Source organism: Yokenella regensburgei (assembly GCF_003634235.1).
Lineage (GTDB): Bacteria > Pseudomonadota > Gammaproteobacteria > Enterobacterales > Enterobacteriaceae > Yokenella > Yokenella regensburgei.
Genome location: NZ_RBIZ01000007.1, coordinates 226,575 through 279,229, shown reverse-complemented (window position 1 = coordinate 279,229; position 52,655 = coordinate 226,575). Strand labels below are relative to the sequence as shown.

Here is a 52,655-nt window from a genome sequence, read left to right as displayed (position 1 = left end):
GATGTTTTTGTTGGGCCCAAACATGCCACCTTGCTGCCTGATAAGCCCCATCCTGACAAGCTCCAGTTTTGCTTCATTGCACCGTTTGACAGGAAGTTTTGCTATCTCCGACAGTTGGGAGTCGCTTATCCTGTCCATTGGCTTATTCCATCCATAGGTCTTTCTCAGGATAGCCAGGAGGACTTTGTATTGACGCTTGGTCAAGTCTGCTCCGGCGTATGCTTCAAGCAGTGTGTTGGATAGTCTGGCATACCCATCATCGAGTTCAGCCACTTTATGCTCCACCGCCGCAATCTGCGGCCTTAGTTGCACTACTTTCGCCAGATTACCCACGGTCTGCCTCCTTGCGTTTAATCTCTTCCAGGATAGCGCGGAGTTTTTCTCCTATCTTCGGATTGATAGATTTGATGAACCGAGACCGGATAATGGCTTTGTGTTCCTTTTGAGTATTCATGATCCACTCTCCCACCCCACTGATTTCATGAATTCGCGATATTCAGTAAGGATTTTTTCCGCGTTATCAGGGATTGTGATATCCCATTCGATGTCTGCGATAATCTGGATAAACTCACGAGCTTTTCCCGCGTTAAACTGCGGTATCGCCACGCTATGGGTTAGCTTCTTCTTGCCAGCTGCCTTTGCTTTGCGCATCTGCTCGATTGCAACTGAGGACGCCTGAGGGCCATGCTCTCTCGATAACGCTACTGCGGTTGTTGCTGCTACCTCACCAGTACGCACCATGCCAATCAACTCATCACCGCAGGTTAGCAACTGGAGGTGATGATCAACATCAGCCACTGAACGCTTAACCTTCTTCGCTATTTCCCCCGGCTCCCAACCCTGATTAATCAGGCGCTGGTATGCAGCGGCTCGCTCAAGTGGAGTAAGTGGCTTCCCCTGAGAGCTGGTGACCATGAAGGCGATACGATCAGCATCAGAACCCACAAAGTCTTTGCATTCCAGGCGCGGTATTTCCGTACCGTATTCCTGCGCCGCCAGCGCACCGTAATATCGGTGGTGGCCATCAATGATTTTCACGCCATGCTCTGTCACCTGTACCGCCAATGGAGGAACATACTCACCGGCAATAAACGCGTCGCGGAATTCTTCTACGTGTGCCTGGTCAATTTCACGGACATTGAAACCGGGTTCGACATAGATTTCAGCTAGCAGCACCAGGAAGGTTTTCTTCACTGTTGTATCAGTGCCGTTTTTATCTTTGGACTTGTAAAGCTGGGATAGAGAACTCATAATTACTCCTGTTGTTATTGACGTAACACAGCGTGATCAGGCCTCTAAGAATTCACAGTTCTTAGAGGTTTTTTCTTTTGTGAGATAGCTAGCCAACCGCTTAGTCAGTTCTGCCATTTCCTCGTCTTCGATTCCGTATTCCAGAACAGCAAGAATCATGCTCATACGTGGTATGAGTGACTCCTTCCAACGAGTGATTTGTGATGCGTTGACGCCGATAGCGTTAGCGATAGTGCTCACACCTTTTGCGGCAATCTTGTTGAGTAATGCACTCTCAATACGGAGAGCGTCTTTGCGTGTCTTTGCATTTTCCATAGTGCAATATATTCCTTAGTTAATAAGTAAATACGCATCGGTTGATGCGCTTTGAATTAGTTACCGCGTTGTCGGCGGAGCAGATTGGTAAAGAGCGGTGTTACTTATGCGGCCTTTTGGCCTGTTCCGTACAGCAACCAGAGCGGGTCACACTTCAGGGCTTGAGCCAGTTCAACAATGTATCGAGGTCGTTTGGTTTTACCTGATTCAACCTGTTGAATTGTTTGCTGGTTAGTCCCTGATAACTCAGCCAGTTGCGTCTGGGTGAGATTCAGTTCAATTCGCTTCTGTTTGAGTCGGTCAGATAGTGCTTCCATACAACCTCCTTACAAACTAATTTGTATTTTATTGTCAAACTACCTTGTTTGTCAAATACCGTGTTTCTTGTAAATATGGAGGGATAAATTAAGAGGTTTTTATGAGCATTTCAGAAAGGGTCAAACTCAGAAGGGCCGAGCTTGGCTTAACTCAGGCAGAGCTAGCTGTGAGAGCGAATACTTCACAGCAGGCAATTCAGCAGCTTGAGGATGGTAAAACGCAACGCCCACGATATCTTCCAGAGCTTGCTGCTGCTCTTGGTTGTGATGTTGCCTATCTTCTCGGTCGATCAGATGCCATTAGGCAGGATGGTATTCCGCCTGAAAAAGAATGGGGTTCGATAGAGGTTTGGGATAGCAAAACACCAATAAGGGATGATGAAGTGGAAGTGCCATTTCTGAGGGATATTGAGTTCGCATGTGGTGATGGTAGCTACAACGAGGAGGACTACAACGGATTTAAACTGCGGTTCTCTAAGTCAACCTTGCGCCGTATTGGTGCCAGCACGGACGGACACGGAATTATCTGCTTCCCTGCCCGCGGTAATAGCATGGAACCAAATATACCTGATGGAACTACTGTAGCGATAAACACCGAAGACAAGAAAATCGTTGATGGAAAGATATACGCGATTAGTGAAGACGGTTGGAAACGAGTAAAAATGCTTCATCGCACGGGCCCTGATACCGTCAGCATACGCAGCTATAACTCTGATGAGTATCCACCAGAAGATAAGCCTATAGGCGACATAGAAATCATTGGTCGCGTGTTCTGGTACTCAGTTCTTCTATAGCTTCAATTGAGTGACATCAGTCTAACTTACAGTCAATGGTGACGATATGAAAAAGATAATGGCTAGCATTATTATCATGATGGCAGCAGCTATCTCTGGATGCGCTACAGAGATGTCGCAGCGAGCATCTAAGGTTCAGATCATCAGTCAGGAGCAGGCTAAGCAATATCAATTTGTAGCTAACCTAACTGGATCATCATCACTGACTGGCGTAGCGCGGCATACCGGCTATCAAAACGCGTTGAATGAAGTGCTAGATAAAGCTGCAGAATCTGGAGCACAATATGTTGTGCTAGACCAAGGAAGCTCAGCATCTTACTGGACGACAAGCGAAGTCATCAGGGCTACTGCATATAAAAACAAATAACTCCCCACTAACCCGGCTAATAATCCGGGTTTTCTTTGCCCTACTCTTTTGGCAAAGACAGCACATCGATAGCCAGCTCTACGGCTAAATCTACATCCTCCTCCTGCCACAGCACTTGGATCATCTCTATCAGGGCCTCTCTTGATGGTTCCCTATTTTCAGTCAGCACCTGCATGACTGCAATCCCAAGAACCTCCACCACCTGCGGATGAAGCTCCGCAAAGAACTCATCTTCGCTTTTCATACTATTACCTCGCTCACTTTTCGCTCATAGCAGTATCCCATGCATAAGCTTAAAAAATAAATTCATTTAAAAAACAATCACAAACAAGATTAATACAATAAAATACAAATTTATGTGTTTACAAGAAAGTTTGTTATCTTGTATATTCATCCCATCAGCAGGAAGCACTACTCACCAGGATGGTGAATGCTCTTTAACTTCGATGATGCGCTGACAAAGCGCGACAAGATACCAAACGAGATGGGTTTGGGATTGGATGAATGCAAAGGCTGATTTGCAGCGAAGCGGAAGTAGCGTGGGAAGTGTCGGCAGAACCGAATCCACATGCCGGAGTTCAGCGCCGGCCATCCAATCACCAAAGCCATTTCACGAGAGGAATACATCATGACGGTCATCACTTACGGTTCATCAGTGTCAGCTGGTAATGCTAAAACTCGCCGTCATGAGCGGCGTAGAAAGCTCGCAATTGAACGCGACGCCATTAGTAACATCATCGATTCAGTTTTTGGTTGCGATGCTCCTGACGCTTCTCAGGAGGAAATTCGCAAGCATGCATGTCGTGTTGATAGAGCCACTTCGCTCGGAAGTCTGCGCGATAAAAAAGAGCAGGAAGCACCGCAGAAGACTAATCATCTGTACTACAGCAAGCCAACCCGCGAAATGGGAGTTACTTGTGTAGGGCGGCAGAAAATGAAATTAGGCAGTAAGCCACTTATTTGAGGTCAATTACGATGGTTACTACGAGATTTGAAGAGATTTTTGTGGTCGCTGAAAAGGCAGGAAAATGTGAGGTGTGCGGGAAGCAGTGCAAGCGACGCGAAAAGTTCTCTCAGACGCTTAATCCATTTAACAAAAACAAGGATGGCTCGGTAAAAACATATCAAGAAATTAAGAAAGAGGTTCAGCAGAGGGCCATAGATTGGCGATTGGGTTCGCTAAAGCACGTTAAATGTGAAAAGGCCGCATAGTCGGCCTTCTTTTGGCAGCAAGCCACAGAGGTGAATATGGAATTCAAAGGCACAAAAGGTGAGTGGGAAATAATGATGGACGACGATGAAATTAAAGTCATCCAGTCTAGCTCACTAGAAAACGGTTCTGGATGGCGCTCGTATGTAGCTATATGCGAAGAAGTTCAATGCATTGAAGACGCCAATCTGATAGCAGCAGCTCCTGATTTGCTCGAAGCTCTGCAAGCATTATTTGAAGCATGGAGTAAGGGTGGCGCTAAAGACATATCTAACGCTGAAAAAATGGCAACAGCAGCCATCAGCAAGGCTCTGGGGGAGGAGTGATGGAGTGGATTAAATGTAGTGACAGATTACCAGAATCCCGTGACGCATCCGTTCTGGTGTGCTCAATTACTGATTCTGAATGGCGCAACTACGGCTTCCCAAAAGGCGGTTATGACATGGTTCATATTCAAGACTATTTCGATGATGTAACCGATGGACTTGATGAAAATGGAAACCAGAAGTACACAAAAATGTACTTATCCGCAGGGATTACCCACTGGATGGACTACCCAGAATTACCAAGCGAATAAGCACCTATAGCTGATTAACGAGTCAGCTATGCGAGCCAATCCGCGCTCATAACCAGAAAAGGAGCGAAGACCTGCTCTGGTTAGATATGGAGAATCATCCCTTGTTGTCTGATTTGCCGCCAGTAGTCAGGGCGGCATTCTTTTTACCTGGAGGAATGTATGGAAATTGATATTCGCAAAGTTGCAATTTATTCACGAAATGGTGGATGGAGAGAGGTAACTGTCAAGGAAGATAATACGACAATTAAATTTGACTTGAATAGCAATAATGAGGTTAAGGCATTTTGCCATCACCTTTTAGATACCGCTTTTGCTGAAATGGAGATGGATGAAATCATCGCCTATCTAAAAGAAAACAGATATAGCGACGAGATTATCGAGCGTTACGAAGAAGAGAAATCAGAAGCCGCCTGAGTGCGGCTTTTTCATTCCCGCATCTGAGTGAGTATTTATTCAAGTGCTCAGCCTCATGCAATCAAATCTAAGGAGCATTCCCATGCAAGCACTAGCTATTGCAGGGGCGGCATCGGTTCGCCCTTTCGACCCAATTTTATCTATCCAGCATTCACGTAAAAACATTTTGACCGGTGTCGACTTCAAGCAGCATCGCATTAAAAGCCTTCTCGACAAACTTGTTGAGTTTCTGAATCAAAAGGTGCAGCCATGAGCAAACCAACCTACGAAGAACTTGAATCTCGATGTGAATCTTTAGCATCAGATAAAGAAACGCTGATTAATCGCATTCACGAAATTATCGGCATTATTTCGAATGCAGATAACGATTACTGCATGTGCGGAGACCTAATTGAGAGTCACACCATTGGCGGCTGCGGACATCCCACAGCTTCATTTGATTATCACTTTGATAAGTGGCTTGAGTCAGTGAAATCAATCATTGAATCACCTTCAGAAAATGATTCTGACGAGCGTGATTTATTTGAGAAATCAGTAATGAGTGAAATCTTAATTTCAAAACAAACATTAGTGGGTATGCGTACTTCAAATGGTTACCGAAACTCAACGCTATCAGGGCGAGATTACAACCATATGTGGCTTGAGTGGAAAATAAATCATGACAAAAACGCCGATGTGAGCGAGTCGAAATGAGCATTGCAGACACCTGGTCAGAAGATGCCTTTGTACGACCCATGCAGGACATGCTCAATCAGCAGAAAGAACCGGAGAGCGATGATGATTCTGACTGTGAATGATAAACGAGAAATATCGCAAATCATCGAAAGACTTAACGACGATGACCGCGCAGCAATTGATAAGCAGGTTGAGTTGCTGTGTAACAACATGCAGCCGGTGCTCAACATGCTGGAATCACATAAGCCTGATGACCATACAAAGCAAGCCGTAGAGTGGTTAGGTGAGGATGACTGCAGTTATCAGGAGTTCGCTGTAGAGGTTATGTGGGACATATTCAGGCCGCGCGTAGAGTTTGAGTATGCATTTTCTATCTTCCTGCGCAAGCATATGTACGAGGATGCAGCATGACTGGAATAGTTGAGTTTGTTAAGCAGCAGGAGCAGTTATTCTGCGGAGCGTTAACTGAACAGACGGTTAATTGGGCAAAGGAAAGCCAATTCGCAATTCAGTATTTCCAGAAGAATGACTTCCTGGCTAAAACCGCCCTATCCAATCCTACCAGCGCACAGAACGCGATAATCAACGTAGCAGCTATCGGAATCACGCTGAACCCAGCGAGTAAGTTGGCTTATCTGGTTCCTCGTGACGGCATGGTATGCCTCGATATCAGCTACATGGGGCTTCTGCACCTGGCACAGTCTACGGGCTCCATTAAGTGGGGTCAGTGCAAACTGGTGTACTCAGCAGACACCTATGAATCAAATGGGCTTGATAGCGCTCCTACGCACAAATACAACGCCTTTGGTGAGCGTGGCGAAGTCGTTGGTGGTTACTGCACGGTTAAGACTGCTGATGGCGACTATCTAACGGAAGAAATGAGCCTGGCAGAAATTAAAGCGGTCGAGGCTACCAGCAAGGCAAAGAACGGTCCATGGAAGACGTTCTGGGAAGAAATGGCGCGTAAGACCATCGTCAAGCGAGCCAGCAAATACTGGCCTAAAGCACAGCGACTCGATAACGCCATCCACCTTCTCAATGAAGATGAAGGAATGCATCAGGAACCGGTGATGCCGCATAAGTCAGAGGAAGACATTCGCGAGGATGAGCGCAAACGACAGCAGGAAGTCATCGAACGTGTTCAGGTGCTTTGCGATGAGATGTCGCAGGCAGAAACGTTATTTGACCTGAAAATTAAGTTCCAGGAAGCATTCAAGCTGACCATGGGGATGAAATTACAGCAGAACGTTCAGGCCATCTATCACGAATGTAAACCAAAATTCCCGGAGGCAGCATAATGACCGCCCTGTATCAGATCGCCAATGATTTCGCCAAGCTCTCTGATTCAGGCATGGAGCCTGAGATGATTGCTGACACGCTTGATGGAATTGCGTGGGAACTTGAAGCAAAGGTAGAGCAAATTCTTGCCGTCTGCAAAAACGAATCGTCCTATGCAGAGGCGCTAAAGGAAGAAAGTAAGCGCCTTGCAGAGCGAGCAAAGGCAGCAGAAAACAGAGTATCCAGCATGAAAGACTACATTACCGCATCCCTCGAGACGGCTGGTAAAAAGTCACTCAAAGCTGGCATCCATCAGGTAACTGTTCGTGCCCCTGTCGAGTCGGTAGAAATCACAGATGAAGGCTCCCTGCCACCTGAGTACGTCGAATACGTAACCACAGTTAAGGCCGACAAGCTAGCCATCAAGCATCAACTCAAGGCCGGTAACGCCATTCCTGGCGCATCACTCAAGCTCGGTAAGCCAACTCTTCTCATCAAATAACCAATGCGAAAACTAAACGTCACTCCTGAAGAAATGAAGGCGGTTTGCGGCCGTATGGTCGCTTGTCGAGCCGCGGACCATTTAGGAATAACACTCAATCGGTTTTATTACCTGGCCCAACGCTACTCACTGAAAACAGCATTTGTTTATAAGAAATGGAATCAGGACGACGACCATAACCTTATGCAAATGGCTAGCAACGGAATCCCCATCAAGCAAATATCAGAAATGATGGGTAGAGGAAACGAGTCGGTAAAAAGTCGGTTACGTACACTCCGTAAAGAATCAAGGAATTAACCATGATTAACAACGCATATAACGCCGATATTACCCCGGGAGATATAACCGTACGCTCAAGATACAAAGAATATCCAATGCCATCTAAGCAGGAGTTGCTGGCGAGAAATTCATTCCCGAGCGTGAATGAAAATAAATTCCTGACAGCGTGGCTTAAACAAACGCATAGGAGATAGTCATGGAAATTCCACAGGTAGTTAGTTTCTCTGGCGGCAGAACGTCGGCATATCTCGTTTACCTGATGGAGCAGAGAAGAAAGGCTGGAGAGGATATTCACTACGTATATATGGATACTGGAGCAGAACATCCAAAGACATATGAGTTTATTCGCAATATTGTGAAACACTGGAATATAGACCTGCACTGCCTACGTGTAATTCCTGCTCCAGAGATGGGGAAAGCAAGTAGTTACGAAGAGTTAAGTGTTAATGAGATTGGTCCTGACCTAATCCCATGGAAGCGGATGCTGAATAAATACGGACATCCCTATATTGGCGGAGCATTCTGTACTGACAGGATGAAGTCGGTTCCTTTCACTAAATACTGTCAGGAGCGATTCGGAAAAGGCAGTTACCACACATGGCTTGGAATCAGGGCGGACGAACCTAATCGGCTTAGGGATGCGCCAGGGTTCAGCTATTTGGCAGATATCAGCGATTTCGAAAAGCAGGACGTGCTTGATTGGTGGGAAGAGCAGCCATTTGACCTTGCAATCCAGGAGCACCTGGGTAACTGCGTATTCTGCATCAAGAAGAGTATGCAGAAGGTCGCACTGGCAACGATGGATGAGCCTGAATTGGCTGCGAAATTCGTCGACGTTCTGGAAAAGGAAATCCACACAGGCAGGGAGCCCGTAATGTACCGCGGAAATAACACACTCAAATCTCTTGTAGCGCTATTCAGTGACGTATCTCGAGATGAACTCGCTTCACGAATGACCTCCATGCGGCAATACGATACAGGCTCATGCTCTGAGTCGTGCGAGGCATTCTCCTGCCAGCTTGGATTTAACTTTGAGGAGGCAGCATGACCCGCATCCCTAACTTTGGCTGGAATCGCCTAAAGCTGGCAAATCTAAGTTATGAGGACCTTAGCGCACTGGAAGAAAAGGTGAAGCTTGAACATTCATGCAAGGACGGCATTCACATGTACGACAAGGCTGGTCGTGACAAGCTCGATGCGCTGACCTGGGCTGTGTACACCAAGCAGAAGAGGGAGCGTGCAGCAGGAGCCAGATGACGCAGAAGAAATCGAGTGCTGGAATTGCGGCCTTCTAATTCCACGACGGGAAGTTAAAGAGTTTGATGGCTTTTGTCCTGACTGCATGGCGGAGCAATACTAATGGAATTCAACAGAGAAGAATTACAGCAAATCGCAGACACCGATCACGTGCAATGCGGTGATGCTGCAGCAATGGCTCGCATGTTGCTGGCTACCATGCAGCAGCAGCCGGTGCTTAGCGTCATTTTCAAAGATGGATGGCCAGAACCTGGTTCAACATGCCTCACCACTGCCACGCCAAAGCTCTCAGACGGAGTTCATGAGTTCTACGCCGCTCCGCCAGCGCCAGTAGTGCCTGATGAAATAACTTTTGAGAAAATCGCGGAAATTACAGCATCGCAGGGCTATGAATATTCGATAAACGAATGCATTTGTGCAGCCTCATGGTGGAACGCCTGCCGCTCGGCCATGCTTCAGGGTAAAACCGAACATGTAAGTAATCGTGATGAGTTGAACTCTCCGGTGATTCCGGATAGCTGGATAAGTTGTAGCGAACAGATAGCGAACAGATGCCGGGTAAGCTAATTCCGATCATGGTTATGTACGCAGACGGAGAGATGTGGTCTGCAATGTGGACGGGAACTGAATGGGATGATGGCACTGAATTCCCTTACCCGTACGCAGTCACGTACTGGCGAGAAATGCCAGCAGCACCGCAGTAATAACAGACCTCGCATCGCGGGGTCTTCTTTTATCCGGAGTCCACATGCAAATGAATCCTGTAATAGCGGCAATAGTCGCTATGTACTTGCTCGTGGCTATCGTTCAGCAAATCAATGAACAGGCAGGTGCATCATGGCTAAGTTCGATATTGGCGCAATTGTGAAGCACAAATCAGGTGACATCAAAGGAGTGATTGATGGTGTTACGGAGCAGGAAAACAGGCCGACATGGTATCGCTGCCTATGGGACTCCGGTGATTACAGTTCTCACGCAGAACACGAACTTCGCGCGGCTACTGTTGATGAGCCTCGCGTGTATAAGAAATTAGCGTAAGGAGATGAATATGGCAGGCATGACTTTTATGACTGGAAGCATTGGATTTCAGGAATACCAGCCAGACCCAGAAGACCTGTGCTCGTTATGCGGAGGTAACTTTGGCAAGGAATCCATGATTGAAGGGAAAGATAAGATTCACATCTGCATGGAGTGTGTTGAACTTCTTGGTGAAATAAAGAAAGAGCGAGTGGATAAGAAGTTAGATTCTATAAAAAGGGAATTGGCAACTGTTCTATTCAATGATGCAAATTGTAGCACCGCTGAAGCACTTAGAATCGCTGGATTTGTTATTGCTTCTATTGCGGCGGATAAAATAAAAGGCATTGCACTGGAGTAACCATGGAATCACACAGCCTCACACTCGATGAGGCCTGTGCATTTCTCAAAATATCCAGACCTACCGCTACCAACTGGATCCGCACAGGCCGACTTCAGGCAACACGCAAAGACCCTACCAAACCAAAGTCACCATACCTCACTACTCGGCAAGCCTGCATTGCGGCGCTTCAGTCTCCGCTACATACTGTCGGCGTGAGCGCGGGTGATGGCATTAAAGAGGAAACACAATGTCACTCTTCCGCAGAGGTGAAATATGGTACGCATCGTACTCGCTCCCGGGCGGGAAGCGAATTAAGGAAAGCCTTGGGACTTCCGACAAGCGGCTCGCTACTGAACTACATGACAAGCGCAAAGCTGAATTGTGGAGAGTAGACCGGCTTGGTGATTTCCCTGATGTAACGTTTGATGATGCATGCATGCGGTGGCTTGAGGAAAAGGCTGAGAAAAAGTCACTGAAAGACGACCGCAGCCGCATGGCATTCTGGCTGGCACACTTCGAAGGGATTCGATTAAAGGATGTAACTGAACAAAGGATTTATTCTGCAGTAAATAAGATGAGCAACCGCAAGCTGCTTGAAATATGGAAAATACAGGCAGCCGCGGCGCAAAAGAATGGGCAGCCGGCACCAGTTTATTCCGCATCACCAGTCACAACCTCCACTAAGGCCAAACATCTGGCATTAATGAAGGCAATTCTGCGGGCGGCAGAACGCGACTGGAAATGGCTTGAGAAGGCACCTGTAATTAAGGTGCCAGCCGTCAGGAATAAACGAGTTCGCTGGCTGGAGCATGAAGAGGCAAAGAGGCTTATTGATGAGTGTCCTGAGCCGCTGAAATCGGTTGTTAAGTTTGCGCTGGCAACCGGCCTTCGTCGTTCGAACATCATCAATATGGAGTGGCAACAAATAGACATGCAGCGCCGGGTAGCATGGGTTAACCCGGAAGACAGTAAATCAAACCGCGCTATTGGCGTAGCGTTGAATGATACCGCATGTAAGGTACTTCGCGATCAAATTGGCAACCATCATAAGTGGGTATTTGTCCACACGAAAGCATGGCATCGCCCAGATGGTTCATTAACTCCGGCAGTGAGGAAGATGCGAGTTGATGACGGACGTGCATGGAACTCAGCCTGTCGTCGGGCAGGGATTGAAGATTTCCGATTTCACGACCTGAGACACACCTGGGCAAGTTGGTTAATTCAGTCAGGAGTGCCGTTATCTGTTCTGCAGGAAATGGGTGGATGGGAATCAATAGAAATGGTGCGGAGATATGCCCATCTTGCGCCAAATCATTTAACTGAACATGCACGCCAAATTGACTCTATTTTTAATGAAGATGTCCCAAATATGTCCCGCATTGAAAATACGGAGGAAATTAAAGAGGCGTAAGTCATTGAAGTATAATGGCACGCCCTACAGGATTCGAACCTGTGACCTACGGCTTAGAAGGCCGTTGCTCTATCCAGCTGAGCTAAGGGCGCACTGAGAAGCGAGTGCTTGCGATGTGGAGCGCCTGGAATTATACGGTTAACGCTTGTTGAGTCAATGGCTTTCACCGCGAAAGCCGTCATACCCGCGTCCTCGCGGACACACACGGATGCAACTGGTCACAGTTTGCACCAAATCCCCTCTTCCCTCATGGCTAACTGCGAAAAGTCTCATCGGGATTTAAGCAACGCCTGGTGTTTCTCCCCCGGACCATTGGCAACAATGAAACCATGCTTACCGAAATCGATAGCCGCAACATGATTCAAATTGAAACATTTTCCGGGCTGACCGATAGGTAAGAGTATCTGGTTCGCGGTAAGGCTTCTGTTATCCTTCAAGGCATTAGCGATGGAAGCATCGCGCTTCGCCCTCTGGCTGAAGTACTGGAATCGCAGGTCTGCGCCTTATTGTCCGCAAACAGCTTATTCCGACAGGACCTTATTCGCGGTGGAAAACAGGGTCGCTGTGCTGAGAGGGATTTTATGCGCGTGGTATTACGCAGGGAAAGACGTCGTCGGAATATAACTGATATCCGTGGCTGCCGCCTGCCACTCCCCCACTATGCCCTGATAGACCGCGTCGATTTACTGGCGCAGCCGGTCGCAAGCCGTGCTGCCAGTCTCAATAGCACGCTTATTCTCGTCACTCACGACAGCTATCTGGCGAACGGTATTCGCCACAGCCCCCCTCCGCTCTCCTACAGCACCATTTTCACTCGTCTTGAAGATGCTCTGCACGCACAACAGAAATGGACCTCGGCGCGGGTGATCGTCGATCTCAACGGCGGTATGTCATCGATTCTTGAGATAATGAGCACATTGCGTTCACTGAGCCACAAGAAACCAGAGCTGACTTTTGATCTACTGGCAGACTCCCGCGATCGAGAAATACTGCGTTTTATTGAAGCAACCTGTCTTTGTCGAATTATCAACAGACGCTTTACTTTGAGCATGGTTCAGCAGTCGCTGGCTTTCCCTCGGGTACTGTTTGATAACCCTCGCGAACGCTTTACCCGTTCAGAGTGGGAAATCATCCGCCTGATGGCACAGGGCGTTAGTTTGCGCCACATTGCCGAGCAGCAACAACGTCCTTACCATCGTGTCATTTATCGCCTGACGCGGATCCTGAGTCTGTTGAAGCTGCAAAAACGCCAGCAGTTTATCCGCCTGCTTCAGCGAATTGACGACGGTAAAGCGCGGTAATCATTCGGATTTACCTGCGTAATGATTACCCTGGTTTAAGAAATTACTTATTTTATTGTTAAATATATGTTAAACGATAACAATAAGAACACATTTATAACTATTCCTAAAATAGAGTAATTATCAAAACTATTTGCTTCCTGCATTCAGGTTTGCAGCATTTATCTCTGGTTGAACTGGGATCGATTCGCATTCAAGGTGGTTTCGTCGAGGAAAATATCACCAAAGTGGCTCAATATGAACAAGATCGCTACCAGAGCCAGCAGAACCTGCGGCATAGGGCTTCTACTGTGCCTGTGCACAGAAAAAAGCAACAGCCCGCGGCAGGGGCATTTAATCTGCGATCCGCTTCGCAGCAACGTATTTTCGTGCGACTAAACATTCAGAAATCATTTTAACAACACCACAACATCCAGCCATAAATGTTGTTTTTATTTAATTTTAAATTCATAAACTTCACGACAAAAAGAAAAATTAGCCTATTTGCCCAAAACGCAAATCATTGGCACTTGCCATCAGAACATCCTAATTCGTAAAGTTTTTTCTCCCTTTCTCAGGCTTTTCCAGGAAAAGTTACGGGGTATAATCGGCCCTGTCAGGATACGACAAAATAATATTGAGCATGATTACCTGTTCTTTATCAGAATAAAAAATAATCTTTGAACTAGCCATAAAAACGAAAACAGGGACGCTTTTGCAATTTCCATGGAGACATACTTCGGTATCAGGATTTCTTGATTTTATCCTTCCAGCTAGCGGTGGATCCGTAAAGGATTCGGCACGACTGTTCTAACAATCTGAGGAATAGAGAAATGAAACCGGCTTCCGTAATCATTATGGACGAACAGCCCATCGTCAGAATGTCGATAGAAGTATTACTACACAAAAATAAAGATATCCAGGTGGCATTAAAAACGGATGATAGTCGTGAAGTACTTGATTACATACGTAATAAACCAACCGACCTGGTGATACTCGACATTGAGTTACCGGGCACAGATGGATTCGCCTTACTCAAGAGAATCAAAGAGATAAACAAGAAAACCAAAGTGCTTTTTCTGTCGTCTAAGTCAGAATCATTTTACGCCGGGCGTGCCATTCGCGCCGGGGCCAATGGTTTTGTCAGCAAAAGAAAGGATCACAATGATATTTATAAAGCGGTGGAGATGCTGCTGGCGGGATATTCATTCTTCCCCTCAGCTTCACTCAGCATGATCAACCATTCACGCTATGGTGATATCCCGGAACTGCCGCTTTCAAACCGTGAAGTGACGGTACTGCGCTATCTGGCGAATGGTCTGACAAATAAAGAGATTGCGGAACAACTATTACTGAGCAACAAAACAATCAGTGCGCACAAATCAAATATTTTCAGCAAGCTTGGCGTTCATACCATTGTTGAGTTGATTGATTATGCAAAAGCTCACGAACTGCTGTAATTAAAATAAACTCCCGACGGATAAATAGTTCGGGAGTTTATTATCACCTTATCAATTATAATTGATCATAAATGTCGCATCGGCATCAGCCACACCTGGCTGCGGATCTTCAGCCGTCGCGATGTAGTTGGCAAAAAACTGCAGCGTCACATTCCCCTGCGCGTCTACCACAACCTCCTGGCTTGCCTGGTCCAGCGGCAGTCGGCTGCGATCTTTATCGCGTATCTCCACCGCCACATTGCTCGCCTGACTATTGCCATTCAGGGCCAGCAGCGTGCTGTCTTTCGGATCTGGCTTGCCGGAGAACGTAATTGAGGCCGATCCCGGCGGGCAGCCGGTCAGCTTAAGGCTAAACGGCACCTGCGAAGTCGTACTGCCCGTTGGCCGCAGCTGCTTCGTCGCCCAGGTGCCGAGTGGCACCGTTTTGTCGCTGTCGCCCGCTTCTGCCACGCAGGTGAAATCCACCACGTTGCCCCGCAGTTCGATGTTAATCTCCCCAAGCGGCGTCTCAGCCTGCACGACGCCTGCGCTCAACAACCAACATCCGGCAAACCATGCAAAACGGTTAGTCATAATCGACACGCAGATACCCCCTTGAGACAAACGGCCCTTCGCTCGGCTTATTCCCGGTGACGCTGATAGGCCAGGCACGGATAAGCACCTGCGCCTGCGCGTTGTCATCAAGACGGAACGGGATTTTGCTGCCAATGTTGTTTGGCGTCAGCGGGGTACCGCTGCTGTCCGCGACAATAAATCCGAGGTCCGGATTATCCGAAACCATCGCGTTGCCGCTCGCTTTTTCTGCCTCGATACGCATCGACAGGTAGGCCTGCGACTCCACGTTGGTACATTTGATACCAATAGTTTTTTGCTGGATAGCCACTCCTTTCGGGCGGTTACCAGCCCCGGCCTGGCTGAACAGCGACGCGCCGATGTCGCCAAAATCAAACTCCACCAGCGTACCGGCGTTAATCGCGCAGTTCTGCGGTACGTTGATGGTGCCGCTATAGCTGATGGTATAGACCGGCGTCGTCAACGGATCGCCGTTGGTCGTGGTCACATAAACGCGGAACATCGTCTGCCGGGGGATCACCACCATGTTGATGAAGCGCCGCGTTACCTTCAGGCGAAACACCAGCTTCGAATCATTTACCGGGAAGGGTTGGTTCTTGGCTACGTTGGGGTGGCTCCCCATCTGGATGTAATTCTCTGGTGGATAGAAAACTCCGGCATAGCTATCGGTGATTTGCATCGCACCGTTCAGATAATCATTGAGCTTCAGGTACTTAAACTGTCCTTCCACGCTCTGAATAGGGAAGTCGGTCACGTAGCTGCGCTTGGTGGTGGTCCCGCTGGTGCCTTTCGGGCATGTCGCGTTCACCCCAACCCATCCCGATTTTTCGCTCAGCGTGACTATCTGGCCGACCTGGTTGTTGGCGCTGGTAAACTTATCGGTGAGGTCGTAATAGATATCGCTGGCGACCCCGGTAGAGTTGGCACAGACCGTTGCCAGCGCCCGCCCCGTGGGCAGCAGCGCCAGCAGCAGCACCGCAATGGCATATTTTTTCGACATAACATTACCTGTCACAACGCACCTCCGTAAGCGTAATGGCCTGTTGCAGGCTCTTTTCGGGCAGGCTGTACGATGCACGGCATTGCGAGTTTGCGCCTTCTCCCCACTGAATTAACAGTTCACCGCTAAGCGGCAAACCACTTAAGTAAATCTGCCCGTCATCGCCGACCATGCTGGTCACCCCCCGGCTGGTCTCGCGCACGATGGCACCAAACGGTACCGGCTGATTACCACGACGCGCGGTAATCAACGCACGAACCCCGATGCGGGTATCAAACGCGGCGCGTACTACCGCCCCTTCCGTCGGCACGACGTTGCTGACGTTGTTTTCGATATCGGTGTTGTTACTCATCGAGTTGGTATCGAGCGCCACGCGGTTGTAGCGATATACCGTGGCATACGGCATTACCGCGTATCCGCGCCAGTCGGTTTTTACCCCGGTCTGGTTTTCAACGCTGACGCCAGAGGCGCCCGGCGCTTTGATCAGCACGTTGGTATCGCCCAGCGGCTGGCTGAACGTCACCCCGTCGGCGTGGCCAAGCACCCCGCCCGAAAGCTGCCAGTTAAGGTCATGCTGGTCGCGGTCGTAGTTGTAGCCCATGCCCAACGTGCCGTAGGTGGCCTGCCAGTTGGCGCTGGCGCTGCCGGTGTAACCGTTCGAACTGGAGTGCCCCTGCGTCACGCTGTAGCTCAGGTTACGCCCTTCCAGCAGCGTCCCGCTGACGCCGCTCTGCCAGCTGTTCTGCCCATTGCTGTTGCGGTTGGCAGATACCGTGGCATAGGCACGGTCGAATGCGGTATCGCGGCGGTAGCCGTGGCCGCTGAACAGGCTGAACGGAATAGACAGGTTGAAGGTGGCAATGCGGTCGGTTCCCGGGATCCCCACCGACTGGTTCCACGACCAGGCGAGCGAGTAGCTGATTCCCTGCCAGCCGCCGGAATAGCCCAGCTGATACCAGGTGTTGGTATCGCTGGTTCCCCAGTAACTCTGCTGGCTGCCGGAAACGTACACGGAGCCATAGTCACCGAGAGACTGCGAGATGTTGACCTGAAAACGCCCGCGTTTGTTCATCGTCAGGTTGTGATAACTGATAATGTCCGGCACGCCGTCCTTGTCTTTATTCTTATCGTCATACTGGTAGCCGCTCATCGTTTTCCACGTGGTGTCGTCGAGGGTGAAGAACCCTTCCGTGGAATAGCGGTAGCCGAGCAGCTGGAAGTTGGTGCCATAGCGGTTCAGTGATTTCGCATACAGGAAGCGCAGCGACTGCCCTTCGTGGGTACTGTCATCCACCAGCGTGCTGCGCGCGTGGGTCAGATCGAGCGATATCGCCCCCCAGTCACCGAGGTTTTTCCCGGCACCAATCGCCACCGCAGCGTAGTTTTCGGAGAGCTGTGAACCGCCGTACAGGGTATAACCGTCGTTCAGACCGGCAATCACCGTACCTTGCGCGAAAAAGGGCTTGTCCTGCTGATCGTTACCGGAGCGATAGTCCCCGGCGACCAGATCGTATTTGAATCGCCCTTCACGCTGCAGCAACGGCACCGTTGAGTACGGCACCGTATAGCGCTGCTGGCTGCCATCTTTCTCTTCGACGGTCACTTCAAGGTCACCGCTGGATGAGGTCGGGTTCAGGTCACTTATCGCAAAAGCGCCGCTCTGTACGTAGCTCTGGTAAATCACAAAGCCGTTCTGGCGGATAACTACCTTAGCCGGCGTCCGCGCAATCCCGCGCACCGTCGGCGCAAAGCCCTGCATGCTGTCGGGGTACATGCTGTCCGAGGAGTACATTCGTGCCCCGCGGAAACCTACGCTGTCGAACACATCGCTGCCGGTATTGCTGTCGCCGAGCACCAGCTCGCTTTTCAGCGGAATAATGGCGCGCTGCACCCAGGTGGCGACGTTGTTCCAGTTGTTCTGGTGCTGGCCGCTGCTGTTGGAGTAGTTCCAGGTACCGCTGTTACGCAGACGCCACGGGCCATAGTTCAGACCACTTTGCAGGCTCAGAAAATAGCTGTCGTCGTCGGTGCCCCGGTTACCGCTGAAGCTGTAGTTAAGTAGCGCCGCCGGGATCCCCTCATCCCACTCATCGGGAGGAATATAGCCACGAGCGCTGTTCTGCATTGCCACCTGCGGAATGCTGAAAGCAAGCTTCTGCGAGGCAAAATCGAAGGCGATTTCCGCCCCCGGAATAGCCGTGGTCAGCGGAATGCAGCTACCGTCCTGATACTTCGCCAATGCCGGAAACGCGGTGCTGTTGATACCCAAACGCTTAATCAGCGCCGGGTTCACACAGGGAGAAAGCCCTCCCGCCGCCGGGGCGGTATGTTCAGCAGGCTCAAATGCCATATCCTGGGTGCCGATGAACTCATCGTTACGCCAGATATCCACACGATAAACGCCCGCCGGCTGCTGATTGCCTTTTTCAAAACGCGACAAATCCGCCACGCTCGCAGCATCATCCGACAAAAATGCCGGGTTGAAATAGTTTTCAGCCCAGCCGTGTTGTGACCAGAATGCGCCGGCAAGCGCCAGCGTCATCACGCTAAGACGCGGTCGGTGAGGTGAGAGTGCACGTGTCATCATGAGCCAGCGCCGTCGTTATAAATTCACGTTACGGGCAGGGGTGATCGCCCCGTAATCATTCACGCTCTGCCAGCTCAGCTTGCCACCCGCACCGCCAGGGATCGCCACCTGACCGCTGCTTTTCGGTGCCACCATCAGGTTCTCGAGCTTTTTACCCGCCATCTGGATATTCACGAGCGTAATGTAGTACGGCGACGGGTTGGTCACGGTGAGCTGGCTGCCGCTACGGGCAAACTTCAGCTGATCGAGTGCGGCTTCGGGCTGGGAGGGTAAATTTGCCGGGCGCACAAACAGCTTAATGCGCGACAAAATGGCCAGCTGCAGCACGTTCTTACCGTTTGCGCTGTCTTTGTTAACCGACGGAATGGCCTTCACGTTCATCCAGAACAACGATTCGCGATCGGCTGGCAGCGCCTGTCCGGCGTAAATAATGCGCAGCGTGTTTTCGCTGTTGGGCTCACTGACAAACAGCGGCGGTGTGACAACAAAGGTTTTCTCTTTCTGACCGTTGTTGTTTTCAATCCAGGCGTTGATTAAATAGCGTTCCTGAGTATTACTGTTGGTGATGGATAACGAAGTTTGTTTTGCATCGGCAGGATAAATAACGCGGGTAGCGCCCAGCGCAATACCACCAGCCGCCTTTGCAGGCAGCGACATCATTAACAGTAAAAAAGTGAAAGCGATACCAGATTTGAACATCTTGTTCATGACTGCAATACCTTTATTTATTTCTGTTCGCGAATGCAATCGCTTCAGGGATATACCAGCGTAAACCAGACATCCGAATGAATATTCCCGGGAATAAGCGGCAATGAAATAACCCGATAACGCGCGCTGAAGTGCAGCGTCATTTCACTGCTGTTGATGGGCTCATAGTTCAGCGGTGGCGCATTCGGTTCAATGAGCTGCTGACGTTGATCAAATAATCCCAGGCCAAGCCCGCTGTCGCTCTGCGCACCGCCTACGCGGGTTGAGGCAACAAATACCTGCGGATCTTCTGCGGGCGTCAACCCCTGAAAGGCAACGCCGACCAGCCGCGAAACATCGGTATGACAATCCACCAGCCGGATACTGAAAGGCACCGTCACCGTCGAAAAATTGCCGACACCGGAAAATGAATTGGTACGATACTGGCCCATGTCGATACGCATATTCTCGCTTTCCGGCGAGACCGCGCAGGCACCATTCACCAGCTGTCCCCGCATATGCACGCTGCCGCCATCCACCACCACGCGGTGCGCGCTGGCAGGGATGGCTACGAGGCAAAACACCCCTATCCAACAAAACTTCCGTATCATTCCTGGTCCCCGGCGCTGGCTTTTAACGCGCCTCCTCCCTGAGGCCTGGCTCATCCTGAGTACGTGTAGGCCTTATTCGTATTTCATGACAAACGTGGCGTCAGCATTTGCCTGACCCGGTGCGGTGGTGTCGGCGGTTGCTTTATAACGCGCGCTGAAGTGCAGGGTGTTGGTACCCTGGATCAGGTTCTGCGCGGCAGAGAATACGGAACCGTTCGGTGTCAGGGTGCCTGAAGCGCTGTCGAGGATCTCGATACCTACGCCGCCTGCGGTAGAACCGTTATCACCGGAAGCGATCGCCAGCAGGGTTTTGTCCTGGGCATCGATCTGGCCGGTAAAGGCAACAGCGGCAGTGGCTGCAACGGTCGGATCACAGTCATTCAGCACGATGCTGAACGGGATCTTGGCAGAAGTATCACCGGTTTTGGTGAAGGTCGCGGTGCGGTACTGGCCCAGTTCAACAGTCTGGTTAGAAGATGCAGTGCTTACCGCACAAGCTGCGTTCACCAGCTCACCTTTGAAATGAACGGTGCCGCCGTTTACAGAAACTGCATCCGCATTTGCCGCTGTTGCGACCAGGCCTAAAGTTGCCACCAGAGAAGCAGCAATAGTCTTTAATTTCATGTTTATTCCTTGAATTGAAAAACGCACATCCGTCGCGTGCATCCTGTACGCTCCGTGTGATTTACCGATGACATTCGCATGTCAGGAAGTAATAACCCCGGCATCCCGCAGAGATATTTTTTATTCGCGTCAGGTCACGCCAATAGCAATAAAAAATAATATTAATTATTGTATTTGGCCGAACTGGAATAATGCCCCTGGCACAGCGTTTAAATTAACGCAATGCGCTAATACAAAATACGTATAAAGACTTTGTTTTGGTTAAGTCACGTCTTAAAGAAGAATAAGAAAAGCCTCACCACGGATGTGGAAACAGAATCACCAGCGCCTCGCTGCTGAATGGTTAAGGCGCTACAGGCAAAGCCAGGCGGGGCCAGGAGAGGACAGAAAGGATAAAAACGCAAACGGAGACTGACAGCAGCCCCGGCTTCTGACAAAATATGTACATCCCCCTTTTCTTGAATGACAGACGGAATCTTCTCTCTGATGGCAGCAAAGATTATTGACGGTAAAACGATTGCGCAGCAGGTGCGCTCTGAGGTTGCGGAAAAAGTGAAGGCCCGCGTAGCGGCCGGAAAGCGCGCCCCAGGACTGGCCGTTGTGCTGGTCGGCAGCAACCCTGCGTCGCAAATTTATGTCGGCAGCAAGCGCAAAGCGTGTGAAGAGGTCGGTTTCGTCTCCCGCTCTTACGATCTGCCGGAAACCACGTCCGAAGCGGAACTGCTGGAACTTATCGACACCCTGAACCACGACAGCACCATCGACGGAATTCTGGTTCAGCTCCCACTGCCTGCGGGTATCGACAACGTGAAGGTGCTGGAGCGTATCGCGCCGGATAAAGACGTTGACGGCTTCCATCCGTACAACGTTGGTCGTCTGTGCCAGCGCGCTCCGCGTCTGCGTCCGTGCACGCCGCGCGGTATCGTGACGCTGCTTGAGCGCTACAACATCGACACCTACGGTCTGAACGCGGTCATCATTGGCGCCTCTAACATCGTCGGTCGCCCGATGAGCATGGAGCTGCTGCTCGCCGGTTGCACCACCACCGTCACCCACCGCTTCACCAAAAATCTGCGCCACCACGTAGAGAACGCTGATCTGCTGGTCGTGGCCGTCGGTAAACCGGGCTTTATTCCGGGCGAGTGGATCAAAGAAGGCGCTATCGTGGTCGATGTCGGGATTAACCGCCTCGACAGCGGCAAAGTGGTTGGCGACGTCATTTTCGACGACGCTGCCGCCCGCGCTTCTTACATCACCCCGGTTCCGGGCGGCGTGGGTCCGATGACCGTTGCCACCCTGATTCAGAACACCCTGCAGGCATGCGAAGAGTATCACGACACGGAGAAGGCATAAGATGGCCACTTTTTCACTGGGTAAACACCCGCACGTAGAGCTGTGCGATTTGCTGAAGCTGGAAGGCTGGAGCGAAAGCGGCGCACAGGCAAAAATCTTCATCGCTGACGGTCTGGTAAGCGTTGACGGTACGGTAGAAACCCGCAAACGCTGCAAAATCGTTGCCGGTCAGACGGTGACCTTTAACGGCCACAGCATCACCATCGTCGCCTGATATCCCCCAACCCTCTCCGCCTGGAGAGGGTTATCCCTACAGCCATAACGGTTAATTCTCGATCAACCTCAAAGAATCACAAACTCATCTGCCCTGAATGTGAAATTTTAGTTGCGGCCAAAATCGCTTTATTTCACGATAAGTAGAACGTTCTACTAGAACGTTCTACTTACAACAACAATGCGTATTTAGCGCATATCGGGGTCTCCACTCGGGGGAATCAGTATGAGTCTGTTCTCAGGTTTTGTTAAATCATTGTCAAAATTATCGATGATTGGTCGCGCGCTGATGCTGCCAATCTCACTGCTGCCGGCGGCGGGTCTGCTGCTGGCGTTCGGCGACAAGTTCCATCTGCCGCTGATGATGAACGCCGGCGGGGTCATCTTCGACAACCTGCCGATGCTGTTCGCCATCGGTTCAGCGGTGGGTCTGGCGTCGGAATCCGGTATCGCGGCGCTTTCGGCAGCGGTGTCGGTGTTCGTCACCAATATCACCATCAGCACCGTGCTCGGGATAACGCCGGAGATGGCCTCTCAGGGCGGAAAATACGCCATGGTGGTGGGTATTCCAACCTTGCAGATGGGCGTGTTTGGTGGGCTTATCTGCGGGATCCTCGCCGCGTGGTGCTATAACCGCTTCCATGCCATGCAGCTGCCGGAGTTCCTCGGTTTCTTCTCCGGTAAACGTTTTGTCGCTATTGCCACGGCTATGCTGTCGTTCATCATGGGCCTGCTGTTGCCTTATGTCTGGCAGCATATTCAGGCCGGTATCGATGCGCTTTCTGTCGTAGTCAACGGGGATAACCAGGCGGCTTCCACCTTTATTTTCGGCCTGGTGGAGCGTGCGCTTATCCCGCTCGGCCTGCATCATATCTGGTATCCGTCGTTCTGGTACTCCTTCGGTGACTACACCACTCAGGCAGGCCAGGTTATCCACGGCGATCAGACTATCTGGTTCAAAATGCTGGAAGAAGGCGTGAAATCCTTCAGCAGCGATACCTACCAGAATGCCGGTAAGTTTATGCAGGGTGAATTCCCGCTGATGCTGTTCGCCCTTCCGGCGGCGTGTCTGGCGATGTATCACGAAGCCCACAGCAAAAACAAAAAGATTGCCGCCGGTATTCTGTTCTCCGCGGCGCTGACCTGCTTTTTAACCGGGATAACCGAGCCGGTGGAGTTTACCTTCATCTTCGTGGCCCCGATCCTCTACGTCTTTAACGCCATCATGGCCGGCCTGGCGTACATGACCATGTACCTGCTGCATGCGCATATCGCCAAGTCGTTCTCTGCCGGGTTCATCGATTACCTGTCGTTCGGGATCCTGCCGTCGTTCAACGGCTATCAGACCAACTTCCTTAGCGCGGTGATCATCGGGATCCCGATGGCGCTTATCTACTACTTCACCTTCCGCTATGTGATCCGCCGCTTCGACGTGAAAACGCCGGGCCGTACCGACGTGACCACCACCGCCGAAGGGAAAACCGACACCGAAATCGCCACGGAAATTATTGGCCTGCTGGGCGGTGCGAAGAATATCGACTCCGTTGGCTCCTGCATTACCCGCCTGCGTCTTGAGGTGGCGAAGGGAGATATGGTCGATAAAGACGGGCTGAACGCCGTTGGCGCACGCGGCGTCGTCTTTGTCGGTGACAAGGGAATTCAGGTGATATTTGGTGCGCGTGCACAATTTATCGCACAAACCATGTCGACAATGATCGGTAAATAGTCAGAATAGGCTTAACGTCTCCTGCTACGGTGGGAGACGTCAATTATCTGACTGATAGTGGGACGTTTTCAGGGAGCAGATTTGAAGAAAGTCAGCATTATTGATGTGGCGAAGCAGGCGGGCGTTTCGGTTTCCACGGTCTCTCTGGTGCTTCGCCAGAAAGGGAAGATTTCAGACGCCACTATCGAAAAAGTGCACGCGGCGATAAACACACTCGGCTACGTGCATAACGTGGCGGCCGCCAACCTGCGCGCCAATACTTCCAATCTGATTGGCCTTATCCTGCGCGATTTCAGCGACAGCTTTTCTATCAAGGTGATGGCGAGCGTGGTTCAGGAGCTGGAGAAGCAGGGCTATATGGTGTTTCTCGGCCAACCGCTAAACGAAGATGAACATCTCGAGCGCTGCCTGCTGTCGTTCAAACAGCAGGGCGTGGCGGGCGTGATTTATCTGGCTTCCGATGCCACTACCACCCACCTGCCGGAAAAAATACGCCACTGTCCGCTGCCGCTGGTCGTGATATCGCAATCGCTGATGGAGGAGAACTGCCATCTGGTAATGCGCGATAACCGCCAGGCCGCAAGCCTTGCGACCCGTTATCTGATTGAGCGCGGGCATCGCAGCATCGCCTACATCGGCGGGCGAGAGAATGACGTTATTCGCCAGCAGCGTCTGCTGGGCTTTCACAGCGCACTCAGCCAGTACGGCCTCGTCTGGCGCGATGAATCTACCCCGGCCTGCAGCGACGACACCCACGCGGCAAGCATCGCCACCCGGCAACTGCTGGAGAAAAACAACACCATCACCGCCCTGCTCTGCCACTCGCCGGACGCGATGATAGGCAGCATTACCGGCATTCATCAGGTAGGCCGCACCGTCGGGAAAGACGTGTTCCTCACCCAGCAGGTGGCGCTGATTGGCTTTGAAGATATGCTGCATGTGAATCTGACTTCACCGTCGTTTACCTACGTATCATCCGCCAGCGAAGAGACCGGACGTCAGGCGGCGTCGTTGATGATTCGTAAGCTGAAGGAGCCGGAGTTACAGATGCAGAAGATTACACTATCGGGACAATTAATGGTGCGGGAGTCAGCTTAAGGGCATTTTCCCTCACCCCGGCCCTCTCCCACGGGGAGAGGGAGAAAACCAGGCCCCTTCTCCCTTGAGAGCGAACCAGACAAAGAGAAATGAGCGGCCCCTTCTCCCTTGAGAGCGAATCAGGCAAAGAGAAATGAGCGGTCCCCTCTCCCTTGAGGGAGAGGGTTAGGGTGAGGGTGAAGTAAGACTTACTTACGGCGCCAGGTCGTTCCCTGCGGGCCATCTTCCAGCACGATCCCCATCTCGTTGAGACGGTCGCGCGCGGCGTCGGCTGCTGCCCAGTCTTTCGCTTTACGCGCGTCGAGGCGCTGCTGGATAAGCTGCTCAATTTCTGCCACTTCGCCGCCATCTGCCTGCGCACCGCCCTGCAGGAAGGCTTCCGGATCCTGCTCCAGCAAACCAATCACGCCCGCGAGCTTGCGCAGATGAGAAGCCATTGCGCTTGCCGCATCGGCATCTTCGGTTTTCAGACGGTTGACTTCACGCGCCATGTCGAACAGCACCGAGTAGGCTTCCGGCGTATTGAAGTCGTCGTTCATCGCTTCGATAAAGCGAGCTTCGAAGGCTTCACCACCGGCCGCCGCCGCTGAGGCATCGGTACCGCGCAGCGCGGTATACAGACGTTCCAGCGCCGAACGCGCCTGCTTCAGGTTCTCTTCGCTGTAGTTCAGCTGGCTGCGGTAGTGACCCGACATCAGGAAGTAGCGAATCGTCTCGGCATCGTAAAACTTCAGCACGTCGCGCACGGTAAAGAAGTTGCCCAGAGATTTAGACATTTTCTCGCGGTCAACCATCACCATCCCGGAGTGCATCCAGGTGTTAACGTACTCGCCGTCGTGGGCACAGGTGGACTGCGCGATTTCATTCTCGTGATGCGGGAACATCAGATCTGAACCGCCGCCGTGGATATCAAAGTGGCTGCCGAGCTGTTTGCAGTTCATTGCGGAACACTCGATGTGCCAGCCAGGACGACCTTCGCCCCACGGTGAAGCCCATGCCGGCTCGCCCGCTTTCGACATCTTCCACAGTACGAAGTCCATCGGGTTGCGTTTAACATCAACCACGTCCACGCGAGCACCGGCCTGCAGCTGATCCAGATCCTGACGAGAAAGCTCGCCGTAGGTAGGGTCAGAAGGCACGGAGAACATCACGTCACCGTTGTCTGCCACATAGGCATGACCGCGTTCGATAAGACGCTCGGTGATCTCAATGATTTCCGGGATGTGGTGCGTTGCGCGCGGCTCACTGTCCGGGCGCAGAATGTTCAGCGCATCGAAGTCTTTGTGCATTTCAATAATCATGCGATCGACCAGGCCGACAAAGTCTTCGCCGTTTTCGTTGGCGCGCTTGATGATTTTATCGTCGATATCGGTGATGTTACGCACGTACTTCAGCTTGTAGCCAAGGAAACGCAGGTAGCGCGCGACCACGTCAAACGCCACGAAGGTACGGCCATGGCCGATATGACACAGATCGTAAACGGTAATTCCACACACGTACATGCCGACAACCCCAGCATGAATAGGCTTAAATTCCTCTTTTTGGCGAGTCATGGTGTTGAAGATTTTTAGCATCGAAGATTCCATATATCCGTGTGTGTACGAGAACCGCATATTCTACCCGTAATTCAAACCCGAAGCAGCACACAATGCAAGGTGATCCATGCCCGCGCTTATGCTATAACAGGCGCCTATATGTGACCCGCTGACGGGTTTTCGCACCACTATAACGGAACAGGATGCAAAAATGGTTACTTTCCACACTAATCATGGCGATATCGTAATCAAAACCTTTGATGACAAAGCGCCTGAAACAGTTAAAAACTTCCTGGACTACTGCCGCGAAGGTTTCTATAACAACACCATCTTCCACCGTGTTATCAACGGTTTCATGATCCAGGGCGGCGGTTTCGAGCCGGGCATGAATCAGAAAGCCACCAAAGAAGCCATCAAAAACGAAGCCAACAACGGTCTGAAAAACACCCGTGGTACTCTGGCAATGGCGCGTACTCAGGCTCCGCACTCTGCAACCGCTCAGTTCTTCATCAACGTGGTTGACAACGACTTCCTGAACTTCTCTGGCGAAAGCCTGCAGGGCTGGGGCTACTGCGTATTTGCTGAAGTGGTAGAAGGTCTGGACGTGGTAGACAAAATCAAAGCGGTTTCTACCGGCCGCAGCGGCATGCATCAGGATGTGCCGAAAGAAGACGTTATCATTGAAAGCGTGACCGTCAGCGAGTAATTCGTGGCGACACTCTTTATCGCAGATTTGCATCTGCAAACAGAAGAACCGGCGATCACCGCCGGTTTTCTGCGTTTTTTACAGGGTGAAGCCCGCAAGGCTGACGCGCTGTACATTTTAGGCGATCTGTTCGAAGCCTGGATTGGCGACGACGACCCTAATCCGCTGCATCGCGAGATGGCGGCGGCCATCAAAGCGCTGGTAGATTCCGGTGTCCCCTGCTTCTTTATCCACGGCAACCGCGATTTTCTCCTCGGTAAACGTTTCGCCCGCGAGAGCGGCATGACGCTGCTGCCGGAAGAGAAAGTGCTGAGCCTCTACGGCCGCGACGTGCTGATTATGCACGGCGATACGCTCTGCACCGACGACGCGGGCTATCAGGCGTTTCGCCAGAAAGTGCACACCCCGTGGATCCAGACGCTGTTCCTCGCCCTGCCGCTGTTTATCCGCAACCGCATTGCCGCCCGTATGCGCGCCGGCAGCAAAGCCGCTAACAGCAGCAAATCGCTCAGCATCATGGACGTGAACCCGCAGGCGGTGGTTGAGGTGATGGGAAAACATCAGGTGCAGTGGCTGATTCACGGCCATACCCATCGCCCGGACGTACATGAACTGACCGCCAACGGCAAGCCTGCGCATCGCGTGGTGCTCGGCGCCTGGCACAGCGAAGGCTCGATGGTGAAAGTTACCGCCGATGCCGTAGAGCTTATTACCTTCCCATTCTGAACTTAGTCAAAAAAATTCAGTGTGAAGCGCAAGTGCGCAAACGTTTTCCTTGCCGGAATTCCGTGCTATTCTCTGTGCCCTCGAATGCAGCGTGTTCCGCACCACAGGAGTTTTAAGACGCATGTCTTCCCGCAATAATCCGGCGCGAGTCGCCATCGTGATGGGGTCCAAAAGCGACTGGGCTACCATGCAGTTTGCCGCCGAAATCTTCGATATCCTGAAAGTTCCTCACCACATCGAAGTGGTCTCCGCCCACCGTACACCAGATAAGCTGTTCAGCTTCGCCGAAAGCGCGGAAGAGAACGGTTATCAGGTGATCATTGCGGGTGCCGGTGGTGCCGCACATCTGCCGGGAATGATTGCCGCGAAAACGCTGGTGCCGGTACTGGGCGTTCCGGTACAAAGCGCTGCCCTGAGCGGCGTGGACAGCCTCTACTCTATCGTGCAGATGCCGCGCGGTATTCCGGTGGGTACGCTGGCGATTGGTAAAGCCGGTGCCGCTAACGCCGCGCTGCTGGCCGCACAAATCCTCGCCACCCACGACCGCGAGCTGCACCAGCGGCTGGCCGAGTGGCGTAAAGCCCAAACGGATGAGGTGCTGGATAACCCGGATCCGCGGGGTGCGGCATGAAGCAGGTTTGTGTACTCGGCAACGGTCAACTGGGGCGTATGCTGCGCCAGGCGGGTGAACCGCTCGGTATCAGCGTCTGGCCGGTGGGCCTTGAGGCCGATCCGGAGGCCGTGCCGTTTCAGCAGAGCGTGATCACCGCTGAAATCGAACGCTGGCCGGAAACGGCGCTTACGCGTGAACTGGCGCGCCACCCGGCTTTCGTTAACCGCGATGTTTTCCCGATTATTGCCGATCGCCTGACGCAAAAATCCTTATTCGACAAACTTGGTCTGCCTACGGCACCGTGGCAGCTGCTTGCCGACCACAGCGAATGGCCCGCCGTGTTTGCCCGTCTGGGCGAGCTGGCCATCGTGAAGCGTCGCACCGGCGGCTACGACGGTCGCGGCCAGTGGCGGTTGCGCGCCAATGAAACCGCAGAGCTGCCAGAAGATGCCTACGGCGAGTGCATCGTTGAGCAGGGAATTAACTTCTCTGGCGAAGTGTCGCTGGTCGGCGCGCGCGGCCACGACGGCAGCACGGTGTTCTATCCGCTGACCCGTAACCTGCATCAGGACGGGATCCTGCGCGTCAGCGTCGCCTTCCCGCTCGCCAACGCCGAGCAGCAGGCGCAGGCGGAAGGCATGCTCAGCGCCATCATGAACGAGCTGAACTACGTTGGCGTGATGGCGATGGAGTGCTTCGTGACGCCATCCGGCCTGCTCATTAACGAGCTGGCTCCACGCGTACACAACAGCGGCCACTGGACGCAGAACGGCGCTTCTATCAGCCAGTTCGAACTGCACCTGCGCGGCGTCACCGGGCTGCCGCTGCCGCCGCCGGTGGTGAACAGCCCGTCGGTGATGGTGAACCTCATCGGCACCGACCTGAACTACGACTGGCTGAAGCTGCCGCTGGTGCACCTCCACTGGTACGATAAAACGGTGCATGCCGGGCGCAAAGTTGGCCACCTCAATCTTAATGACTGCGATACCCACCGTCTGAGCGCCACCCTGGAGGCGTTAGTCCCGCTGCTGCCAGCGGAATACGCCAGCGGCATTGCCTGGGCCCAGAGCCAGCTTATCTGACCTTTCCAGCCGGGGAGTCTTCCCCGGCCTGTTTCAAGCGCGTAGAATCCCCCGACTGCCGTAATGGCTTTTGTTTTCCGAAGAAGGATTTGCCCATGAACGATGGGACGGACTATCGCGCGATCCTGAGCGCCGATATCCCGCTTATTGACGTCCGCGCGCCGGTCGAATTCAATCAGGGCGCGATGCCCACCGCCGTTAACCTGCCGCTGATGAACGATGAAGAGCGCGCCGCCGTTGGCACCTGCTATAAGCGCAACGGGCCAGAAGCGGCCCTGCGGCTTGGCCACCAGTTAGTGAACGGCGAAACCCGCCAGCAGCGCCTTAACGCCTGGCGCGAAGCCTGCTCACGCGCGCCTCAGGGCTATTTGTGCTGTGCCCGCGGCGGGCAGCGTTCACACATTGTGCAGCAGTGGCTGAAAGAAGCGGGCGTGGATTATCCGCTGATCGCCGGGGGCTACAAGGCGCTGCGTCAGGCCGCTATCGAAGCCACCTCTGAGCTGGTCCGCCAGCCGATTGTGCTGGTTGGCGGCTGTACCGGCAACGGCAAAACCCAGCTGGTACGCGAGCAGGCGGACGGTATCGATCTTGAAGGGCTGGCGCATCATCGCGGCTCGTCGTTTGGCCGCACTCTGCAGGCGCAGCTGCCGCAGGCCAGTTTCGAAAACCATCTTGCCGTCGAACTACTGAAAAAAGCGAACACCCGCCACGACGTGCGTTGGGTGCTGGAAGATGAAGGCCACATGATTGGCGCCAACCATCTGCCGGAGTGCCTGCGCGAGCGGATGGCGCAGTCGCCCATTGCGGTGGTGGAAGATCCGTTTGAACTGCGGTTACAGCGGTTGCAGGAAGAGTATTTTGATCGCATGCACCACGATTTTACCGCCGCCTACGGCGAAGAGGCCGGGTGGCAGTCATACTGCGAATACCTGCACCACGGGCTGTACGCCATTCGCCGTCGCCTGGGGCTGCAGCGTTTCGCCGAGCTCACCGACCTGCTGGATTCAGCATTACATGCCCAGCGGCAAAGCGGCACGACCGATGCCCATTTCAGCTGGCTGGTGCCGCTGCTGAAAGAGTATTACGACCCGATGTACCGTTATCAGCTGGAGAAAAAGGCCAGCAAAATTGTCTTTCGCGGTAACTGGCAAGAAGTCACTGCCTGGCTGCAGAGATAAAAAAAGCGGGCCGTTGGCCCGCTTCTCATCAGAAGTCGTAACGCAGACGCACCAGGTTCATATCGCCCAGGTTGTCGGTGCTGGAGGTGAACACGTGTTCGTAATCCACACGGAAACCGTAATCCAGCTGGAAGCTGACCCCCACGCCGTTATCAATACGCTGGTAGCTACGACCATTCACGTACTGGATACGGTCGCCCATGAAGTACGGCTGAATGGATTTCACTGCATACTGACCAATCGGGAATTTATAGCCCGCGAAGTACTCAATCCCCCACGCATCACCGGCAAAGTAGTCATGCACTGAGGTCTTTTTGGTGGTCATGAAGTTCTGATACCAGCCGCCGCCTGCCGCGAAGGTCCAGTTGTCCGGAGTCCAGCTCAGCGCGGTGCCGAGGATGTTCTGGTCATAGGTTTTGCTGTCGTTGTTATCCGGGTTACGCATTTCCGCACGGGTATAGTTCCACGAGGTGCCCCAGGTCAGGTCTTTAGCAATGTGATAATCCACGCCCAGAGAACCACCGCCTTTACGCTTGTAGCGCAGGCCGTTGCCCGGCAGGTATTCGGAATCGCTAAACAGATAGGAGGCGTACAGATCAACGTCGCCGACCGTTTTCTTATACTTCAGCATATTACGGGAACGATAGGATCCATCATAATCGCCGTTGATGCCGTTACCCGGCGCCTGGGCAATCATGTCGTAATCCCAGATATCGGTTTTCGCGCCCACCACATCGTAATAGATGCTGTTTTGCTGGCCGAAGGTCAGAGTACCCCAGGTGTTGCTCTTCAGACCGGTATACAGCATACGGCGAGAGGTATCGTGCGCCCCTTCCGCATAGTGGTTATCCCAGTTGAACAGCGCCGGAATGTTAACCCCGAGCTCGTAATAGCTTATCCAGCTGATATCGTCGAACAGGTAGTAATCAGCGGCGAAGCGGAAACGAGTACCGCCGTCGAAACCGTTGCGCTTATAGGCGTTTTTACCGTCATCCCCGGTCATATTGTTGAATTGCGGACGAATGCTGCCGCCCACGGTAAAGTTCAGACGGCTCAGCGGATCGCCCGCCTGCGGATCCTGCTTCAGAACGGTGATTTCTGCCTGGCTTGCAAAAGATGTCAATGCCACTGCGGCGCCCACGGCTAACGCCAGGGTGCTTTTCATTATTTTCATTGAGAGTTTTCCTTGATGAATAGACTGCCAAATATTCAAGCCATGAATGTTAACGTTTATTAATGACCGCGTGTTGTCGGGTTTTTGATAAAATGTGCGGTTAAAAATCAAGGAGTTGACGTTTTGTGCGGCTAAAAAGACAAACCAGCAGAATAACTGTTCAATAAAAGCGCAGAGCGTTCATTAATGGATGATGAATTAACCTAAAACATTAAAGATGCCGGTTTGGGGTTCGGCATCTTTAATGCTCTCTCAGCGGCTAACTCGCACACTGAAACCTTGATTCTTTAAGATCACCGGCAATATAGCTAACAAGATCGTGAATAAATCCAGACAGAATCTTAAAGTCATGATGCTCAACATTATGAATTAAAAGCACTTTAACTAAAACATGACAATATTCGCATTGCAGTTCAGAATCGGCAAAAATCCATTCTTTATCACTACCCGCCATTAATTCCCCACTCCTCTCTATTCCATACGCCAGCCCCATCGATTCACCTAAAGCGGTCTGTAGCCTGGCGATATAGGCGATAAGGCAGCGTAGAAGAGGTTTCGCGCACTCCTGATGATGACAGTCTACTAAAATTTGCGATAAGAGCTCACAGCGTTCAATGAGATCAATAAAGTCGGGGTTTCCAATAGAAAGCTCGCTGTAAATTGCTGAATTATAAATATGGCTGATATTTTCTTCGTTCATATAACATTCTCATTACGGTTTGCTGGAATGTCTCCATAAACGCCACATTCTGGAGGCGGACTGAACAAGGTTGGCGTACCGACCCGTAATGAATATCGGTGCTTCGAAAGAAGCCCTCATCCAGCCCACCATCATTGCATTATACTCACAATGCAGAAAACAGTGTTGCATACGAATTACGGGTTTAGGACGCCAATCCAGGAGCCTGTTATTTCAGGTTCAAAGCGATCATATACCTGTAATTTAGTCCAACCACTCCTTTTTCCCAAATCTGGAAAGCTGCTCGCAATTGTGGCTGACTTTAATTCCAGAAGAACAATAAAATAAAGCCACCGCCTATACCCTAAATAATTCGAGTCGCTGTTCAAAAACGCTTAAGCATTTTTGAACAGCGCCTTGCCCTTTAACAAACGGCTGCCAAGCCAGCCGCCGCAGAGAGAGAGCAGCAGCGCACCGCACAGCGGCAGAATGACCCACAGCCGCCAGTCGGGTGACCACGGAAAATCGAACACCCGGGTTTGCAGGATAGCGAGCGCGGTTTCAGCACCTATTGCCGCCACCAGCCCGGACACCGCGCCGAGTAGCGCAAATTCGGCCCACAGCGTCAGGCGCAGCAGACGCTTCCCGGCACCAAGCGTGCGGTATACCACCAGCTCCTGATGGCGCTGACGCATCCCCACCTGCACCTGAGCCAACAGCAGCAGCACTCCGCAGGCGGTCACCAGCACCACCATCACCTCCAGCGCACGACTCACCTGCCCCAGCACCTGTCCGACCTGCTTCAGTATCGCACCGATATCCAGCAGGCTGATGGTCGGGAACTGGCGGTTCAGCTGTGCCAGCAGACGCGGGTCGCTCTCCAGACGGAAACTGGTCAGCCAGCTTTGCGGTTGCTCGTCCAGCGCCCCCGGTGGGAAGATGAAGAAGAAGTTAGGCCGCAGGCTTTCCCAGTCAACCTGGCGGATGCTGGAAACTTTGGCGGTGAAGTCCTGAGTGTCCCCGGTAAAGGTCACGCTGTCGCCGATGCGGATCTTCAGCCGTTGTGCCAGCCCCTCCTCGATAGAGACCTCCCCGGCTTTCGGCGGCCAGTCTCCGGCGACCAGCGGATTGTGGTCGGGCTTCTGCGACTGCCAGGTCAGGTTCAGCTCACGGTTGAGCGCTTCGTCGGCGCTGCTTTCCGTCTGCTGACCGTTTATCTGGGTGAGACGCGCACGCACTATTGGGTAAAACGCTCCGGCAATCACCTGGTGTTCTGCCAGGAAAGTTTTCACCGGCATCACCTGCTCGGGCGCAATATTTATCAGGAAATAGTTTGGGCTCTCCGGCGGCAGCTGCTGCTGCCAGCGGTCCAGTAAATCGCCTCTCAGCACCAGCAGCAACGCCAGCAGCATAAACGACAGCGAGAAGGCCGCGAGCTGGCTTAAGGTAGACCACGGCTGGCGCAGCAGACGGTTCACGGCAAGACGCAGCGGCAGCGCCGACAGCGTCAGCCGTTTCAGCACATTAAGCAGCAGCCAGCCCACCACGCCGCAGAGCAACGCCAGAACCAGCGCCCCGGCCAGCACCGACCACAGCAGCATGCTGCCGCCCATCAGCCCCGCCAGCAGCAGCACCACGATAATGACAATAGCTGGAAGGTAATACTGCAACGGCCAGACGCGGGCCACCACATCGCGCCGCAGCACGCGCAGCGGCTGGGTGGCAAGCAGCAGACGATACGGCCGCAAACCCACCAGCAGCGAAATCACGACCATGGTACCCACGGCCCACAGCCACGGCCAGCCGCTTCCGGCAGGCAGCGCCGCCGGAAGCACGGGGCGCAGCAGCACCATCAGGAAATGCTCAAATAACAACCCCAGCAGCCCACCGGTCAGCGCTGACATCGCCAGCAGCAACAGCCACTGGCCGACAATCAACTTACGTAGCTGCGCACGACCGGCACCCAGCGTTTTCAGGATGGCGACCAGGTCATAACGACTGCGGCAGTAGTGCCCCATCGCCACCGCGACGGCGGCTACTGCAAGGCCCAGGGTTAGCAGCGCGCTGAGCAGAAGAAACTGTTGCGAACGCTGGAGTGATTTCCCGAGCGCCCCATCATCCTGGTCGAGCCCGTACCAGCGGTGCTCCGGTTGCAGCTGCGGCAGCAGCCATTTTTCATACTGCGCCAGCTGTTCAGGCGTGCCGCCAAACTTGTAGCGCCAGCTGACGCGACTCCCCGGCTGCACCGCGCCGGTTTTTGCCACGTCGGCCACGTTCATCATCAGCCTGGGCGCCATCTGGAACGGGTTGAATCCGGCATCCGGCTCCTGCACCACTACCCCCGCCACCCGCAGCGTGGCATCGCCAACGTCGAGGCTGTCGCCGGTTTTCAGGTTCAGCAGGGCTTTCAGGCGTGAAGAGATCAGCACCGTTCCCGGTGCCGGTTTCAGATTCGACGGCACCGTTTCCAGCGTACCATACATCGGATACACCGCATCAACCGCTTTCACGTCCGCCAGCTGCGGCGTATCACCGGAAAACGTCATGGTGACGAAGCTTATCTGCTCCCCCACCTTCAGCCCCAGCTCACGAGCCTTATCCAGCCAGGCGGCGGGCACTTCGTGACTGCTTCGCAGCGCCCGGTCCCCCGCCATAAAATCGCGGCTCTGCTGATTCAGCCCCTTCTCCATGCGATCGCTGATGCTGCCGAGCGCCAGCACGCAGGCCACCGCAAGGCTTAAGGCCATCCAGACAATCAACAGCGACGGCGTGCGCCATTCGCGCCAGAACCAGCGGCTTATCATGCCTCCTCCTGCAACTGACCGTCGACCAGCCGCAAACGGCGGTCGCAGCGAGCGGCAAGCGCCGGATCGTGAGTGACCAGAATCAGCGTGGTGCCGTGCTCCTGATTGAGGCTGAACAACAGGTCGGCAATTTTATCGCCGGTATGACGGTCAAGGTTGCCGGTGGGTTCATCGGCAAACAGCAGCGACGGGCGACCGTTAAAAGCGCGCGCCAGCGCCACCCGCTGCTGCTCCCCGCCGGAAAGCTGCGCCGGGAGATGACTCAACCGTTTTGCAAGCCCCAGTTGATCGAGCAGGGTTGTGGCATGACGGCGGCTCTCGCTGCTGCTCTCACCGCGCAGCAATGCCGGTAGCTCGACGTTCTCCAGCGCGTTTAGCGTTGGAATCAACATAAACGACTGAAAGACAAAACCCACGTGTTTTGCCCGCAGCGCGGCGCGCGCTTCTTCATCAAGCGCCGGGAGTGATTCACCGAGCAGGCGCACATCGCCGCTGCTGCCATCGTCGAGACCAGCAAGGATCGCCAGCAGCGTTGATTTACCGGAGCCCGATTCCCCAATCAGCGCAATGGTCTGCCCCCGTTTGACAACCAGCTCAACTCCGGTAAGGATGGAAAGCTCGTGCTCACCCTGACCGACGGATTTCTTAAGATGATGAACTTCAAGTATGTTTTCCGCTGGCATTTGCCTTTCCTGTTTCTGATCCTGTTAACCTTTCGCACTGCTGCGGCTGACACGCTGCTGGTTCTGGGTGACAGTCTGAGCGCCGGATATCGCATGGCAGCCGCCAGTGCCTGGCCCGCGCTGCTCAACGATAAGTGGCAGCCGAAGATGACCGTCATCAACGCCAGCATCAGCGGTGATACGTCGCAGCAGGGGCTGGCTCGCCTGCCCGCGCTTTTGAAACAACACCAGCCGCGCTGGGTGCTGGTTGAACTGGGTGGTAACGATGGTCTGCGCGGTTTTCCGCCGCAGCAGACCGAGCAGACGCTGCGCACGGTGCTGCAACAGCTCGAAGCGGCGAAGGTTCAGCCGCTGTTAATGCAAATACGTCTGCCCGCGAACTATGGTCGTCGTTATAATGAAGCCTTTAGCGCGATATATCCAAAACTTGCCGGTGAATTCAATATCCCACTGCTGCCGTTTTTCATGGAAGAGGTCTACCTGAAACCGCAGTGGATGCAGGATGATGGCATTCACCCTAATCGTGACGCCCAGCCGTTTATTGCCGACTGGATGGCGACACGCCTGGCACCTTTAGTTAAACACGACTCCTGAACACCAGGAGCTATCCTCAGGTAAAGTTATGCAAAAAACGGTCTTAATAACAGGATGTTCCAGCGGAATTGGCCTTGAAAGCGCGCTGGAACTGAAGCGCCAGGGATTTCGGGTGCTGGCCGCCTGCCGTAAACCTGATGATGTCGCCCGCATGCACGGCATGGGGCTCACCGGAGTTCTGCTCGATCTCGACTCACCGGAAAGTATCGACCGCGCGGCGGATGAAGTGATCGCCATGACCGACAATCGTCTGTTCGGCATTTTTAACAACGCCGGATTTGGGATGTACGGCCCGCTCACCACCATCAGCCGCAGCCAGATGGAACAGCAGTTTTCCGCTAATTTCTTCGGCGCTCATCAGTTGACCATGCGCCTGCTGCCCGCCATGTTGCCGCACGGTGAGGGCCGCATCGTGATGACCTCTTCGGTCATGGGCCTTATCTCAACACCGGGTCGTGGCGCCTATGCCGCCAGCAAATATGCGCTGGAAGCCTGGTCCGACGCGCTGCGTATGGAACTGCGCCATTCCGGCATCAAAGTGAGCCTGATTGAGCCTGGCCCTATCACCACCCGTTTTACCGACAACGTGAACCAGACCCAGTCCGATAAACCGGTTGAGAACCCGGGGATCGCGGCACGCTTTACCCTTGGCCCGGAAGCGGTGGTGGAAAAAGTGCGCCATGCTTTTGTCAGCGACAAACCAAAATTACGTTATCCCGTTACGCTGGTGACCTGGGCTGTACGGCTGCTTAAGCGCCTGCTCCCGGATCGCATGATGGATAAAATTTTACACGGCTGAGTTGAAGGCCAGACCTGCGACCCCATGTAAAGTTAAACCGACTGAAGAGAATACCCCCTATGTCTGTACAGAATATTGTCAATATCACGGAAGCTAACCTGCACCAGGTCCTGGAGCAGTCGATGACGGCGCCGGTCCTGTTTTACTTCTGGTCCGCCCGCAGTCAGCACTGCGAACAGCTGACCCCGGTTCTTGAAAGCCTTGCCGCTCAGTACAACGGTCAGTTTACGCTGGCAAAAGTGGACTGCGACGCCGAGCAAATGGTGGCTTCGCAGTTTGGCCTGCGCGCTATCCCGACCGTTTATCTGTTCCAGAACGGTCAGCCGGTAGACGGCTTCCAGGGCCCGCAGCCGGAAGAGGCAATTCGTGCCCTGCTCGATAAAGTGCTGCCGCGTGAAGAAGAGCTGAAGGCGCAGCAGGCGATAGCGTTAATGCAGGAAGGCAACCATGCCGAGGCGCTGCCGCTGCTGAAAGATGCCTGGCAGCTGTCGAACCAGGACAGTGAAATCGGCCTGCTGCTTGCCGAAGCGCAGATCGCGTTAAACCGCTCTGAAGAGGCAGAAGTCACGCTGAAGACCATTCCGCTGCAGGATCAGGACACCCGCTATCAGGGGCTGGTCGCACAGATAGAGCTGTTGAAGCAGGCTGCCGATACGCCGGAAATTCAGCACCTGCAGCAGCAGGTGGCAGAGAACCCGGAAGACGCGGTGCTGGCCTCTCAGCTGGCGCTGCAGCTGCATCAGGTCGGTCGTAATGAAGAGGCGCTGGAGCTGCTGTTCAGCCATCTGCGCAAAGACCTCGGTGCCGCCGACGGTCAGGCACGCAAGATGCTGCAGGAGATCCTCGCGGCCCTGGGCACCGGCGACGCGCTGGCGTCACAGTACCGTCGTAAGCTTTACTCGCTGCTGTATTGATCTTTTGCAGTGCCGGATGCGGCTGCGCCTTATCCGGCCTACAAAACAGTTCCAGATTTCAATGGATAACTACTTTTTCAACTGCGTGACCACCAGCTGGTGGCGCGCGTTGTAGAACTTCCGATAGGTCAGGTAGCAGGCAATAATGGTCGACAAACTTGCCGTAGAAAGCAGCATAAAGGTCACCATTATCTGATACTTAATCGCCTTCACCGGATCGATACCGGCAAAGATAAGCCCCGACATCATCCCCGGCAGACTGACCAGCCCCACCGTTTTTGCTGAATCCACCGTTGGAATTAACGACGCGCGAATGCTGTCGCGAATGAGCTGGGCTGAGGCCATTTTCGGCGTTGCACCCAGGCTCAGTTTCTCCTGAATCTGCTGCTGTTCGCTGCTGAAACGTTGCCCCAGATTGTTGTAGCACAGCCCCACCGCCACCATCGCGTTCCCGGCAATCATTCCGGAAATAGGGATAACCTGCATGGGGGCAAATTCAATAGAGCCGGAAAATACCAGCACCGAGAGAGTGAGCACAGCGCCGGTGGTAATCGCGATAAACGACGACACGAACGCTTTATCAATATATTTACTGCGCTTCTTCGCATTCCACGCGGCGTTCAGGCAAATGAACAGCACCATTAATATGGTCAGCAGCGCATTATCGACGTTAAAAATATACTTCAGCACATAGCCGACAATAATCAGCTGCACGACCGCGCGACAAATACTCCAGATGATGTCTTTTTCCAGCGCCAGCTTTTCCCGGTAGCTCACCACAATAGCTATCAGCACCAGCACCATCGAAAACACCAGGGATTCATTAGTGATGTTATGCCCGTTCATGGCTGACCTCCTTTTGCACCCCGGTGCGCACCGGAAGCGTAATCACATCATCGGCGTGGCGAATTTCATCGGTATCGTGCGTGACCCACAGCACGGCAACCTGCTGTGCTTTGACGTAGCCGTGAATTAACTCATTGACGTTTTTCTTGTTGCTCTCGTCCAGCGCGCTGGTAATTTCATCGAGCAGCAGCACCTTAGGCATAAACTGCAGGTTACGAATCAATGAAACGCGCTGCTTCTCACCGCCGGAAAGCTCAGAGATAGATTTCTCCAGCGTCTCTTCAGCAAGGCCAAACCGTGCCAGATCGTCGATAAAACGCTTTGGATCCGGCACCTTGTTACGTACCTGCCAGGGGAAAATCAGGTTGTCATAGACCGTGGCGCCAAACAGCGACGGCGTTTGCGTGCTGTAAGAGACCTGCTGGCGATAAGCTTCGGGCGAGAGTGCATTGATATTCTGGCCGTCGAAAAAAATATCCCCGGCGGTGGGGCTCAGGAGCGAGGCGACTATTTTCAATAACGTGCTTTTCCCGCAGCCAGAGGGGCCGGTAATCAGCTTAAATTCACCGGGATTAAGAGAGAAAGAGACGTCGCGTAATATCTCGTTATCGCCCGCGTGAAAACCCACCTGGCGTAATTGCAATAATTCCTTCATAGCACATCCGTTTGTTTACGTACCTCTACAGGAATAGTGTATCTCCACAGCTTTCATCGTTGCGAGAATAAAAGTTATACTTTCGATTACTGGCAATACGACATCGTACGCCGCAGGCAAAAAACAGGAGGTTTTTCATGCTTATTTTTATTCCCGTTCTGATCTTCGTGGCGCTGGTGATTGTCGGTGCCGGTGTCAAAATCGTGCCACAGGGATACCAGTGGACCGTGGAACGGTTTGGTCGTTATACCAACACGCTGCAGCCAGGCCTGAGCCTTGTGGTGCCATTTATGGACCGCATTGGCCGTAAAATCAACATGATGGAACAGGTTCTGGATATCCCTTCGCAGGAAATCATCTCCAAAGATAACGCCAACGTTACCATTGATGCGGTGTGCTTTATCCAGGTTATCGATGCGCCAAAAGCGGCGTACGAAGTCAGCAACCTGGAGCTCGCCATCATCAACCTGACGATGACCAACATTCGTACCGTGCTGGGCTCGATGGAGCTTGACGAGATGCTCTCTCAGCGCGACAGCATTAACTCCCGCCTTCTGCATATTGTTGATGAAGCCACTAACCCGTGGGGCATCAAGGTGACGCGTATTGAGATCCGCGACGTGCGCCCACCGGCAGAGCTGATTTCTTCCATGAACGCGCAGATGAAAGCGGAACGTACTAAACGTGCCTATATCCTTGAGGCCGAAGGGGTCCGCCAGGCGGAAATCCTCAAAGCGGAAGGCGAGAAGCAATCGCAGATCCTGAAAGCCGAAGGGGAGCGTCAGTCGGCCTTCCTGCAGGCAGAAGCGCGTGAGCGTTCGGCGGAAGCAGAAGCCCGCGCTACGAAGATGGTGTCTGAAGCTATCGCCGCCGGGGATATTCAGGCGGTGAACTACTTTGTGGCGCAGAAATACACCGACGCGCTGCAGCAGATTGGTTCTGCCAATAACAGTAAAGTGGTGCTGATGCCGCTGGAGGCGAGCAGCCTGATGGGTTCGATCGCCGGGATCAGCGAACTCCTCAACGAAAGCGCAGGTGCACGGAAAAAACCATGATCGAATTGATCCTCGCGCATCCGCATATCTTCTGGCTTAGCCTCGGCGGATTACTGCTGGCGGCGGAAATGCTCGGCGGTAACGGCTATTTGCTGTGGAGCGGCGTGGCGGCGGTGGTTACCGGCATGCTGGTGTGGCTCCTGCCCTTCGGCTGGGAGTGGCAGGGCACGCTGTTCGCCGTGCTGACGCTGGTTGCCGCCTGGCTCTGGTGGCGATGGCTGGCAAACCGCGTGAAGCGCCAGCGTCCTGGCGACAGCCACCTCAACCAGCGCGGCGCACAGCTGATTGGCCGCCACTTTACGCTGGAAGACACGCTGATGAACGGCCGCGGGCATATGCGGGTAGGCGACAGCTCCTGGCCGGTCGTCGCCGATGACGATCTGCCGGCGGGCAGCAAAGTTGAGGTGATCGCCGTCGAAGGGATCACCCTGCGTATCCGCCTGCTTCCTCCTCGTTAGCTTTTTGCCTTCGCGTGGTGATGGCAGCCGCCGGAAAGATTATCAATAATCGGGCAGTCGGCGCTGTCGTCGCCCGGGCAGGATGCCGCCAGTGCCAGCAGGTGCTGGCGCATCTCCTGCAGCTCCTTGATGTGCCTTTCGATATCTGCCACTTTTTGCAGCGTCCGCGATTTCACATCCGCGCTGTGACGGCCCGGATCGTTAAACAGATTGACCAGCTCGCCGCACTCTTCAAGATTAAACCCCACCTGACGGGCCTGACGCAGCAGGGTCAGTTCATCGAGGTGTTTTTGCGTGTAGCTGCGGTAGCCATTGTCGCTACGCAGCGGCGGCGTCACCAGCCCTTTCTCCTCATAGAAGCGGATAGCCTTACTGGTTAAACCGGTTTTTTTCGCCACATCACTAATATTCAAAATTCCCCCTTGACCTTCCCCTTGATGGAAGGTTTAACCTTCTACACAGTGAAATGAGAAGGGTAAGTAAGGCAACAGCCTGTCATCGGCCGCTGATTTGCTAACTCATTCCTAATCAGGAAGTTAAACATTAGCGTTTCCGCTGCCGGAAAGCTTACCCTTCTTCTTCGCAACAACAGAAAGGTCAATCAGGTCAACATCTGACCTGATTATTATACAGGAGCTTAATTATGTCTCACACTATCGACCTGGCGCTCGATGGCCTGACCTGCGGCCACTGCGTCAAACGCGTTAAAGAGAGCCTGGAACAACGTCCTGACGTTGAAAAGGCAGAAGTCACCGTCAGTCATGCCGAAGTGACCGGCAGCGCCAGCGCTGAACAACTGATCGAAACTATCAAACAGGCCGGATACGGGGCGGAGTTAAGCCACCCAAAGCCTAATCCGCTGACAGAGACAACTATCCCGTCGGAAGCACTGACAGCGGCCACTCCTGAGCTTCCGGCAGCCCAGGATCTGGATGACAGCCAGCAGTTGCTGATCAACGGAATGAGCTGCGCCAGCTGCGTTTCCCGCGTACAAAATGCGCTTCAGGCGGTACCGGGAGTCTCACAGGCACGGGTAAACCTCGCGGAACGTACTGCGCTGGTCATGGGCAGTGCGTCCGCCGCCGATTTAGTGAAGGCCGTGGAGAAGGTGGGCTACGGCGCCGAGGCTATCGAAGATGACCTCAAGCGTCGTGAACGCCAGCAGGAAACCTCCATCGCTATTATGAAACGCTTCCGCTGGCAGGCGATTGTCGCCCTGCTGGTCGGTGTTCCGGTGATGGTCTGGGGGATGATCGGTGACAACATGATGGTCTCCGACGCCAACCGTAGCCTGTGGCTGGTGATTGGTCTTATTACCCTTGGGGTGATGGTCTTTGCCGGGGGTCACTTCTATACCAGCGCCTGGAAAAGCCTGAGAAACGGCACCGCCACCATGGATACCCTGGTCGCCCTGGGGACCGGCGTGGCCTGGCTCTACTCGATGAGCGTTAACCTGTGGCCGCAGTGGTTCCCGATGGAAGCGCGACACCTCTATTACGAGGCCAGCGCGATGATCATCGGTCTGATTAACCTCGGACACATGCTGGAAGCCCGGGCACGTCAGCGCTCCTCCAAAGCGCTGGAAAAACTGCTCGATTTAACCCCACCCACCGCCCGCGTGGTTACCGAAGCGGGTGAAAAAGAGGTGCCGCTGGCGGACGTACAGCCGGGAATGACGCTGCGCCTGACCACCGGCGATCGCGTACCGGTTGATGGGGAAATCACCCAGGGCGAAGCCTGGCTTGATGAAGCTATGCTCACCGGCGAGCCTATCCCGCAGCAGAAAGGCGAAGGCGATGGCATTCATGCCGGGACGGTCGTGCAGGATGGCAGCGTGCTGTTCCGCGCCAGCGCGGTCGGCAGCCATACTACGCTTTCACGCATCATCCGGATGGTGCGCCAGGCGCAGAGCAGCAAGCCGGAAATCGGCCAGCTGGCGGATAAAATCTCTGCCGTGTTTGTGCCCGCCGTGGTGGCCATTGCGCTCATCAGCGCGGCTATCTGGTACTTCTTCGGCCCGGCGCCGCAGATTGTCTATACGCTGGTCATTGCCACAACGGTGCTGATCATCGCCTGTCCTTGTGCGCTGGGTCTGGCAACGCCGATGTCGATTATTTCAGGCGTGGGGCGTGCCGCCGAGTTTGGCGTGCTGGTGCGTGATGCCGATGCTCTGCAGCGGGCAAGCGTTCTCGACACTCTGGTGTTTGATAAAACCGGTACCCTGACCGAAGGGAAACCGCAGGTGGTGGCGGTGAAAACCGTCGGTGAATGGAGCGAAGCCCAGGCGCTGCGTCTGGCGGCGGCGCTGGAACAAGGTTCAAGCCACCCGCTGGCGCGCGCCATTCTCGATAAAGCCGCCGATAACGCCCTGCCGCAGGTCAATGCTTTCCGGACCCTGCGTGGTTTAGGGGTGAGCGGTGAAGCCGACGGCCGTTCGCTGCTGCTGGGCAACCAGGCGCTGCTGCATGAGCAGCAGGTTAATACTCAGGCGCTGGATGACGAACTGACGGCGCAAGCTTCGCAGGGCGCCACGCCGGTGCTGCTGGCGGTGGATGGCAAAGCCGCTGCGTTGATTGCCGTGCGTGATCCGCTGCGTGAAGACAGCGTCGCAGCGCTGGAGCGTCTGCACCGTGCGGGTTATCGTCTGGTGATGCTCACCGGCGACAACCCCACCACCGCCAACGCTATCGCCAAAGAGGCGGGGATTGACGAGGTGATCGCCGGGGTGCTGCCGGATGGTAAAGCCGATGCTATTCAGCGCCTGCAGAGCCAGGGGCGTCACGTGGCCATGATTGGCGACGGTATCAACGATGCTCCGGCGCTGGCTCAGGCTGATGTGGGTATCGCCATGGGCGGCGGGAGCGATGTGGCGATTGAAACCGCCGCGATTACGCTGATGCGTCATAGCCTGACCGGCGTGGCGGATGCGCTGGCGATTTCCAAAGCGACGCTGCGCAATATGAAGCAAAACCTGCTCGGCGCCTTTATTTATAACTCGCTCGGCATTCCGATTGCCGCCGGGATACTGTGGCCGGTCACCGGTACATTACTTAACCCGGTGGTTGCCGGGGCGGCGATGGCGCTCTCTTCGATTACCGTCGTGAGTAACGCCAACCGTCTGCTGCGCTTCAAACCGAAAGAGTAACCCGCCCAGAACCCTCTCCTGTTACAGTGAGAGGGTTCTGTTTGCACCCTTCTTCTCAACGCGCTAGCATGATGACTTCAACCACGGAGTGCGTATGGGTCTGTTAAATCAACTAAAAACGCTGTGGCATACTCTCAAGGGCTCCGCTTATTCCTGGCCCGCTCTCGACATTTCCCTTCCCGGCGACAGGCATTTCCACTTAGTAGGCAGTATTCACATGGGAACGCGCGATATGGCGCCGCTCCCGGCAAAACTGCTGAAGAAAATCCACCAGGCCGACGCGCTGATTGTTGAAGCCGATATCTCCGGCCACGAAACCCCGTTCAGCAACCTCCCCGACTTTCCGCCGCTGGCGGAGCGTCTTAGCGATGAGCAACGGGAAAAACTGGAGACGCTTGCCGACGAGCTGGGGCTTTCGGTGGCGCTGTTCGACAACCAGCCGCTGTGGCAAATTGCGATGGTGCTACAGGCGACTCAGGCGCAAAAGCTGGGCCTGCGCGCGGACTACGGCGTGGATTATCAACTTCTGCACGATGCCCGGCAGCACGGTGTGAAGATCATTGAGCTTGAAGGATCCCAGGGGCAAATAGATCTTCTGCTGCAGCTTCCCGACAGCGGCCTGTCGCTGCTGGAAGATACCCTGACCCACTGGCATACCAACGCCCGCCTGCTGCAGGTGATGATTGGCTGGTGGCTAGCGCAGCCGCCGAAACAGGGGGCAATTACCCTGCCGAATACTTTTAGCGAGCCGCTCTATGATGTGTTGATGAATCAGCGTAACCAGGCGTGGCGCGAAGCGTTGCTGGCATTACCGGCCGGACGCTATGTGGTTGCCGTCGGCGCGCTGCATCTGTACGGGGAAGGAAATCTGCCGTCACTGCTGAGATAAAAAAAGTGGCCAATATCGCTATTGGCCCGTCAAAGAGGAATTTCATCATTATTATTATCCCGGAATTTTCACCCCGGATCCTCCGATTGTCGCTCAAAGTCATCATCTCTGCCAATACTATTGCGCAAGATAATACTATTTTTTAGACAGCCATCAGGCGTACTCTTTACGGGTAACGTTTTTGTCAGAAGAAGGTAAGCTATGACGCCCGCGGTTAAGTTACTCGAAAAAAACAACATTCCCTTTCAGCTGCACGCGTACGAACACGACCCGAATGAGACCAATTTTGGTGACGAGGTGGTGCGTAAGCTTGGTCTGAATGCGGACCAGGTTTATAAAACGCTGCTGGTCGCGGTCAACGGCGACATGAAGCACCTGGCCGTGGCGGTCACGCCGGTGGCAACACAGCTCGATCTGAAAAAAGTCGCGAAAGCGCTGGGCGCGAAGAAAGTGGATATGGCGGATCCGATGGTTGCGCAACGCACCACCGGCTATCTGGTGGGCGGGATAAGCCCCCTGGGGCAGAAGAAACGGCTGCCGACGGTCATTGACGCACCGGCGCAGGAGTTTGCGACGATTTACGTCTCCGGCGGCAAACGCGGATTAGATATCGAACTGTCGGCAGGTGATTTGGCGAAAATGCTGGATGCGAAGTTCGCCGATATCGCACGTCGGGATTAATCGCATTGCCCGATACGCTACGCTTATCGGGCCTACAAGATGAACGCCATGTAGGCCCGACAACCAGTGTGATGTTACTGCCAGCTCACCTCACCTTTCGGTGCGTAGGCGTTCGCATCCAGCGGTGAATTTTGCTGAATGTACTGTTTCAGCACTTCGGCATCGATAAAGCCGGTATTCACGTACCCCGGTTTGGTATCGATATGCGGATAGCCGTCGCCACCGGTACCGTTAAAGTTCAGGGTCGCCATGCGGTAGGTTTTCGCCGGGTCAACCGGTTCGCCTTTGATCTTTAAATCGCTGAGCTCGCCGTTCTTCGCCACAAAGCTGACGTTGGCAAACTGTGGGTAAGCGCCAGAGTCCGGCTTCATCTTCGCGACCGCGGTCAGATACTCCACCACCTCTTTGCCCGGCATATCGACATACACCACCACGTTGCTGAACGGCTGCACTTTGAGCACGTCTTTATAGCTGATGTCGCCCGCCTCGATGGAATCACGAATACCGCCGCCGCTCATTACCGCGAAGTCAGCGCTGGTACGCGCCATCTGTGCCGCCAGCAGCAGGTGCCCCATATTGGTCTGCACGAAGCGAACTTTACTGCGATCGCCTTCCAGACGACCGTTAACGCTGCCAACCTTCACGCCAAGCTGCGCTTTGCCTTTATTCTGGAACGGCGTCAGCAGTGACAGCATTTGCGGGTTCTCCGCTATCTGCGGGGTATACAGAATGCGTTCACTCTGGCCGTTGTCGTAAGTCACTTTCTTCTTCAGGTTGACCGGGATCAGCTGGTAATGCACCAGCTTCATCTCGCCGTTACGGAATTCGAAATCAGCACGACCGACGTATTTACCCCACTCATGCGCCTGCACAATCCAGATCCCGTTCTGGCGATCCGGTGCACACGGGGTACCCGGCACGTAGTCCACCTGCTTTTTGTTCTCGGAGGCCATGCACACTGGATCCTGTGAGTGACCACCCACAATCATCGCCAGGGAGCCTGCCGGCAGGCTGCGCGCCATCTCAACGTCACCCGGGGCGTTAGAGCCGTGGTTGCCGTTGTCGTAGTGGCCCATATGGGTCGTCGCAAGAATGATGTCCGGCTTTTCGTTCTGCTGCAGCTCCTGGATAACCAGTTTGGCTTCTTCCGCCGGTTTGCGGAATTCGATATCGGTGAAGAATTCCGGATTACCAATCTTCGCGGTATCGTCGGTAGTTAAACCAATCACCGCAATCTTCAGATCCTGACGTTTAAACAGCGCCCACGGTTTAAATAACCGCTCTCCGGTGCTTTTCTGATAAATGTTGGCGGAGAGGAACGGGAATTTGGCGAGCTTTTCCTGCTGGCGCAGGACGGTCATCGGATTGTCGAATTCATGGTTGCCCACGGCCATCGCATCATAACCAATCAGGTTCATACCGCGGAAATCGGGTTCCGCATCCTGGAGGTCAGATTCCGGTACGCCGGTGTTGATATCCCCGCCGGAGAGCAACAGCACGCTGCCGCCTTCCGCCGCCACTTCTTTACGAATACCGTCCACCAGCGTTTTTTGCGCCGCCAGTCCGTATTCGCCGTATTCGTTGCGCCAGAAGTGACCGTGATGATCGTTTGTATGCAGGATGGTGATTTTATACGTTTTATCCTGCTGATAAGCCTGTGCAGGCATGCTTGCCAGTGACCATGCCGCCAGCACCGCCAGCGCCACGCCCCGTTTCAAAAATTTCATGCTTCTCTCCCTGACCCAATGATTGCTGCAAAATTACAGTGACTGCGCATCTGTTACAAATAAGTTTTCAGAATTGAGACTTTCTTCAAACGTCTGGGCACGTTATCTTAGGCTGATAATTATTACAGTTCTGATTATCCTCCAACATCGCACACTCAAAGTGAATGACATCTATGGCAATCAGTGAAACCAGCCCGACACTGTCAGGCCCGCCGTCTTCGGAAAAAAAGGCGCGAACTTCTTTTGGCATTTTAGGAGCCATTAGCCTCTCTCACCTGCTGAACGATATGATCCAGTCGCTCATCCTCGCGATATACCCGCTACTGCAGTCGGAATTTTCACTGACCTTTATGCAGATTGGGATGATCACCCTCACCTTCCAGCTTTCGTCGTCGCTATTACAGCCGGTCGTGGGTTATATGACCGATAAACATCCGATGCCGTGGTCGCTGCCAGTCGGGATGTGCTTTACGCTGAGCGGCCTGGTGCTGCTGGCCCTCGCGGGCAGCTTTGGCGCCGTTCTGCTGGCGGCGGCGCTGGTCGGTACCGGCTCTTCCGTCTTCCATCCGGAATCCTCCCGCGTTGCGCGAATGGCTTCCGGCGGCCGCCACGGGCTGGCGCAGTCGCTGTTCCAGGTTGGCGGAAACTTCGGCAGCTCGCTCGGGCCGTTGCTGGCGGCGGTGATTATCGCCCCTTACGGCAAAGGCAACGTGGCGTGGTTTGTACTGGCCGCTTTGCTGGCAATCGTGGTGCTGGCGCAGATCAGCCGCTGGTATGCCGCGCAGCATCGTATTAATAAGGGCAAACCTAAGGCGACGGTGATTAATCCGCTGCCGCGTAACAAGGTGATTCTGGCGGTCAGCGTGCTGCTTATGCTGATTTTCTCGAAATACTTCTATATGGCGAGCATCAGCAGCTATTACACCTTTTATCTGATGCATAAGTTCGGATTATCGATACAAAATGCGCAGATCCACCTGTTCGCCTTCCTGTTCGCCGTTGCGGCGGGCACCATGATTGGCGGGCCTGTTGGCGATAAGATTGGACGTAAGTATGTGATTTGGGGCTCTATACTGGGTGTAGCGCCCTTTACCCTTGTTTTACCTTATGCATCACTCGAATGGACCGGGATCCTGACCGTGATCATTGGTTTTATCCTCGCCTCCGCATTTTCTGCCATTCTGGTGTACGCACAAGAGCTATTACCAGGGAGAATCGGCATGGTTTCTGGTTTATTCTTCGGTTTCGCCTTCGGCATGGGAGGCCTGGGAGCCGCGGTTCTTGGGCTTATCGCCGACCATACCAGTATCGAACTGGTCTATAAAATCTGTGCTTTCCTGCCACTTCTGGGCATGTTAACGATATTCCTGCCTGATAACCGGCAAAAAGCCTGACTCAGCGCCAGCCAAAGTTAAATTTTGGCTGGCGTTTTTTCCTTGTGATATCAAGCCTCATCGTCGCAACACCCCCTTCACTTTCCCATCCGTGCTTTTTTCTCCCCGAATAGCGATTTTCTTCATGATTCAACAATTATTCATAAACAGAATGGGTTAATTTGTCATAAACTGTTACCTGGATTTCTGGCTTTTTGACCAGAAAATGGATCACGCAGACACGAAAGGAGACGGAATGCATCACGCCACACCGCTTATCACCACCATTGTTGGCGGCCTTGTGCTCGCTTTTATCCTCGGAATGATTGCCAATAAATTGCGCATTTCTCCTCTGGTGGGATATTTGTTAGCGGGTGTTCTGGCCGGACCTTTTACCCCTGGTTTTGTCGCGGATACCAAACTGGCTCCGGAGCTCGCAGAGCTTGGCGTTATTCTGCTGATGTTCGGCGTCGGTCTCCATTTCTCCCTGAAAGATTTGATGGCGGTAAAGGCCATCGCCATTCCCGGCGCGATAGCGCAGATAGCCGTCGCTACGCTTCTGGGGATGGCGCTTTCGGCCATGCTCGGCTGGTCGCTGATGACCGGCGTAGTGTTTGGCCTGTGTTTATCCACCGCCAGTACCGTGGTGCTGCTGCGTGCACTGGAAGAACGACAGCTTATCGATAGCCAGCGCGGGCAAATCGCTATCGGCTGGTTGATTGTTGAAGATCTGGTGATGGTGTTGACGCTGGTTCTGCTGTCGGCGGTCGCCGGCATGATGGAAAAAGGCGATATCGGTTTTGCCACCCTGGCGCTGGATATGAGCATCACCATCGGGAAAGTCATCGCTTTCATCGTCATTATGATGGTGGTGGGCCGCCGCCTGGTGCCGTGGATCATGTCGCGCAGCGCTGCCACCGGTTCGCGTGAGCTCTTTACCCTCTCGGTACTCGCCCTGGCGCTGGGGATTGCGCTGGGCGCCGTTGAGCTGTTCGATGTCTCCTTCGCGCTGGGGGCCTTCTTCGCAGGCGTAGTGCTGAACGAGTCTGAGCTTAGCCACCGCGCCGCACACGATACCCTGCCGCTGCGCGATGCATTTGCGGTGCTGTTCTTTGTTTCGGTCGGCATGCTGTTTGACCCGATGGTGCTGATTGAGCAGCCGCTGGCGGTGCTCGGTACGCTGGCGATTATCATCTTTGGTAAATCGGTGGCGGCGTTCCTGCTGGTGCGGATGTTCGGCCACTCGCAGCGCACCGCGCTCACTATCGCCACCAGCCTGGCGCAGATTGGTGAATTTGCCTTTATTCTGGCGGGCCTCGGGATGGCGCTCGGCCTGCTGTCGATGGAAGGTCAGAATCTGGTGCTGGCGGGCGCTATTCTCTCCATCATGCTGAACCCGGTGCTGTTCGCCCTGCTCGAGAAGTACCTCGATAAGACCGAAACGCTGGAAGAGCAAACCCTTGAAGAGGCGATTGAAGAAGAGAAGCAGATCCCGGTGGATATCTGCAACCACGCGCTGCTGGTCGGTTTTGGCCGCGTTGGCAGCCTGCTGGGAGAAAAGCTGCTGGCGCAAGGGATCCCGCTGGTGGTGATCGAAACATCAAGAACCCGGGTCGATGAGCTACGCGAGCGCGGGGTTCGTGCGGTATTGGGTAACGCCGCCAACGAAGAGATCATGAATCTGGCTCACCTCGACTGCGCCCGCTGGCTGCTGGTCACTATTCCAAACGGCTACGAGGCCGGTGAGATTGTGGCGTCAGCCCGCGAGAAGTGCCCGACTATCGAGATTATTGCCCGTGCACACTACGACGACGAGGTGGCTTACATCAGCGAGCGGGGGGCAAATGAGGTGGTGATGGGCGAACGTGAAATCGCGAACACCATGATGTCGCTGCTGACGGCGGATGAGCTGAAGCCTGACGTAGCGTGATATTTTCCCCTCACCCTTACGGCGTGAGGGGAAACGACGCTTAACGCTCCCAGTATGCCTCCTCGAGGCTGTCTTCCCGCTCTGGCAGACCACGGGTCAGACGCGGGGAGTGCTGGTTCAGCACCTGGTAACTCACGCGGTTCGCGTATTTACACACCTGGGCGAGCGACGAGTAGGTAAGCCAGGTGTATTTATGTTTGCTGGAGTTTGGCACGTTGCTGCGGTGATAGTTGTTGGCGGTAATATCGTGCAGCAGCGCCGCCAGCGCGCCATCACCGGCACCGTTGGTGTTCATGATCTTCTCCGGTCCGCCCATGTACGGCGCGATGTGCGAGTAGATCCGCAGCGGTGATCCGCAGTCCTGCAACCGCATCGCGCGGCTGAACTCGAACTGGTTGAATTCGGCAATCGCCCCCGGCAGCAGCGGATGCTGGGTTTTACGCTTCATTTCATCTTCGGTGTAGCCCGCCATGTACAGACCAACTGGCCCGGCGGTACACAGCACCAGATCGACCCACTCCAGCGCTTTATCGGAGGCCAGGAGCGGATCGGCAATGCCGGTCAGCGCTTCACCTTCTTCTTCATTCATCGCCAGAATCGAGACGTTCTCTTTTAAGAACGCCTGCCACCATTCCGGGTTATCGGCGATCACGTACTTCGTCCCCAGGGTCAGCACCACCGGCACGTTATATTTTTTAGCGTATTTGATAGCCTTCATGGTGGCTTCCGGCATCGGCTCGCCCGGCTTGCAGCGCACCAGGTAGGAAGTCAGAACCAGCGCGGAGGCTCCAGCAATAACCGCTTCCGGAATACTCTCAGCGCGCAGCTGGTTCATGTGGCCCGGGCTTATCGCGAAGGTACGCTCTCCGGCGTCGCTGATGAGCGTAAAGCAGCGGCCAATCGCGCCGTTCACGCCCTGCAGATAGTTGAGATCGGTACGGCTGGAGGTATTACACAGATAGCGGTAGGCGTAGCTGCCGATTTCGATGTTGCTGCACATCACGCCCAGCAGCACCGAACGGTCGTCGGCCAGTACCGAGTAGTTGTGCATGGTATTGCCGATAGTGCCACCGGCAAACTGATGGGTAATGAGGTTTTCACGCACCAGCTCCTGGTACAGCGCTTCCGCCACATCATCTTCAATCACCAGCGAGTGTCCGGCGCTGAGGCCGTAGCGCTCAATAAACGCA

60 protein-coding genes, 1 tRNA gene and 2 pseudogenes (1 of these 63 only partly in view) are annotated in these 52,655 nt (G+C 53.8%); 41 read left to right on the top strand and 22 right to left on the bottom strand.

Going from position 1 to position 52,655, the window contains the following annotated elements:
- The 4 genes and pseudogenes from C7387_RS21460 to C7387_RS21445 form a co-directional block, all read right to left on the bottom strand.
- Positions 1-333: pseudogene (locus C7387_RS21460) on the bottom strand (replication protein); the annotation flags it as partial.
- Between the two features lie 117 nt (positions 334-450).
- Positions 451-1,251, bottom strand: a complete 801-nt coding sequence (locus C7387_RS21455; RefSeq protein WP_120817457.1) for a ParB/RepB/Spo0J family partition protein — start codon at positions 1,249-1,251, stop codon at positions 451-453.
- Between the two features lie 36 nt (positions 1,252-1,287).
- Positions 1,288-1,566, bottom strand: a complete 279-nt coding sequence (locus tag C7387_RS21450; protein WP_120817456.1) for a CII family transcriptional regulator — start codon at positions 1,564-1,566, stop codon at positions 1,288-1,290.
- A gap of 104 nt (positions 1,567-1,670) precedes the next feature.
- The gene (locus tag C7387_RS21445) at positions 1,671-1,883 is read right to left on the bottom strand and encodes a helix-turn-helix domain-containing protein (RefSeq protein ID WP_120817455.1); all 213 of its coding nucleotides are present in this window, start codon (positions 1,881-1,883) and stop codon (positions 1,671-1,673) included.
- A 101-nt stretch (positions 1,884-1,984) separates the two neighbouring features.
- On the opposite strand from C7387_RS21445, the gene C7387_RS21440 reads away from it, so the two are divergent.
- Both C7387_RS21440 and C7387_RS21435 read left to right on the top strand, forming a co-directional pair.
- Positions 1,985-2,677, top strand: coding sequence for an XRE family transcriptional regulator (locus C7387_RS21440; RefSeq protein WP_120817454.1), 693 nt, complete (start codon positions 1,985-1,987; stop codon positions 2,675-2,677).
- Between the two features lie 46 nt (positions 2,678-2,723).
- Positions 2,724-3,044, top strand: a complete 321-nt coding sequence (locus tag C7387_RS21435; RefSeq protein ID WP_120817453.1) for a DUF4156 domain-containing protein — start codon at positions 2,724-2,726, stop codon at positions 3,042-3,044.
- A gap of 40 nt (positions 3,045-3,084) precedes the next feature.
- On the opposite strand, the gene C7387_RS21430 is transcribed toward C7387_RS21435, so the two are convergent.
- Entirely contained in the window at positions 3,085-3,288 is a 204-nt protein-coding gene (locus C7387_RS21430; RefSeq protein ID WP_120817452.1) for a hypothetical protein, read from the bottom strand.
- A 384-nt stretch (positions 3,289-3,672) separates the two neighbouring features.
- Here C7387_RS21430 and C7387_RS21420 point away from each other — a divergent pair, with 384 nt between their 5' ends.
- From C7387_RS21420 to C7387_RS21335, 18 genes and pseudogenes are all read left to right on the top strand, one after another.
- Positions 3,673-4,008, top strand: a complete 336-nt coding sequence (locus C7387_RS21420; protein ID WP_120817450.1) for a transcriptional antitermination N peptide — start codon at positions 3,673-3,675, stop codon at positions 4,006-4,008.
- 284 nt (positions 4,009-4,292) lie between these two features.
- Positions 4,293-4,580 carry a hypothetical protein gene (locus C7387_RS21410; RefSeq protein ID WP_120817448.1) on the top strand — a complete coding sequence of 96 codons (288 nt, stop codon included), beginning with the start codon at positions 4,293-4,295 and terminating at the stop codon, positions 4,578-4,580.
- Positions 4,580-4,831, top strand: a complete 252-nt coding sequence (locus C7387_RS21405; protein ID WP_120817447.1) for a DUF551 domain-containing protein — start codon at positions 4,580-4,582, stop codon at positions 4,829-4,831. The genes C7387_RS21410 and C7387_RS21405 overlap by 1 nt, the downstream gene beginning before the upstream one ends.
- 159 nt (positions 4,832-4,990) lie before the next feature.
- Positions 4,991-5,245, top strand: a complete 255-nt coding sequence (locus tag C7387_RS21400; protein ID WP_120817446.1) for a hypothetical protein — start codon at positions 4,991-4,993, stop codon at positions 5,243-5,245.
- A gap of 82 nt (positions 5,246-5,327) precedes the next feature.
- Complete coding sequence (locus C7387_RS23030; RefSeq protein ID WP_166791122.1) at positions 5,328-5,498, top strand: hypothetical protein; 171 nt, start codon at positions 5,328-5,330, stop codon at positions 5,496-5,498.
- A complete protein-coding gene (locus C7387_RS23220; RefSeq protein ID WP_244922392.1) occupies positions 5,495-5,938 on the top strand; it encodes a hypothetical protein in 444 nt (147 codons plus the stop codon). The genes C7387_RS23030 and C7387_RS23220 overlap by 4 nt, the downstream gene beginning before the upstream one ends.
- Positions 5,939-6,019: 81 nt before the next feature.
- Positions 6,020-6,331, top strand: a complete 312-nt coding sequence (locus C7387_RS21390; RefSeq protein ID WP_244922391.1) for a hypothetical protein — start codon at positions 6,020-6,022, stop codon at positions 6,329-6,331.
- A complete protein-coding gene (locus C7387_RS21385) occupies positions 6,328-7,218 on the top strand; it encodes a RecT family recombinase (RefSeq protein ID WP_120817444.1) in 891 nt (296 codons plus the stop codon). The genes C7387_RS21390 and C7387_RS21385 overlap by 4 nt, the downstream gene beginning before the upstream one ends.
- The gene (locus tag C7387_RS21380; RefSeq protein WP_120817443.1) at positions 7,218-7,700 is read left to right on the top strand and encodes a siphovirus Gp157 family protein; all 483 of its coding nucleotides are present in this window, start codon (positions 7,218-7,220) and stop codon (positions 7,698-7,700) included. Before C7387_RS21385 ends, C7387_RS21380 begins: the two co-directional genes overlap by 1 nt.
- Positions 7,701-7,999: 299 nt before the next feature.
- Entirely contained in the window at positions 8,000-8,173 is a 174-nt protein-coding gene (locus tag C7387_RS21370; protein WP_120817441.1) for a DUF2737 family protein, read from the top strand.
- Positions 8,174-8,175: 2 nt separating this feature from the next.
- Positions 8,176-9,027 (top strand): phosphoadenosine phosphosulfate reductase domain-containing protein, encoded by an 852-nt coding sequence (locus C7387_RS21365; protein ID WP_120817440.1) that lies wholly within the window; start codon positions 8,176-8,178, stop codon positions 9,025-9,027.
- Positions 9,024-9,236, top strand: coding sequence for a hypothetical protein (locus C7387_RS21360; protein ID WP_120817439.1), 213 nt, complete (start codon positions 9,024-9,026; stop codon positions 9,234-9,236). Before C7387_RS21365 ends, C7387_RS21360 begins: the two co-directional genes overlap by 4 nt.
- Positions 9,237-9,338: 102 nt before the next feature.
- Positions 9,339-9,803 carry a hypothetical protein gene (locus tag C7387_RS21355; RefSeq protein ID WP_244922390.1) on the top strand — a complete coding sequence of 155 codons (465 nt, stop codon included), beginning with the start codon at positions 9,339-9,341 and terminating at the stop codon, positions 9,801-9,803.
- Positions 9,788-9,940, top strand: coding sequence for a DUF551 domain-containing protein (locus C7387_RS23215; protein ID WP_338067459.1), 153 nt, complete (start codon positions 9,788-9,790; stop codon positions 9,938-9,940). Before C7387_RS21355 ends, C7387_RS23215 begins: the two co-directional genes overlap by 16 nt.
- Positions 9,941-10,073: 133 nt before the next feature.
- Positions 10,074-10,274: a hypothetical protein gene (locus C7387_RS21350; protein WP_120817438.1), complete on the top strand. Its 201-nt coding sequence runs from the start codon at positions 10,074-10,076 to the stop codon at positions 10,272-10,274.
- 10 nt (positions 10,275-10,284) lie between these two features.
- On the top strand, positions 10,285-10,614 hold the full coding sequence (locus tag C7387_RS23210; RefSeq protein WP_244922388.1) for a hypothetical protein: 330 nt from the start codon (positions 10,285-10,287) through the stop codon (positions 10,612-10,614).
- Between the two features lie 2 nt (positions 10,615-10,616).
- Positions 10,617-10,679 (top strand): annotated as a pseudogene (locus tag C7387_RS23205) (helix-turn-helix domain-containing protein); the annotation flags it as partial.
- A 164-nt stretch (positions 10,680-10,843) separates the two neighbouring features.
- The gene (locus C7387_RS21335; protein WP_120817436.1) at positions 10,844-12,007 is read left to right on the top strand and encodes a site-specific integrase; all 1,164 of its coding nucleotides are present in this window, start codon (positions 10,844-10,846) and stop codon (positions 12,005-12,007) included.
- Between the two features lie 15 nt (positions 12,008-12,022).
- Here C7387_RS21335 and C7387_RS21330 read toward each other — a convergent pair.
- Positions 12,023-12,099 (bottom strand) — tRNA-Arg (locus C7387_RS21330).
- 489 nt (positions 12,100-12,588) lie between these two features.
- Between C7387_RS21330 and C7387_RS21325 the strand changes: the two genes are divergently transcribed.
- Both C7387_RS21325 and fimZ read left to right on the top strand, forming a co-directional pair.
- A complete protein-coding gene (locus tag C7387_RS21325; RefSeq protein WP_006818906.1) occupies positions 12,589-13,308 on the top strand; it encodes a helix-turn-helix domain-containing protein in 720 nt (239 codons plus the stop codon).
- Between the two features lie 812 nt (positions 13,309-14,120).
- Positions 14,121-14,747: a fimbria biosynthesis transcriptional regulator FimZ gene (gene fimZ, locus C7387_RS21320; protein WP_006818904.1), complete on the top strand. Its 627-nt coding sequence runs from the start codon at positions 14,121-14,123 to the stop codon at positions 14,745-14,747.
- Between the two features lie 51 nt (positions 14,748-14,798).
- Here the strand turns inward: fimZ and sfmF are convergent, their stop codons facing one another.
- From sfmF to fimA, 6 genes are all read right to left on the bottom strand, one after another.
- Positions 14,799-15,320, bottom strand: a complete 522-nt coding sequence (sfmF, locus tag C7387_RS21315; protein ID WP_006818903.1) for a fimbria assembly protein — start codon at positions 15,318-15,320, stop codon at positions 14,799-14,801.
- Positions 15,313-16,320, bottom strand: a complete 1,008-nt coding sequence (fimH, locus tag C7387_RS21310; protein ID WP_006818902.1) for a type 1 fimbria D-mannose specific adhesin FimH — start codon at positions 16,318-16,320, stop codon at positions 15,313-15,315. Before fimH ends, sfmF begins: the two co-directional genes overlap by 8 nt.
- 4 nt (positions 16,321-16,324) lie before the next feature.
- Positions 16,325-18,907 (bottom strand): fimbrial biogenesis usher protein, encoded by a 2,583-nt coding sequence (locus C7387_RS21305; protein WP_172635574.1) that lies wholly within the window; start codon positions 18,905-18,907, stop codon positions 16,325-16,327.
- Positions 18,908-18,922: 15 nt separating this feature from the next.
- A complete protein-coding gene (fimC, locus tag C7387_RS21300) occupies positions 18,923-19,615 on the bottom strand; it encodes a type 1 fimbria chaperone FimC (RefSeq protein ID WP_006818900.1) in 693 nt (230 codons plus the stop codon).
- A gap of 44 nt (positions 19,616-19,659) precedes the next feature.
- The gene (gene fimI / locus C7387_RS21295; RefSeq protein ID WP_006818899.1) at positions 19,660-20,205 is read right to left on the bottom strand and encodes a type 1 fimbrial protein subunit FimI; all 546 of its coding nucleotides are present in this window, start codon (positions 20,203-20,205) and stop codon (positions 19,660-19,662) included.
- A gap of 72 nt (positions 20,206-20,277) precedes the next feature.
- A complete protein-coding gene (gene fimA, locus C7387_RS21290; RefSeq protein ID WP_038254439.1) occupies positions 20,278-20,829 on the bottom strand; it encodes a type 1 fimbrial major subunit FimA in 552 nt (183 codons plus the stop codon).
- A gap of 486 nt (positions 20,830-21,315) precedes the next feature.
- Between fimA and folD the strand changes: the two genes are divergently transcribed.
- From folD to malI, 4 genes are all read left to right on the top strand, one after another.
- Positions 21,316-22,182, top strand: coding sequence for a bifunctional methylenetetrahydrofolate dehydrogenase/methenyltetrahydrofolate cyclohydrolase FolD (folD, locus tag C7387_RS21285; RefSeq protein WP_038254436.1), 867 nt, complete (start codon positions 21,316-21,318; stop codon positions 22,180-22,182).
- 1 nt (position 22,183) lies between these two features.
- The gene (ybcJ, locus tag C7387_RS21280) at positions 22,184-22,396 is read left to right on the top strand and encodes a ribosome-associated protein YbcJ (RefSeq protein WP_120817435.1); all 213 of its coding nucleotides are present in this window, start codon (positions 22,184-22,186) and stop codon (positions 22,394-22,396) included.
- Between the two features lie 225 nt (positions 22,397-22,621).
- Positions 22,622-24,121 (top strand): PTS transporter subunit EIIC, encoded by a 1,500-nt coding sequence (locus tag C7387_RS21275; protein WP_038254434.1) that lies wholly within the window; start codon positions 22,622-22,624, stop codon positions 24,119-24,121.
- Positions 24,122-24,202: 81 nt separating this feature from the next.
- Positions 24,203-25,219, top strand: coding sequence for a Mal regulon transcriptional regulator MalI (gene malI / locus C7387_RS21270; protein ID WP_038254432.1), 1,017 nt, complete (start codon positions 24,203-24,205; stop codon positions 25,217-25,219).
- A 188-nt stretch (positions 25,220-25,407) separates the two neighbouring features.
- Here the strand turns inward: malI and cysS are convergent, their stop codons facing one another.
- Positions 25,408-26,793: a cysteine--tRNA ligase gene (gene cysS, locus C7387_RS21265; RefSeq protein ID WP_120817434.1), complete on the bottom strand. Its 1,386-nt coding sequence runs from the start codon at positions 26,791-26,793 to the stop codon at positions 25,408-25,410.
- Positions 26,794-26,965: 172 nt separating this feature from the next.
- Here cysS and ppiB point away from each other — a divergent pair, with 172 nt between their 5' ends.
- The 5 genes from ppiB to mnmH all read left to right on the top strand — a co-directional run bounded on the left by ppiB (position 26,966) and on the right by mnmH (position 31,059).
- On the top strand, positions 26,966-27,460 hold the full coding sequence (gene ppiB, locus C7387_RS21260) for a peptidylprolyl isomerase B (protein WP_006818890.1): 495 nt from the start codon (positions 26,966-26,968) through the stop codon (positions 27,458-27,460).
- A 3-nt stretch (positions 27,461-27,463) separates the two neighbouring features.
- Positions 27,464-28,186, top strand: coding sequence for a UDP-2,3-diacylglucosamine diphosphatase (lpxH, locus tag C7387_RS21255; protein ID WP_120817433.1), 723 nt, complete (start codon positions 27,464-27,466; stop codon positions 28,184-28,186).
- Between the two features lie 121 nt (positions 28,187-28,307).
- Positions 28,308-28,817, top strand: coding sequence for a 5-(carboxyamino)imidazole ribonucleotide mutase (purE, locus tag C7387_RS21250; RefSeq protein WP_006818888.1), 510 nt, complete (start codon positions 28,308-28,310; stop codon positions 28,815-28,817).
- On the top strand, positions 28,814-29,881 hold the full coding sequence (purK, locus tag C7387_RS21245) for a 5-(carboxyamino)imidazole ribonucleotide synthase (protein ID WP_006818887.1): 1,068 nt from the start codon (positions 28,814-28,816) through the stop codon (positions 29,879-29,881). The genes purE and purK overlap by 4 nt, the downstream gene beginning before the upstream one ends.
- Positions 29,882-29,976: 95 nt before the next feature.
- Positions 29,977-31,059 carry a tRNA 2-selenouridine(34) synthase MnmH gene (gene mnmH / locus C7387_RS21240; protein ID WP_120817432.1) on the top strand — a complete coding sequence of 361 codons (1,083 nt, stop codon included), beginning with the start codon at positions 29,977-29,979 and terminating at the stop codon, positions 31,057-31,059.
- Between the two features lie 28 nt (positions 31,060-31,087).
- Here mnmH and C7387_RS21235 read toward each other — a convergent pair whose 3' ends face one another.
- The 4 genes from C7387_RS21235 to ybbA form a co-directional block, all read right to left on the bottom strand.
- On the bottom strand, positions 31,088-32,233 hold the full coding sequence (locus C7387_RS21235) for a porin (RefSeq protein ID WP_120817431.1): 1,146 nt from the start codon (positions 32,231-32,233) through the stop codon (positions 31,088-31,090).
- 259 nt (positions 32,234-32,492) lie between these two features.
- Entirely contained in the window at positions 32,493-32,933 is a 441-nt protein-coding gene (locus C7387_RS21230) for a hypothetical protein (protein ID WP_006818884.1), read from the bottom strand.
- Positions 32,934-33,307: 374 nt separating this feature from the next.
- On the bottom strand, positions 33,308-35,716 hold the full coding sequence (gene ybbP, locus C7387_RS21225; protein WP_120817430.1) for a putative ABC transporter permease subunit YbbP: 2,409 nt from the start codon (positions 35,714-35,716) through the stop codon (positions 33,308-33,310).
- Entirely contained in the window at positions 35,713-36,399 is a 687-nt protein-coding gene (gene ybbA / locus C7387_RS21220) for a putative ABC transporter ATP-binding protein YbbA (protein WP_038254411.1), read from the bottom strand. Before ybbA ends, ybbP begins: the two co-directional genes overlap by 4 nt.
- On the opposite strand from ybbA, the gene tesA reads away from it, so the two are divergent.
- From tesA to C7387_RS21205, 3 genes are read left to right on the top strand one after another with little or no spacing between them, the layout of a single operon-like run.
- Positions 36,367-36,993, top strand: coding sequence for a multifunctional acyl-CoA thioesterase I/protease I/lysophospholipase L1 (gene tesA / locus C7387_RS21215; protein WP_087943258.1), 627 nt, complete (start codon positions 36,367-36,369; stop codon positions 36,991-36,993). The genes ybbA and tesA overlap by 33 nt on opposite strands.
- A 28-nt stretch (positions 36,994-37,021) precedes the next feature.
- Positions 37,022-37,792, top strand: a complete 771-nt coding sequence (locus tag C7387_RS21210) for an SDR family oxidoreductase (RefSeq protein ID WP_120817429.1) — start codon at positions 37,022-37,024, stop codon at positions 37,790-37,792.
- Positions 37,793-37,851: 59 nt separating this feature from the next.
- Positions 37,852-38,706, top strand: coding sequence for a co-chaperone YbbN (locus tag C7387_RS21205; protein WP_006818879.1), 855 nt, complete (start codon positions 37,852-37,854; stop codon positions 38,704-38,706).
- 69 nt (positions 38,707-38,775) lie between these two features.
- Here the strand turns inward: C7387_RS21205 and fetB are convergent, their stop codons facing one another.
- Positions 38,776-39,552 (bottom strand): iron efflux ABC transporter permease subunit FetB, encoded by a 777-nt coding sequence (fetB, locus tag C7387_RS21200; RefSeq protein WP_120817428.1) that lies wholly within the window; start codon positions 39,550-39,552, stop codon positions 38,776-38,778.
- Entirely contained in the window at positions 39,539-40,207 is a 669-nt protein-coding gene (gene fetA / locus C7387_RS21195) for an iron efflux ABC transporter ATP-binding subunit FetA (RefSeq protein ID WP_006818877.1), read from the bottom strand. Before fetA ends, fetB begins: the two co-directional genes overlap by 14 nt.
- Before the next feature lie 137 nt (positions 40,208-40,344).
- On the opposite strand from fetA, the gene C7387_RS21190 reads away from it, so the two are divergent.
- The gene (locus C7387_RS21190; RefSeq protein ID WP_006818876.1) at positions 40,345-41,262 is read left to right on the top strand and encodes an SPFH domain-containing protein; all 918 of its coding nucleotides are present in this window, start codon (positions 40,345-40,347) and stop codon (positions 41,260-41,262) included.
- Positions 41,259-41,720, top strand: a complete 462-nt coding sequence (locus tag C7387_RS21185) for an NfeD family protein (protein ID WP_006818875.1) — start codon at positions 41,259-41,261, stop codon at positions 41,718-41,720. The genes C7387_RS21190 and C7387_RS21185 overlap by 4 nt, the downstream gene beginning before the upstream one ends.
- Here the strand turns inward: C7387_RS21185 and cueR are convergent.
- A complete protein-coding gene (gene cueR, locus C7387_RS21180) occupies positions 41,717-42,133 on the bottom strand; it encodes a Cu(I)-responsive transcriptional regulator (protein WP_038254401.1) in 417 nt (138 codons plus the stop codon). The two genes, C7387_RS21185 and cueR, sit on opposite strands and share 4 nt — an antisense overlap.
- A 230-nt stretch (positions 42,134-42,363) precedes the next feature.
- Between cueR and copA the strand changes: the two genes are divergently transcribed.
- From copA to ybaK, 3 genes are all read left to right on the top strand, one after another.
- Positions 42,364-44,865, top strand: a complete 2,502-nt coding sequence (copA, locus tag C7387_RS21175) for a copper-exporting P-type ATPase CopA (protein WP_120817427.1) — start codon at positions 42,364-42,366, stop codon at positions 44,863-44,865.
- Positions 44,866-44,959: 94 nt separating this feature from the next.
- Entirely contained in the window at positions 44,960-45,754 is a 795-nt protein-coding gene (locus tag C7387_RS21170; protein ID WP_038254397.1) for a TraB/GumN family protein, read from the top strand.
- A gap of 201 nt (positions 45,755-45,955) precedes the next feature.
- Complete coding sequence (gene ybaK / locus C7387_RS21165; protein WP_006818871.1) at positions 45,956-46,435, top strand: Cys-tRNA(Pro)/Cys-tRNA(Cys) deacylase YbaK; 480 nt, start codon at positions 45,956-45,958, stop codon at positions 46,433-46,435.
- A 74-nt stretch (positions 46,436-46,509) separates the two neighbouring features.
- Here the strand turns inward: ybaK and ushA are convergent, their stop codons facing one another.
- Complete coding sequence (gene ushA / locus C7387_RS21160; protein WP_006818870.1) at positions 46,510-48,162, bottom strand: bifunctional UDP-sugar hydrolase/5'-nucleotidase UshA; 1,653 nt, start codon at positions 48,160-48,162, stop codon at positions 46,510-46,512.
- A gap of 173 nt (positions 48,163-48,335) precedes the next feature.
- Here ushA and C7387_RS21155 point away from each other — a divergent pair, with 173 nt between their 5' ends.
- Both C7387_RS21155 and ybaL read left to right on the top strand, forming a co-directional pair.
- Positions 48,336-49,556 (top strand): MFS transporter, encoded by a 1,221-nt coding sequence (locus tag C7387_RS21155; RefSeq protein WP_120817426.1) that lies wholly within the window; start codon positions 48,336-48,338, stop codon positions 49,554-49,556.
- A 235-nt stretch (positions 49,557-49,791) separates the two neighbouring features.
- Positions 49,792-51,465 carry a YbaL family putative K(+) efflux transporter gene (gene ybaL, locus C7387_RS21150; RefSeq protein WP_038254389.1) on the top strand — a complete coding sequence of 558 codons (1,674 nt, stop codon included), beginning with the start codon at positions 49,792-49,794 and terminating at the stop codon, positions 51,463-51,465.
- Between the two features lie 40 nt (positions 51,466-51,505).
- On the opposite strand, the gene C7387_RS21145 is transcribed toward ybaL, so the two are convergent.
- Positions 51,506-52,655, bottom strand: partial view of an inosine/guanosine kinase gene (locus C7387_RS21145; RefSeq protein WP_120817425.1) — the 3' portion only. Its footprint extends 155 nt past the window's final position; only the last 1,150 of its 1,305 coding nucleotides appear in the window; its start codon lies beyond the right edge, outside the window; the stop codon is at positions 51,506-51,508.

What these genes read in the sequence shown, in the direction of transcription:
- C7387_RS21420 (WP_120817450.1), top strand. Translation starts at nt 3,673, where the DNA reads ATGACGGTCATCACTTACGGTTCATCAGTGTCAGCTGGTAATGCTAAA.
- C7387_RS23220 (WP_244922392.1), top strand. Translation starts at nt 5,495, where the DNA reads ATGAGCAAACCAACCTACGAAGAACTTGAATCTCGATGTGAATCTTTA.
- C7387_RS21370 (WP_120817441.1), top strand. Translation starts at nt 8,000, where the DNA reads ATGATTAACAACGCATATAACGCCGATATTACCCCGGGAGATATAACC.
- C7387_RS21325 (WP_006818906.1), top strand. Translation starts at nt 12,589, where the DNA reads ATGCGCGTGGTATTACGCAGGGAAAGACGTCGTCGGAATATAACTGAT.
- C7387_RS21385 (WP_120817444.1), top strand. Translation starts at nt 6,328, where the DNA reads ATGACTGGAATAGTTGAGTTTGTTAAGCAGCAGGAGCAGTTATTCTGC.
- folD (WP_038254436.1), top strand. Translation starts at nt 21,316, where the DNA reads ATGGCAGCAAAGATTATTGACGGTAAAACGATTGCGCAGCAGGTGCGC.
- C7387_RS21455 (WP_120817457.1), bottom strand. Translation starts at nt 1,251, where the DNA reads ATGAGTTCTCTATCCCAGCTTTACAAGTCCAAAGATAAAAACGGCACT.
- ushA (WP_006818870.1), bottom strand. Translation starts at nt 48,162, where the DNA reads ATGAAATTTTTGAAACGGGGCGTGGCGCTGGCGGTGCTGGCGGCATGG.
- C7387_RS21350 (WP_120817438.1), top strand. Translation starts at nt 10,074, where the DNA reads ATGGCTAAGTTCGATATTGGCGCAATTGTGAAGCACAAATCAGGTGAC.
- ybbA (WP_038254411.1), bottom strand. Translation starts at nt 36,399, where the DNA reads ATGCCAGCGGAAAACATACTTGAAGTTCATCATCTTAAGAAATCCGTC.
- C7387_RS21155 (WP_120817426.1), top strand. Translation starts at nt 48,336, where the DNA reads ATGGCAATCAGTGAAACCAGCCCGACACTGTCAGGCCCGCCGTCTTCG.
- C7387_RS23215 (WP_338067459.1), top strand. Translation starts at nt 9,788, where the DNA reads ATGCCGGGTAAGCTAATTCCGATCATGGTTATGTACGCAGACGGAGAG.
- C7387_RS21380 (WP_120817443.1), top strand. Translation starts at nt 7,218, where the DNA reads ATGACCGCCCTGTATCAGATCGCCAATGATTTCGCCAAGCTCTCTGAT.
- copA (WP_120817427.1), top strand. Translation starts at nt 42,364, where the DNA reads ATGTCTCACACTATCGACCTGGCGCTCGATGGCCTGACCTGCGGCCAC.
- C7387_RS21430 (WP_120817452.1), bottom strand. Translation starts at nt 3,288, where the DNA reads ATGAAAAGCGAAGATGAGTTCTTTGCGGAGCTTCATCCGCAGGTGGTG.
- C7387_RS21400 (WP_120817446.1), top strand. Translation starts at nt 4,991, where the DNA reads ATGGAAATTGATATTCGCAAAGTTGCAATTTATTCACGAAATGGTGGA.
- fetB (WP_120817428.1), bottom strand. Translation starts at nt 39,552, where the DNA reads ATGAACGGGCATAACATCACTAATGAATCCCTGGTGTTTTCGATGGTG.
- fetA (WP_006818877.1), bottom strand. Translation starts at nt 40,207, where the DNA reads ATGAAGGAATTATTGCAATTACGCCAGGTGGGTTTTCACGCGGGCGAT.
- C7387_RS21170 (WP_038254397.1), top strand. Translation starts at nt 44,960, where the DNA reads ATGGGTCTGTTAAATCAACTAAAAACGCTGTGGCATACTCTCAAGGGC.
- C7387_RS21185 (WP_006818875.1), top strand. Translation starts at nt 41,259, where the DNA reads ATGATCGAATTGATCCTCGCGCATCCGCATATCTTCTGGCTTAGCCTC.
- fimH (WP_006818902.1), bottom strand. Translation starts at nt 16,320, where the DNA reads ATGTCGAAAAAATATGCCATTGCGGTGCTGCTGCTGGCGCTGCTGCCC.
- C7387_RS21450 (WP_120817456.1), bottom strand. Translation starts at nt 1,566, where the DNA reads ATGGAAAATGCAAAGACACGCAAAGACGCTCTCCGTATTGAGAGTGCA.
- C7387_RS21435 (WP_120817453.1), top strand. Translation starts at nt 2,724, where the DNA reads ATGAAAAAGATAATGGCTAGCATTATTATCATGATGGCAGCAGCTATC.
- C7387_RS21190 (WP_006818876.1), top strand. Translation starts at nt 40,345, where the DNA reads ATGCTTATTTTTATTCCCGTTCTGATCTTCGTGGCGCTGGTGATTGTC.
- ppiB (WP_006818890.1), top strand. Translation starts at nt 26,966, where the DNA reads ATGGTTACTTTCCACACTAATCATGGCGATATCGTAATCAAAACCTTT.
- C7387_RS21355 (WP_244922390.1), top strand. Translation starts at nt 9,339, where the DNA reads ATGGAATTCAACAGAGAAGAATTACAGCAAATCGCAGACACCGATCAC.
- C7387_RS21405 (WP_120817447.1), top strand. Translation starts at nt 4,580, where the DNA reads ATGGAGTGGATTAAATGTAGTGACAGATTACCAGAATCCCGTGACGCA.
- ybbP (WP_120817430.1), bottom strand. Translation starts at nt 35,716, where the DNA reads ATGATAAGCCGCTGGTTCTGGCGCGAATGGCGCACGCCGTCGCTGTTG.
- ybaL (WP_038254389.1), top strand. Translation starts at nt 49,792, where the DNA reads ATGCATCACGCCACACCGCTTATCACCACCATTGTTGGCGGCCTTGTG.
- C7387_RS23030 (WP_166791122.1), top strand. Translation starts at nt 5,328, where the DNA reads ATGCAAGCACTAGCTATTGCAGGGGCGGCATCGGTTCGCCCTTTCGAC.
- purE (WP_006818888.1), top strand. Translation starts at nt 28,308, where the DNA reads ATGTCTTCCCGCAATAATCCGGCGCGAGTCGCCATCGTGATGGGGTCC.
- fimC (WP_006818900.1), bottom strand. Translation starts at nt 19,615, where the DNA reads ATGAACAAGATGTTCAAATCTGGTATCGCTTTCACTTTTTTACTGTTA.
- C7387_RS21440 (WP_120817454.1), top strand. Translation starts at nt 1,985, where the DNA reads ATGAGCATTTCAGAAAGGGTCAAACTCAGAAGGGCCGAGCTTGGCTTA.
- C7387_RS21360 (WP_120817439.1), top strand. Translation starts at nt 9,024, where the DNA reads ATGACCCGCATCCCTAACTTTGGCTGGAATCGCCTAAAGCTGGCAAAT.
- mnmH (WP_120817432.1), top strand. Translation starts at nt 29,977, where the DNA reads ATGAACGATGGGACGGACTATCGCGCGATCCTGAGCGCCGATATCCCG.
- C7387_RS21235 (WP_120817431.1), bottom strand. Translation starts at nt 32,233, where the DNA reads ATGAAAATAATGAAAAGCACCCTGGCGTTAGCCGTGGGCGCCGCAGTG.
- C7387_RS21205 (WP_006818879.1), top strand. Translation starts at nt 37,852, where the DNA reads ATGTCTGTACAGAATATTGTCAATATCACGGAAGCTAACCTGCACCAG.
- cysS (WP_120817434.1), bottom strand. Translation starts at nt 26,793, where the DNA reads ATGCTAAAAATCTTCAACACCATGACTCGCCAAAAAGAGGAATTTAAG.
- C7387_RS23210 (WP_244922388.1), top strand. Translation starts at nt 10,285, where the DNA reads ATGGCAGGCATGACTTTTATGACTGGAAGCATTGGATTTCAGGAATAC.
- C7387_RS21445 (WP_120817455.1), bottom strand. Translation starts at nt 1,883, where the DNA reads ATGGAAGCACTATCTGACCGACTCAAACAGAAGCGAATTGAACTGAAT.
- C7387_RS21410 (WP_120817448.1), top strand. Translation starts at nt 4,293, where the DNA reads ATGGAATTCAAAGGCACAAAAGGTGAGTGGGAAATAATGATGGACGAC.
- tesA (WP_087943258.1), top strand. Translation starts at nt 36,367, where the DNA reads ATGATGAACTTCAAGTATGTTTTCCGCTGGCATTTGCCTTTCCTGTTT.
- sfmF (WP_006818903.1), bottom strand. Translation starts at nt 15,320, where the DNA reads ATGACTAACCGTTTTGCATGGTTTGCCGGATGTTGGTTGTTGAGCGCA.
- fimI (WP_006818899.1), bottom strand. Translation starts at nt 20,205, where the DNA reads ATGATACGGAAGTTTTGTTGGATAGGGGTGTTTTGCCTCGTAGCCATC.
- C7387_RS21230 (WP_006818884.1), bottom strand. Translation starts at nt 32,933, where the DNA reads ATGAACGAAGAAAATATCAGCCATATTTATAATTCAGCAATTTACAGC.
- fimZ (WP_006818904.1), top strand. Translation starts at nt 14,121, where the DNA reads ATGAAACCGGCTTCCGTAATCATTATGGACGAACAGCCCATCGTCAGA.
- C7387_RS21365 (WP_120817440.1), top strand. Translation starts at nt 8,176, where the DNA reads ATGGAAATTCCACAGGTAGTTAGTTTCTCTGGCGGCAGAACGTCGGCA.
- C7387_RS21390 (WP_244922391.1), top strand. Translation starts at nt 6,020, where the DNA reads ATGATGATTCTGACTGTGAATGATAAACGAGAAATATCGCAAATCATC.
- ybcJ (WP_120817435.1), top strand. Translation starts at nt 22,184, where the DNA reads ATGGCCACTTTTTCACTGGGTAAACACCCGCACGTAGAGCTGTGCGAT.
- ybaK (WP_006818871.1), top strand. Translation starts at nt 45,956, where the DNA reads ATGACGCCCGCGGTTAAGTTACTCGAAAAAAACAACATTCCCTTTCAG.
- C7387_RS21275 (WP_038254434.1), top strand. Translation starts at nt 22,622, where the DNA reads ATGAGTCTGTTCTCAGGTTTTGTTAAATCATTGTCAAAATTATCGATG.
- C7387_RS21335 (WP_120817436.1), top strand. Translation starts at nt 10,844, where the DNA reads ATGTCACTCTTCCGCAGAGGTGAAATATGGTACGCATCGTACTCGCTC.
- C7387_RS21305 (WP_172635574.1), bottom strand. Translation starts at nt 18,907, where the DNA reads ATGATGACACGTGCACTCTCACCTCACCGACCGCGTCTTAGCGTGATG.
- fimA (WP_038254439.1), bottom strand. Translation starts at nt 20,829, where the DNA reads ATGAAATTAAAGACTATTGCTGCTTCTCTGGTGGCAACTTTAGGCCTG.
- C7387_RS21210 (WP_120817429.1), top strand. Translation starts at nt 37,022, where the DNA reads ATGCAAAAAACGGTCTTAATAACAGGATGTTCCAGCGGAATTGGCCTT.
- purK (WP_006818887.1), top strand. Translation starts at nt 28,814, where the DNA reads ATGAAGCAGGTTTGTGTACTCGGCAACGGTCAACTGGGGCGTATGCTG.